This window comes from Acinetobacter schindleri CIP 107287, from assembly GCF_000368625.1.
Classification (GTDB): domain Bacteria; phylum Pseudomonadota; class Gammaproteobacteria; order Pseudomonadales; family Moraxellaceae; genus Acinetobacter; species Acinetobacter schindleri.
On the sequence record NZ_KB849576.1, the window covers coordinates 638,229 to 695,899 of the forward strand.

At 42.4% G+C, this 57,671-nt stretch carries 44 protein-coding genes, 1 tRNA gene and 3 pseudogenes (1 of these 48 only partly in view); 24 read left to right on the plus strand and 24 right to left on the minus strand.

The annotated features are described in order from the left end of the window. Positions 1-11: 11 nt before the first annotated feature. The 15 genes from F955_RS10600 (at position 12) to F955_RS10670 (ending at position 17,779) form a co-directional block, all read left to right on the plus strand. Positions 12-4,535, plus strand: coding sequence for a type I secretion C-terminal target domain-containing protein (locus tag F955_RS10600; protein WP_167539042.1), 4,524 nt, complete (start codon positions 12-14; stop codon positions 4,533-4,535). Positions 4,536-4,604: 69 nt separating this feature from the next. Next, complete coding sequence (locus F955_RS10605; RefSeq protein WP_004894319.1) at positions 4,605-5,015, plus strand: hypothetical protein; 411 nt, start codon at positions 4,605-4,607, stop codon at positions 5,013-5,015. A gap of 176 nt (positions 5,016-5,191) precedes the next feature. Then, positions 5,192-6,613 carry a cysteine--tRNA ligase gene (gene cysS, locus F955_RS10610; protein WP_004894322.1) on the plus strand — a complete coding sequence of 474 codons (1,422 nt, stop codon included), beginning with the start codon at positions 5,192-5,194 and terminating at the stop codon, positions 6,611-6,613. Between the two features lie 65 nt (positions 6,614-6,678). Continuing rightward, positions 6,679-6,754, plus strand: a tRNA-Gly gene (locus F955_RS10615). 275 nt (positions 6,755-7,029) lie between these two features. Then, a complete protein-coding gene (locus F955_RS10620; protein WP_004894325.1) occupies positions 7,030-8,007 on the plus strand; it encodes a KpsF/GutQ family sugar-phosphate isomerase in 978 nt (325 codons plus the stop codon). Between the two features lie 3 nt (positions 8,008-8,010). Beyond that, positions 8,011-8,550, plus strand: coding sequence for a KdsC family phosphatase (locus F955_RS10625; protein WP_004894328.1), 540 nt, complete (start codon positions 8,011-8,013; stop codon positions 8,548-8,550). A 33-nt stretch (positions 8,551-8,583) separates the two neighbouring features. Next, on the plus strand, positions 8,584-9,132 hold the full coding sequence (gene lptC / locus F955_RS10630; RefSeq protein ID WP_004894330.1) for an LPS export ABC transporter periplasmic protein LptC: 549 nt from the start codon (positions 8,584-8,586) through the stop codon (positions 9,130-9,132). Beyond that, positions 9,116-9,682, plus strand: a complete 567-nt coding sequence (gene lptA / locus F955_RS10635) for a lipopolysaccharide transport periplasmic protein LptA (RefSeq protein ID WP_004812577.1) — start codon at positions 9,116-9,118, stop codon at positions 9,680-9,682. The genes lptC and lptA overlap by 17 nt, the downstream gene beginning before the upstream one ends. Beyond that, a complete protein-coding gene (gene lptB, locus F955_RS10640; protein ID WP_004812578.1) occupies positions 9,682-10,422 on the plus strand; it encodes an LPS export ABC transporter ATP-binding protein in 741 nt (246 codons plus the stop codon). The genes lptA and lptB overlap by 1 nt, the downstream gene beginning before the upstream one ends. Positions 10,423-10,562: 140 nt before the next feature. Beyond that, entirely contained in the window at positions 10,563-12,110 is a 1,548-nt protein-coding gene (locus tag F955_RS10645) for a TolC family outer membrane protein (RefSeq protein ID WP_004894333.1), read from the plus strand. Further along, a complete protein-coding gene (locus F955_RS10650) occupies positions 12,107-14,245 on the plus strand; it encodes a type I secretion system permease/ATPase (protein WP_004894334.1) in 2,139 nt (712 codons plus the stop codon). The genes F955_RS10645 and F955_RS10650 overlap by 4 nt, the downstream gene beginning before the upstream one ends. Continuing rightward, the gene (locus F955_RS10655; RefSeq protein ID WP_004894337.1) at positions 14,242-15,429 is read left to right on the plus strand and encodes a beta-barrel domain-containing protein; all 1,188 of its coding nucleotides are present in this window, start codon (positions 14,242-14,244) and stop codon (positions 15,427-15,429) included. Before F955_RS10650 ends, F955_RS10655 begins: the two co-directional genes overlap by 4 nt. Positions 15,430-15,536: 107 nt before the next feature. Continuing rightward, positions 15,537-16,136 carry an IMPACT family protein gene (locus F955_RS10660; protein WP_004894340.1) on the plus strand — a complete coding sequence of 200 codons (600 nt, stop codon included), beginning with the start codon at positions 15,537-15,539 and terminating at the stop codon, positions 16,134-16,136. Then, positions 16,129-16,749, plus strand: a complete 621-nt coding sequence (locus tag F955_RS10665; RefSeq protein WP_004894343.1) for an acyltransferase — start codon at positions 16,129-16,131, stop codon at positions 16,747-16,749. The genes F955_RS10660 and F955_RS10665 overlap by 8 nt, the downstream gene beginning before the upstream one ends. Before the next feature lie 187 nt (positions 16,750-16,936). Continuing rightward, a complete protein-coding gene (locus F955_RS10670) occupies positions 16,937-17,779 on the plus strand; it encodes a universal stress protein (RefSeq protein WP_004812590.1) in 843 nt (280 codons plus the stop codon). A 201-nt stretch (positions 17,780-17,980) separates the two neighbouring features. On the opposite strand, the gene F955_RS10675 is transcribed toward F955_RS10670, so the two are convergent. From F955_RS10675 to F955_RS10745, 14 genes and pseudogenes are all read right to left on the minus strand, one after another. Beyond that, positions 17,981-18,646, minus strand: coding sequence for an O-methyltransferase (locus F955_RS10675; protein ID WP_004894345.1), 666 nt, complete (start codon positions 18,644-18,646; stop codon positions 17,981-17,983). Between the two features lie 132 nt (positions 18,647-18,778). Next, positions 18,779-19,492: a D-Ala-D-Ala carboxypeptidase family metallohydrolase gene (locus tag F955_RS10680; protein ID WP_004812593.1), complete on the minus strand. Its 714-nt coding sequence runs from the start codon at positions 19,490-19,492 to the stop codon at positions 18,779-18,781. Positions 19,493-19,631: 139 nt separating this feature from the next. Further along, positions 19,632-19,955, minus strand: a complete 324-nt coding sequence (gene fdxA / locus F955_RS10685) for a ferredoxin FdxA (RefSeq protein WP_004812595.1) — start codon at positions 19,953-19,955, stop codon at positions 19,632-19,634. Positions 19,956-20,157: 202 nt separating this feature from the next. Beyond that, positions 20,158-22,791 (minus strand): DNA mismatch repair protein MutS, encoded by a 2,634-nt coding sequence (gene mutS, locus F955_RS10690; RefSeq protein WP_004894348.1) that lies wholly within the window; start codon positions 22,789-22,791, stop codon positions 20,158-20,160. Between the two features lie 228 nt (positions 22,792-23,019). Next, positions 23,020-24,266 (minus strand): annotated as a pseudogene (locus F955_RS10695) (GGDEF domain-containing protein). 296 nt (positions 24,267-24,562) lie between these two features. Beyond that, the gene (locus F955_RS10705) at positions 24,563-26,581 is read right to left on the minus strand and encodes an esterase/lipase family protein (protein WP_004894354.1); all 2,019 of its coding nucleotides are present in this window, start codon (positions 26,579-26,581) and stop codon (positions 24,563-24,565) included. A 118-nt stretch (positions 26,582-26,699) separates the two neighbouring features. Beyond that, on the minus strand, positions 26,700-27,608 hold the full coding sequence (locus tag F955_RS10710) for an ABUW_2363 family tetratricopeptide repeat lipoprotein (RefSeq protein ID WP_004812606.1): 909 nt from the start codon (positions 27,606-27,608) through the stop codon (positions 26,700-26,702). 105 nt (positions 27,609-27,713) lie between these two features. Then, complete coding sequence (gene cysE, locus F955_RS10715) at positions 27,714-28,523, minus strand: serine O-acetyltransferase (RefSeq protein WP_004894357.1); 810 nt, start codon at positions 28,521-28,523, stop codon at positions 27,714-27,716. Next, complete coding sequence (locus F955_RS10720; RefSeq protein WP_004812609.1) at positions 28,523-29,371, minus strand: RNA methyltransferase; 849 nt, start codon at positions 29,369-29,371, stop codon at positions 28,523-28,525. Before F955_RS10720 ends, cysE begins: the two co-directional genes overlap by 1 nt. 35 nt (positions 29,372-29,406) lie before the next feature. After that, positions 29,407-32,979 carry a DNA polymerase III subunit alpha gene (gene dnaE, locus F955_RS10725; protein ID WP_004894359.1) on the minus strand — a complete coding sequence of 1,191 codons (3,573 nt, stop codon included), beginning with the start codon at positions 32,977-32,979 and terminating at the stop codon, positions 29,407-29,409. Positions 32,980-33,553: 574 nt separating this feature from the next. Continuing rightward, positions 33,554-34,249: a methionine ABC transporter permease gene (locus F955_RS10730; RefSeq protein ID WP_004812614.1), complete on the minus strand. Its 696-nt coding sequence runs from the start codon at positions 34,247-34,249 to the stop codon at positions 33,554-33,556. Next, a complete protein-coding gene (locus F955_RS10735) occupies positions 34,246-35,271 on the minus strand; it encodes a methionine ABC transporter ATP-binding protein (protein ID WP_004894361.1) in 1,026 nt (341 codons plus the stop codon). The genes F955_RS10730 and F955_RS10735 overlap by 4 nt, the downstream gene beginning before the upstream one ends. 76 nt (positions 35,272-35,347) lie before the next feature. Then, positions 35,348-36,223: a MetQ/NlpA family ABC transporter substrate-binding protein gene (locus tag F955_RS10740; protein WP_004812617.1), complete on the minus strand. Its 876-nt coding sequence runs from the start codon at positions 36,221-36,223 to the stop codon at positions 35,348-35,350. Between the two features lie 537 nt (positions 36,224-36,760). Next, positions 36,761-37,310, minus strand: a pseudogene (locus tag F955_RS10745) (GNAT family N-acetyltransferase). Positions 37,311-37,394: 84 nt separating this feature from the next. On the opposite strand from F955_RS10745, the gene F955_RS10750 reads away from it, so the two are divergent. Continuing rightward, entirely contained in the window at positions 37,395-38,264 is an 870-nt protein-coding gene (locus tag F955_RS10750; RefSeq protein ID WP_004894368.1) for an FRG domain-containing protein, read from the plus strand. Between the two features lie 50 nt (positions 38,265-38,314). Here the strand turns inward: F955_RS10750 and purD are convergent, their stop codons facing one another. The 8 genes from purD to F955_RS10790 all read right to left on the minus strand — a co-directional run bounded on the left by purD (position 38,315) and on the right by F955_RS10790 (position 46,370). Next, positions 38,315-39,598 carry a phosphoribosylamine--glycine ligase gene (gene purD / locus F955_RS10755; RefSeq protein ID WP_004894369.1) on the minus strand — a complete coding sequence of 428 codons (1,284 nt, stop codon included), beginning with the start codon at positions 39,596-39,598 and terminating at the stop codon, positions 38,315-38,317. A 171-nt stretch (positions 39,599-39,769) separates the two neighbouring features. Continuing rightward, the gene (purH, locus tag F955_RS10760) at positions 39,770-41,344 is read right to left on the minus strand and encodes a bifunctional phosphoribosylaminoimidazolecarboxamide formyltransferase/IMP cyclohydrolase (protein ID WP_004894373.1); all 1,575 of its coding nucleotides are present in this window, start codon (positions 41,342-41,344) and stop codon (positions 39,770-39,772) included. 94 nt (positions 41,345-41,438) lie between these two features. Continuing rightward, complete coding sequence (fis, locus tag F955_RS10765) at positions 41,439-41,708, minus strand: DNA-binding transcriptional regulator Fis (RefSeq protein WP_001086304.1); 270 nt, start codon at positions 41,706-41,708, stop codon at positions 41,439-41,441. A 400-nt stretch (positions 41,709-42,108) separates the two neighbouring features. After that, positions 42,109-42,987 carry a DUF3426 domain-containing protein gene (locus F955_RS10770; protein WP_004894374.1) on the minus strand — a complete coding sequence of 293 codons (879 nt, stop codon included), beginning with the start codon at positions 42,985-42,987 and terminating at the stop codon, positions 42,109-42,111. A gap of 14 nt (positions 42,988-43,001) precedes the next feature. Further along, positions 43,002-43,904 carry a 50S ribosomal protein L11 methyltransferase gene (gene prmA, locus F955_RS10775; RefSeq protein WP_004894378.1) on the minus strand — a complete coding sequence of 301 codons (903 nt, stop codon included), beginning with the start codon at positions 43,902-43,904 and terminating at the stop codon, positions 43,002-43,004. 135 nt (positions 43,905-44,039) lie between these two features. Continuing rightward, positions 44,040-44,927, minus strand: a complete 888-nt coding sequence (locus F955_RS10780; protein ID WP_004812629.1) for a bile acid:sodium symporter family protein — start codon at positions 44,925-44,927, stop codon at positions 44,040-44,042. An 81-nt stretch (positions 44,928-45,008) separates the two neighbouring features. Beyond that, entirely contained in the window at positions 45,009-45,899 is an 891-nt protein-coding gene (locus F955_RS10785; protein WP_004812632.1) for a bile acid:sodium symporter family protein, read from the minus strand. Positions 45,900-46,025: 126 nt separating this feature from the next. Then, positions 46,026-46,370: a hypothetical protein gene (locus F955_RS10790; protein WP_004894381.1), complete on the minus strand. Its 345-nt coding sequence runs from the start codon at positions 46,368-46,370 to the stop codon at positions 46,026-46,028. 265 nt (positions 46,371-46,635) lie between these two features. Here F955_RS10790 and mnmG point away from each other — a divergent pair, with 265 nt between their 5' ends. The 3 genes and pseudogenes from mnmG (at position 46,636) to F955_RS10810 (ending at position 50,485) form a co-directional block, all read left to right on the plus strand. After that, on the plus strand, positions 46,636-48,516 hold the full coding sequence (gene mnmG / locus F955_RS10795; protein WP_004894383.1) for a tRNA uridine-5-carboxymethylaminomethyl(34) synthesis enzyme MnmG: 1,881 nt from the start codon (positions 46,636-46,638) through the stop codon (positions 48,514-48,516). A gap of 305 nt (positions 48,517-48,821) precedes the next feature. Then, a pseudogene (locus F955_RS17035) lies at positions 48,822-50,031 on the plus strand (MFS transporter). Positions 50,032-50,158: 127 nt separating this feature from the next. Further along, positions 50,159-50,485 carry a hypothetical protein gene (locus tag F955_RS10810; RefSeq protein ID WP_004894393.1) on the plus strand — a complete coding sequence of 109 codons (327 nt, stop codon included), beginning with the start codon at positions 50,159-50,161 and terminating at the stop codon, positions 50,483-50,485. Positions 50,486-50,544: 59 nt separating this feature from the next. On the opposite strand, the gene glnG is transcribed toward F955_RS10810, so the two are convergent. Together glnG and glnL are read right to left on the minus strand one after the other, a co-directional pair. Beyond that, on the minus strand, positions 50,545-52,017 hold the full coding sequence (gene glnG, locus F955_RS10815; protein WP_004894395.1) for a nitrogen regulation protein NR(I): 1,473 nt from the start codon (positions 52,015-52,017) through the stop codon (positions 50,545-50,547). Continuing rightward, complete coding sequence (gene glnL, locus F955_RS10820) at positions 52,004-53,113, minus strand: nitrogen regulation protein NR(II) (RefSeq protein WP_004812645.1); 1,110 nt, start codon at positions 53,111-53,113, stop codon at positions 52,004-52,006. Before glnL ends, glnG begins: the two co-directional genes overlap by 14 nt. A gap of 351 nt (positions 53,114-53,464) precedes the next feature. Here glnL and rimO point away from each other — a divergent pair, with 351 nt between their 5' ends. From rimO to F955_RS10845, 5 genes are all read left to right on the plus strand, one after another. Beyond that, on the plus strand, positions 53,465-54,808 hold the full coding sequence (gene rimO, locus F955_RS10825) for a 30S ribosomal protein S12 methylthiotransferase RimO (protein ID WP_004894397.1): 1,344 nt from the start codon (positions 53,465-53,467) through the stop codon (positions 54,806-54,808). 40 nt (positions 54,809-54,848) lie between these two features. Next, positions 54,849-55,577: a UMP kinase gene (gene pyrH, locus F955_RS10830; RefSeq protein WP_004812647.1), complete on the plus strand. Its 729-nt coding sequence runs from the start codon at positions 54,849-54,851 to the stop codon at positions 55,575-55,577. 77 nt (positions 55,578-55,654) lie between these two features. After that, positions 55,655-56,209, plus strand: coding sequence for a ribosome recycling factor (gene frr, locus F955_RS10835; RefSeq protein ID WP_004812648.1), 555 nt, complete (start codon positions 55,655-55,657; stop codon positions 56,207-56,209). Between the two features lie 7 nt (positions 56,210-56,216). Further along, complete coding sequence (gene uppS / locus F955_RS10840; protein ID WP_004894400.1) at positions 56,217-56,969, plus strand: polyprenyl diphosphate synthase; 753 nt, start codon at positions 56,217-56,219, stop codon at positions 56,967-56,969. 3 nt (positions 56,970-56,972) lie between these two features. Continuing rightward, positions 56,973-57,671: the 5' portion of a phosphatidate cytidylyltransferase gene (locus F955_RS10845; RefSeq protein WP_004894403.1), read on the plus strand. It continues 126 nt past the right edge of the window; 699 of the gene's 825 nt are visible here — the first part of the coding sequence; it begins with the start codon at positions 56,973-56,975; its stop codon lies beyond the right edge, outside the window.

Below are 57,671 nucleotides of genomic sequence, written 5' to 3' on the forward strand. Positions count from 1 at the left end.
AAGATGGCATTGTGAATATTGCAGAATCTCAAGATAAAGTTACGATTGTTGGTCAATTAACATCAATTCCTGCTGATAGCATTGAAACGATAATTACTGTTACTGTTGGAACTGAAACAGTAAATGCGATTATTACCGATGCCGTAACTGGCACGTGGACAGCGGAATTATCAGGTTCATCATTTGGAGATGTGGCGGGTGAGGTTGTTGCTGAAGTAACATTCAAAGATAAAGCGGGTAATGAATCGAATAAAACAGCAAATGCTCCATATGCTATAGATTTAGAAGCTCCTAAATATACGAATAGTTATATTAATGAGGATGGAAAGATCGTTCTAGAGTTTGATGAATTGCTTGATAACGATAATCCTCCTACATTCGACTCCTTTGTGATTATCAAAAATACGGATGAGGTTGTTGAGATTCAAGGGGTTGAAATCGTTGATCAGCAAGTTGTTATCACAACTGTGAAGCCGATTTATCAATCCGATAAAGTTCAGGTTTCTTATGTAGATAAAGACTTGAAAGATAAAAATGCGATTCAAGATGATGCTGGCAATGGTAGTTCAGAATTTAATACTGGTATTTTATCTAATGACTCGTTATTGAGTGGATTGGTGTCTGATTTTAATAATATTTCAGGTGTGCCAACATCTGTTAATCAAGACACTTTAGTTGCTACTGGTGTTGATATTCTTAACCTATTTAATGTAACCAATACTACACAAAATACGATAAAGGCAGGAACAGAATTTACATTTACAGCTGATGAATATGCAGGTAATCATTCAGTTCAAGTAAGTTTAGATACTAGTTCATTATTGTCTGTTGCAAAGGCATATGGTGTTGTTTTACAGCAAAAGAATAATGAAGGTGAGTGGGTTAATCTCATTTCTGCACCAATGGGTCAAAATGGTGTTGTTGCATCATTAGGAACTCAATATGCGTTAGGAGCGATTGATAACAATAGTGCTTCTGTCACATTTAGTGGTTTAGAGCCAGGTCAGTATCGTATCGCAACATATGCAGATCAAAGTGAACTGAAAAAATTGATCAGTGATATCGAGTTGGCTAATTTGGGTCAAGGTGGTTATTTATTAGGTAAAGATAATCAAGATGCCTTAATTAAAGAGTTGAAATCGATTTTAGGTCAAGATTCAATAGCAGGTGCAACACTCGTTGATTATCTAGAAGGTATTTTAAATGCAGTTAATCTTTTAACATTCCCTATATCCGCATTAGTCGATAAAGTTATTGGCTCCACATTACTTAACCCGTTGATGACTGCTTTAGATAAAGTCATTGATGTTGTTGTTGGTAACTTGGTTAATAATTTAGTCAGTGTTTTGCAAAAAACTACTGTAACAGTAAGTCCATCTACGACTTTCTATACAGCTGAAGGAAACGTTATTGATAATGATGCTTTAGATAATATTGAAGTTAAAAAAGTTGAGGTTACGACAGAAAAGTCATCATCAAATGAAGTGAGCGAACCTGTAATAACGGAAATTAATGGCTCTACAGTAATTAATGGTAAATACGGTAAATTGATGATTCAGCCGAATGGTGCATATAAATATACCGTTAGTCCACAATTTGCTAATGCAGACTTAGTAGAGACGTTTAAATATACTGTTGATAATGGTGCATCAGAAACTTTAATAATTAATATTTCTAAAGCGACTCAGGAGTTACTTGCTGTAGATAATAATGTTGATCTAAATCTAAATGTGGCTCCTTCTGAACATTTCATGACAAAGGCTGAGTTAGGTGAATACAGTAAAACTACAGTTAATGTTGCTTATATCGGTTTAGGTAGTGTGCTTGATCTTGGAGCTTTAACACCAGCAAATGCACTGCAATTTACAGTGGATCCATTGACTGAGCAGGTAATTACCTTCAATGGTAAGTCTGGTGGTGTGCAAGTCCTCACAAACTACAATTTATATGTTTATAAATTAAATGAAAAAACGAATAAATTGGATTTGGTTGAGTTAAAAGAAAACTGGTTTGGTGTAGCTCTGCTGGGAGGTGCATCTAAGCAACCAGCTACCTATACATTTGATGAAGGTCAGTATTATGCAGTTCTAGAACCAGCAAGTGGTGTCAATGCACTTTATGGTTACACGCTTGAAGCTTCTCAGAATAAAGTTTTGAACTATGCTAATCCAATTTCTGTTTCAGGTATTGCGAAGGGTAATTTAATTACCGATATTGATCTTCAGGCAAAAGGACAAGATGTAGGACCTAATATAGAGCATTCATTTATTACACAGGTAGTTGGTGTTAATGGTGCGGTTGCGGTAAATACAGATCAAATTACTGATGCTGTGGTCGTTCAAGGAAAATATGGTCAGTTAACCATTGCCGCAGATGGTACTTATAGTTATGAAGCTTTCAACAGTAAAAACTTCAACTATGGGGATGTAGATGAATTTACTTATACGATTTTCGACCCAATATCTGGGCAGTCTGATGATTCGCAACTTAACATCACTTTAGACTTCTCAAATACAGAAAATGGCTTATCGACAGTAGTTGCTTTGTTAGAGATTGAGCCGACGGTTAAAACTTTAGTTGAGAAGGTAGAACTTGAGGATGTTAATCTCAATACCATAACGAAAGGTAAGATTAATGCGACAGCATTTAGTGTGGCTGAAATATCATTAGGCGACGTTGTAGATGCGGGAATTATCTCTGCTGATAATAGTATTAATATAAGTGTCAAATCGGGAGAATTGGCGAATATTAAATTCCATGCAAGTGCTTATCAGGCTGTATCTGTAGCAAGCATATTTGACTTACAGGTTTATAAAAAACTTGATAATGGTCAGCTTGAATTGTTTTACACCAAGCCGAACTACGTCGTTCTTCCAGTAACATTGGTCATTCCTTTAGGTGGTATTCATATTGGAGATCCAATTAATCTTGATTTCCCTGAAGGCGAGTATGTGGCATTGTTAAATAGCACTGCTGGTATCGGTGCTATTGGTGGTACAACACTGGAAGTTAAAGAAATTTCGGTTGAAGACTACAATAATCCAGTAGTGTATAAAGGTGAGGTTTCAGGTAAGTTAGATATTCCAGTTGATGGAAAAATCTATACTTTAAATGGAAAAAAAGTCGAAAGTCTGGAATCGACTGTAGTGAAGGGCACATATGGAACATTAACGTACCATGCAGATGGTACTTATGAGTATTTCGTCGATGCTACTTATCAAATACCGCAGTTTGGCATGATCGATACATTTAGCTATTCGTATAAAGAAGCGAATGGTGAAGTTGTATCTTCAATCCTAAATGTCAAATTATCTACTGTTGATGCAAATCAAGATAAGCAATTTGATTCAGAAAAAAAGGAAATTGATATTGCTGCACCAATGGTGAATAAAGTCGAACAAGTCATTATTGATGAAAAGACAGGACTCCGTTTACCAATATGGGATGAAATTAAGGACAAGGAATCAAAAGTTATTGAGATTGTAAATACGCCATATATGACGACAGATTTAACATTCTCATTAAATGTTGATTTGGATATTAAAGGTCTTTACAAGACAGGTTTGCATTTTGAGCTATATAAAATTGTTAAAAATGCCCAAACTGGAGAGGTTACGTATTCTAAAGTAGGAGATACAATTTCACTTAAAGATGTGCAAAAAGATACGCTCTCACATACTTGGGAGAATTTAAAATCTGGTACTTATACAGTGAAATATTCCATCGATGGCCATAATGGTACAGGAATGGATTATGGTTTCAATTTCTCTCAAACATATAACTACCATGATTCATGGACCTCTACTGGCAAAGATGCCGATTATCTAGCTGGCCAGGTTATAGGTAATTTCCTTTCTAACGATAAATTCGCGCTTGGTCTAAAAGATCAAGCTATCGTGAAATTTGGAAATAAATATCTTTATTTAGGTTCTAATGAAGTTCAAGAAATCACAGTTTACGGTAGTTATGGTGATCTTGTAGTAAAATCAGATGGTAGTTACGTATTCACGCCAAACGGTCTTGGTGGTGGTAGAGAGTATTTCGACTATGAAATTATTTCTCCAACAGGCGAGTCTGATAAAGCAGCGATAGAATTTAGTGTTGCTAAAGTTATTCAAGGGAATGAATTTAATAATCTAGTTGAAAGTTCAGCTTCTAATGATATATATACTTTAAGCTCAGGCTCTGACACTGTAATTTTTGATGTTTTAGATTTGTCTCATAATAATGGTGGTAACGGCATAGATACTTGGACTGACTTCCACTTAACAACATCATTAACAGATGAAAATGCCGACAAAATCGATGTAAGTTCCTTGTTAGTAGGTTATGAGCAAGGTGATGATCTGAAAGAATTTGTCTCGATCGGAAAAACTGCAGATGGTAAAGCTATCGTTCAAATTGACCGTGATGGTAAGGCAGATGAGTTCCAAAAAACCGATCTATTGGTACTAGAGAATCAAACTGTTGCTACGCAGCAAGCTCAGCTGGATTTACTCAATCAATTAATCGCAAATCAACAACTTATTGGTTAATTCATCGATCAGGAGAAAGTGGAATCACTTTCTCCTGATGAACTGTCATTTACAAATATCGAGTCAAACATGAAAAAAGCATTATTGTCTGTATTAGTCCTTACAGCATCATTCACACTAGCAAATGCAAATACGGAAACAAAAAAATCAGCAAATTTAGGTGATTTTCAAGGTCGATACGCCCTTGATTGTTCAGTGCAGAAAGCCAACAACTTATCTTATGTAGTCGGAGATAAAAGCATTTTGCGTTTGATTTCTGCGAAGAAAAAGTTGGGCGCATTTGAAAAGAAATTTGTACGCCAGGGCAGAAAAGCAAGTGATAGTTCGCAGTATCAATTTACGGTTGCATACACAGGTTTTGATGTCGACTTTTATAAGAAAGGTGAACAGAACTGGATCAACGTACGTAGCACTGGCATCGTAAATCATTTTGGTCCAAAAACTAAAGAAGCACTGGTCCAATGCAAAAGTGAAACTTAGTTCTAAAACTCACTAAAACTACGAGTGAAAAAAGACTAGTTAGATACTGGTCTTTTTTTAATTCTTAAATTCATTAATGAATTTGCTAATTTTATAAAAACATATCTTAAAACTTTATGAAAAATAATGCTTAGGTTAAGATGAGCCATCATTTGTAAAAGCATTCTAGAAGACCTATGCAACCATTTGTTCTATATAACTCAGAGCAACGTAAAAAAGTAGAATTTGTGCCTCGTAAAGAAGGTCAGATTGATTTGTATGTTTGTGGGATGACGGTCTATGACTACTGTCATATCGGACATGCACGTACAGTGGTTGCATTTGACTATATTATTCGCTTCTTACGTAGCCAAGGCTGGCAGGTGAAATACGTACGTAATATCACCGATATTGATGATAAAATCATTAAACGTGCCAATGAAAATGGGGAAAGCATTTCATCACTGACCAGCCGTTTTATTGATGCGATGAATGAAGACTTTGCCAAGTTAGGCTGTCTTACACCAGATGCTGCACCAAAAGCCACCGACTATATCGATCAAATGCAAAATATGATTGATACACTAGTCAATAACGGCACAGCATATCCAGCCAATAATGGAGATGTGTATTTCGAAGTTGAAAAATTTGCCAAATATGGCCGTCTTTCAGGCCGTAAACTGGAAGATATGCAGGCAGGCGCTTCTGAACGTGTAGACGTCGAAGTTGAGAAAAAACACCCATTTGACTTTGTACTTTGGAAACATGCCAAAGAAAATGAACCTTCTTGGGCTTCACCATGGGGCAATGGTCGTCCAGGATGGCATATTGAATGTTCTGCGATGTCAACCTGCTGCCTGGGCAATCATTTTGATATTCATGGTGGCGGTGCTGATTTAAGCTTCCCGCATCATGAAAACGAGATTGCACAATCTGAAGCAGCGACAGGTGAGCAGTATGTGAACTACTGGATGCATGCCGGCTTCATCAATGTTGATGGTGAAAAGATGTCGAAGTCTTTGGGTAACTTCTTTACCATCCGTGATGTGATTGAAAAATTCCATCCGGAAGTGGTGCGTTACTTTATTGTGTCTTCACACTACCGCAGCCCAGTGAACTATTCTGATGTGGCCTTAAAAGAAGCGAAAAATACGCTGATGCGTTTCTATCATTCTTTCAAAGCTTATCAGGCAGTATATGGCGAACAACTGGTTGAAACTCTGGATCAAAGCTTTGTTGAGCGTTTCAATACAGCCATGTGTGATGACTTTAATACACCAGAAGCCATTGCTGTATTGTTTGAACTGAATAAAGAGCTGAATCGTGCAGTAAAAGACCAGAATCAGGAACAGGCTGCTGTTTATTATTCTACTCTGCGCCATCTCACCAATATTCTGGGTCTGGTACAGCACAATGTCGACGAATTCTTAAAGTCTGATATTGGTCAGGAAGCTTTAGGCTTGTCTGAAGAGCAGATTGAAGATCTGATCCAGCAACGTAAAGATGCCAAAAAAGAGAAAAACTTTGCTCGTGCTGATGAAATCCGCCAGTCTTTATTAGACCAAGGGGTGGTGCTGGAAGATACCCGTCAAGGAACGGTATGGCGTCGTGCTGATTAATTCGACAGTTGAATCGATAGAGAGTTGACAGTTAGCAGAAACTCTCTATAATTCACTCCCATATTGCGGGAATAGCTCAGTTGGTAGAGCACAACCTTGCCAAGGTTGGGGTCGCGAGTTCGAGTCTCGTTTCCCGCTCCAAAATTCAAAAAACCCTAATCAGAAGATTGGGGTTTTTTATTGTCTGTGCAAAATAAAAAGGAAAATCAGAACTGATTTTATATGATTAAATTTTGAATAATGAGGGGCTTTTAGTCAGGCAAATTTCAAAACATTCAGTTTAAGTTTTATGAAAAGCCATACATTTTGAAACCTGTAATTTGCATAGATATGATAAAATTGCGAAAATTATTGTTGCTAGACTGAGTCAACTCTGTATATAGAGTTAAGGTAAACCTACTTTGAACCCACCAAATATGCCAAATCAAATAGACTTCCAGAAAGTTGCACTTGAAACACTGCGTATCGAAGAACAAGCATTACAGATTTTAGCTGCCCAAATCGATGAGCGTTTTAGTCAGGCATGTGAAATTATCCTGCAGTGTAAGGGGCGTCTGGTGATTACCGGGATGGGGAAATCCGGGCATATTGGCCGCAAAATGGCCGCGACTTTTGCCTCTACAGGTACGCCTTCATTCTTTATGCATCCAGGTGAGGCGGGACATGGAGATCTCGGCATGCTGGTGCCGGGTGACGTACTGATTGCCATTTCAAACTCAGGCAAGAGTGATGAAATCATGATGCTCATGCCTTTGATTAAGCGGCTGGAAATTCCTTTAATTACCATTAGTGGTGACGACAAAGGCCCTATGCCACAAAATGCTGATGTCGCTTTAACTTTGGGTAATCTGCAAGAAGCTTGTCCGCTTGGTCTGGCACCAACTTCAAGTACTACAGCAACTCTGGTGTTAGGTGATGCCTTGGCTGTAGCACTGCTGGATGCACGTGGTTTTACTGCTGATGATTTTGCCCTCTCACATCCAGCAGGTGCCTTGGGTAAACGCTTATTGCTGCATGTTAAACACCTGATGCATACTGGTGCAGAACTGCCGAAAGTGTCACCAGATACACCGATGAATCAAGTTTTATACGAAATTTCAAATAAACGCCTAGGTTTAACCACAATTGTCGATCAAAATGATGTTCTGCTGGGTATTTTCACGGATGGGGACTTGCGCCGATTGATTGATAAGCAGCAAGGTTTTGATGTCAATCTGCCGATTCAAGAAGTGATGATCAAAAATCCTCTGACGATTTCTCAGGAAGCACGTGCTGTAGTAGCGCTAGAACGTATGAATGAACGTAAAATTAATCAATTTGTAGTTGTTGATGATGCCAATAAAGTCATTGGTGTAATTAGTATGCATGACCTGATTCAGGCTGGGGTAAATTAATAGATGGCATCTTATGTATTATTAGAGCAGGCACGTCATATTGCAGCACTGGTGCTTGATGTAGATGGGATTCTAAGTGACGGTTTTGTCACGCTAACCAATACGGGTGATGAGATCAAGTCCTTTGATATTCGTGACGGTCTGGGTATGAAGCTGGTTCAGCAAGCTGGAATTAAAGTGATTATCATCACTGGACGTCAAAGTAATATTGTAGAAAAGCGTATGTCTGATTTAGGGGTAGACCTAGTCTATCAGGGGCGTGAAGACAAAGGCGTTGCCCTCAAAGAAGCTTGCGCTCAGTTGAATATCGATCCTGAAGATTGCCTGTATATGGGCGATGACTGGCCCGACCTGTCAGCTTTTGCCATTGCTGGCATGAAAGTGACAGTTCCAAATGGTCATGTCGAAGTACGTCGTCGTGCCGATCTGGTGACTCAGGCGATGGGTGGCCGTGGTGCGGTGCGTGAGATCTGTGACATGCTTTTAATGTCTAAAGGTGTTTACCAAGAATTACTTGAAAAGTTTACTCGTGCGCCATATTAATCAACTATACGTTCTGGATTAAGTACACCGCTTATGGATACTAAAGTTTTATACGTAACCGCGATTATTCTCGCAGCCATAAGTGGTGGTTATTATTATTTCAGTGGAAGTGGCAATAAGCTTCAGGTAGATGCTGCACGCAGTATGAAATCCACAGCTGAAAATATTAATTTGACACAAACCGATGAAAAAGGTGAGCTGGCTGTTCGTGCTCAAGTCGATCGACTCGAGCAGGATATGCAGAAAAAAACCTCGAAGCTGGAAAATATGAATGCTTCTATGTACAAAGATGGCAAAGTAGATTCTACTTTTTATGCCAAACTTGTGAATGGGTACGAGGATAATACTAAAGTGATCCTTTCTCAGCAGGTGGTAGCAACCAAGATTCTGCAAGATGGTCAGCTTCAGTTCAAGACAGAAGAGTTAACAGGTTTCCCTAAAACACGAGAAATTGAAACGGATAAAGCTGTAGAAGTAACGACTCCACAAGCTGAGTTTATCAGTCAGGGCTTGAAGGCAAATCTAAATGACGGGCAATACGAATTTTTTAATATTCGAGGAAAGTATGAACCAAATTCTTAAACCTAAAATGACGACTACTTTCCTAAAGCGTACTGCGCTTGCTGCTGTGCTCGGGTTTACTTCACTCGCAGCATTGGCAATTCCTTCAGACCGCCAGCAGCCTATTTCACTGGTAGCTGACCGTGCAACTTTTAATGAGCGTACCGGTATCACAACTTATACCGGTAATGTCATTATTGAGCAAGGGACCATGAAACTTCAGGCAAACTCAATTGTGGCGAACCTGAATAGCAAGAAGCAAATCAGCACGATTACAGCAAATGGCAGTCCTGCACGTTTCCAGCAACAGATTGATGCTGCTAAAGGAATTGCGAAAGGTCAGGCACAGAAGATTGTCTACAATGCTGATACCGGTATTATTACCCTGACAGGTAATGCTTTCCTGGAACAGGATGGGGCTAGTATCCGTGGTAATACGCTTCGATATAGTATGAATAAGGGGGATATTGAAGCTGTCGGTACGCCAAATAAAACCGGTTCTTCTTCAGGTCGTGTACAGATTGTGATTCCACCATCCAGTTCTAAATCCTTCCCGGGAGCACGTGACTAATGGCTGAATCAAAGGTTCAAACTTTAACCATTAAACATCTGGCGAAAAACTATAGTAAACGTTGGGTGGTGAAGGATGTATCCTTCAGCATGGAAAGTGGTCAGATCGTTGGTTTGCTTGGTCCGAATGGTGCAGGTAAGACCACCAGCTTCTATATGGTGGTTGGTCTGGTGCGTATGGATAAAGGTGAAATATATCTGGATGATCTGGATCTCTCAGATTTGGCCATGCATGAACGTGCCCGCAAAGGGATTGGTTATCTGCCGCAGGAAGCCTCTATTTTCCGGAAGTTGACCATTGCTGAAAATATCATGGCGATTCTTGAAACCCGTAAGGAATTGACCAAAGCCCAGCGTCAGCAGCGCCTGGCAGAATTGCTGGCAGACTTTAAGATTACCCATATCAAAGATTCTCTGGGCATGAGTGTCTCTGGTGGTGAGCGTCGTCGTGCGGAAATTGCCCGTGCGCTGGCAGCTGATCCAAAATTCATGTTACTTGATGAACCTTTTGCCGGGGTCGATCCGATTTCTGTCGGAGATATTAAAGACATTATCACAACCTTGAAAGATCGTGGTATTGGGGTATTAATTACTGATCATAATGTGCGTGAAACTTTGGCAATCTGTGAGCATGCGTATATTGTCAGTGAAGGTGCAGTGATTGCAGAAGGTACACCACAAGAAATCCTGAATAATGAAACTGTTAGAAAAGTGTATCTGGGTGATGACTTTACCGTGTAATTCGGCTTTATTACCTTAATCAAGCCCACACAGTCAACTTTAGCGTTGTTGTGTGGGATTTTTTCGTCGAAAATATTTTAGTATCATCAATTTTAAAATATTTTTGGTATATAGTTAGTTTAAAAACGACACCAATAATCATGCTATTGCAAGCAAAAAAAATTAATAAACTTCGGGGTAATTTACAGGGGAAAAAAAGGGTATTGATCGCCCTTTTACTGCCTTTGCAAATGTCTCAGGTTTATGCGGCAGATACGGAAAAGGGATATTTTCAGGGATTCAAACAAGGGGTCAGTAAACTGTTCTCCCCTGAACCTGTAAAATCCTCACATACGGTTGATCTGCGGGATTTGAGTAATTATCAGCTGGATACCTCACGTGTTCAGGAGTTGCCCCAAGTAGGCGGCTTTCAGAATGGTACTCGTTCCCAGAATAATATTCCAGCCATGGGAATTCCCAGACGAATTAATCTTAAGGAGGCTGTACTTACAGCAGTTCAGCGTCGTCCCGAGATTTCACAAAGTATATCTTCGCTGTCCTCTCAGGCTGCCAATATTGATGTGGCAAAGGCACAATACTATCCACAGATTTCGGGTGGATTTGGAACAGCAGATTTAACCAAGGGCGAACGCGGTCGTCAGGTAGTTTCCTTGAATGCGACCCAAATGCTATATGATTTTGGCAAGGTAAAATCCAGCGTAACCACTGAAGAAGCCAAGCTTGCCGAAGCGCAGGCACGGGTTCTAGTCAGCCTGGATCAGATTGCACTTGAAGTGGCAGATGCCATTGTCAATATCAAGCGCTATCAGGAAATCACCAAGATTGCCGAGCAGCAGAAACAAGGGATTGCACGAATTGCGGAAATTGCCAATCTGCGAGCCAAAGCCGGGATCAGCAGTCAGGCCGATCCGATTCAGGCCCAATCCAATCTGGAAGCTGCAGAGAATAACCTGATTGTGCAACAAACCCAGTTACGTCAGTATCAACAAAAACTGCGCACTTTACTCGGCTTTGATATATCCAATGTAGAGTGGGAAATTCCAGATAGTCTGATTCAACAGGCCGGACTTTACCAGGAGCCTGAATTTACCAGTATTCCGACGTTGATGTTGGCACATGCTGGCGTGGAAGTTGCACGTTCGCAAAAAGAGCAGGCCAAGCTAAATACTTATCCTACCATTAATATCAAAGGGAGTATGAGTCAGGCCATTAATGGTCGCAATCCGAATAATAATGAAGATGATGGCTTTTATAACTCTGTGATGATTGAAGCCACCAGTAATTTCTATCAAGGTGGGGCGACCAGATCACAGACCCGTGCAGCCAGTTTTGCTGAAGAAGCAGCACGTGCTCAGGTCAATACTGCCTATCTGGATGTAGTCGATCAGGTCCGCTTGATTCGCGAACAGATTGAAAATAAACAGCGACAAATGGACATTCTGGCACAGCGCCGTGCAACCACTGTGCGTACCAGAGAGCTGTATCAGGAACAATATAAACTCGGTACTCGAACCGTAGTCGATCTGCTTAATGCAGAGCAGGCAATTCACAGCGCAGCCCAAGAAATTGAAACCGCGCGCTACGATATTTATACCGCTATTGTTCAGTACATTCAGGTCACCGGTCGCACACGCGATCTTTATGACCTTAACCGTATTTCTATTCAGGGGTTTGAAGTACAGCCATGAGTAATACAATAAATTATCAGCCGTGGCTTCAGGCGATACTTAATATCGCCAAGCATTATCGTATCGAGCCATCTGAGGAAAGAATCCGCTTACAACTCGACTGGAACCAGCATCATGATGTTGATGAACTGCTGAAAGTTGTCACGCGTCAAATCGGACTGAATGTACGTAAAAATAAATTTGATACCAGTCTGCTCAGTCCATGGAAATTACCAATATTGGTGGAATTTGAAAATGGCGAAGTAGGTGTCATCGAGCGCATTGATAATGAAGGCAATGCCAGTGTGCAGCTGAGTGGCGATCAGGGATTGTCTCAGGTCTTTGACCTGGAACATCTGAAGCAGGGTGCTAAAAGCCTTTATATCCTGCGTCCTGAATCTTCAGTACCCGATGCCCGGGTCGATGAATATATCAAGCCTTTTGAAAAAAACTGGTTCTGGTCAATTGTCCTGAATGACTGGAAACGTTATATCGATGTGATGTTTGCTTCTTTAATCGCGAACATCCTCGCACTGGCTACCATTGTCTTTTCCATGAACGTGTATGACCGGGTCATTCCTTCACAGTCCATCCCGACCTTATGGGTACTGGCAGGCGGTGTATTGATTGCGGCAATCTTCGAATTTACCTTACGCGTCTCCCGGATCTATCTGTCTGATATTATCGGCAAGCGCGCTGATTTACGTATTTCTGACCAGGTTTTTGGTCATGCCTTACGCATTAAAAATAAAGAGCGTTCAAAATCTACCGGTACTTTTATTTCACAGATTCGTGAACTGGAAGGTGTTCGTGAATTGGTGACGTCTACTACGGTGACTGCAATTGCCGACCTGCCATTTTTCTTCCTGTTCTTGGGGATTTTCTGGCTCATTGGCGGAAACCTGTTCTGGGTGATGCTGTTAGTCGTACCTCTAATGATTCTACCGGGGATTCTGGCACAGAAAAAACTGGGTGAGCTGGCACAAATGGGTATGCGTGAATCCGCAATCCGTAATGCATTGCTGGTGGAAGCAGTACAAGGAATTGAAGACATCAAGCTACTGCGTGCTGAATCGCGTTTCCAGAACCAGTGGAACCATATGAATGAAGTGTCCGCCGATGTCAGCATGCAGCAACGTAAAATTGTCGGCTTGATGACGGCTTGGACGCAAAAAATTCAAGGGCTGACCTTTGCGATTGTGGTCCTGGTCGGCGCTTTTGCCGTTATGGAAGGTGAAATGACCACAGGTGCACTGGTTGCCTGTTCAATCCTGTCTTCGCGTATGCTTGCGCCAATTTCCCAAATTACCGGTGTCCTGGGTCGTTTACAGCAGGCGAAAGTCGCGAAAAACGGTTTGGATGAACTGATGAAAAAGCCGGTAGATCAGCCGGATTATTCACATCTGATTCACCGCCCATTACTCGAAGGTCAGTACGAGCTGAGCGGGGCAGTATTCAAATATGGTGAAGATGACCCTAAACCGACGCTAGTCATTCCCAAACTGGACATCAAGCCCGGTGAGAAGATTGCGATCTTGGGGCGTAATGGTGCCGGTAAATCAACCTTATTGCAGTTGTTATCCGGTATGCAAACGCCGTTACAGGGCAAGGTTAAACTTGATGGGATTGACCTGAACCTGATTGATCCGGCAGATGTGCGCCGTGATATGGGCCTACTGAATCAAAATTCACAGTTATTTTATGGCAGCATTCGTGAAAACCTGACGCTGGGTGCACCACTGGCAACTGACCAGCAAATCCTGGAAGCTTTGCAACTCACAGGTGCATTGGGCTTTGTTCAGGAAAAGAAAGAAGGCCTGGACCATATTATTCTGGAAGGTGGTGTGGGCTTCTCTGGTGGTCAGCGTCAAGCCTTGTTACTTTCTCGTTTACTGATTCGCCAACCACGAATTTTATTGCTGGATGAACCCACTGCTGCCATTGATGATGTTTCTGAGAAACAGCTGATTGATAATTTAAAAACTTATCTGATTGGCCGAACCATGGTGGTGGCTACACATCGTCGTGCGGTACTTGAACTGGTAGATCGTATTATTGTCGTAAATGACGGCAAGATTGTGATGGATGGTCCGCGGGACCAGATCCTGAACCAATCACAAGGTGGAGCGAAGCGTGTTACGGGAGCAAGCGCATGAGTGCACAACAGGAAATCAAGCGTTCAACCAAAGTCAGCTTTCAGGAACCACCTTTGCCAAAATCAAGTGTGATTATCTGGATCATTGGCATAGGCTTACTGATTCTGCTGACGTGGGCATGGCTGTTCAAGCTGGAAGAAGTTTCGACAGGCACCGGTAAAGTGATACCCTCTTCCAAGGAACAGGTTATTCAGTCTCTAGAAGGTGGTATCCTCACCAAACTGAACGTCAAAGAAGGTGAAATTGTCGAGCAGGGTCAGGTATTGGCACAGCTGGATCCCACCCGTTTTGAATCCAATGTAGGTGAATCGGCTTCTCTGTTAATTTCTTCGCGTGCAACCGCGGCACGCTTACGTGCTGAAGTCACCGGTGCGCCGTTGTCCTTCCCGCCAGAGGTGCTGAAAGAGCCAAAACTGGTGGCAGAGGAAACTGCATTATATAAATCGCGTCGTGCTAATCTGGAACAATCTTTAGCAGGGTTACAGCAGGCCTTGGTACTGGTACAGCAAGAACTGGCGATGACTGAACCATTAGTTGCAAAAGGGGCTGCAAGCGAAGTGGAAGTTCTGCGTTTAAAGCGTGAAGCCAATGACCTGCAAAACCAGATGAATGATGTGCGGAACCAGTATTTTGTGAAAGCGCGTGAAGAGCTTGCCAAAGCCAATACTGATGTGGAAACTCAGCAACAGGTGGTACGTGGTAAATCCGATACGCTGAACCGGACTATTTTCAAATCGCCAGTACGTGGTGTAGTGAAAGAAATTGATGTCATGACCTTGGGAGGCGTTATTCCACAAAACGGCAAGTTGATGACGATTGTACCGCTGGATGAAAAATTGCTGGTCGAGGCACGTATTTCACCACGTGATATTGCCTTTATCCGTCCGGATCAGGAAGCTCTGGTCAAAATTACCGCTTATGATTATTCGATTTATGGCGGCCTGAAAGGTAAGGTCACCGTGATTTCCCCAGATACTCTACGTGATGAAGTCAAGCAGGATCAGTTTTACTACCGCGTTTATATCCGTACCGAAAATGACAAACTGACCAATAAAGCCGGACAGGAATTTAATATCACCCCGGGCATGGTAGCAACCGTGGATATCCGTACGGGTGAAAAAACCGTACTGGATTATCTGGTTAAACCGTTTAACAAGGCCAAAGAAGCATTACGCGAACGCTAATCCTTCATAGTAGTTGTACAAAATCAAGCCTCTATGTATAGGGGCTTTTTTGTTTGTGTTAGCAAACACGTTATACTGCAAGACAGTAATGTTATTGTTTGAATCCAATGTCTTTTACCATTGCCAGCCTTATCAGTTTTGAAGAAGAGATCAAGAAAAGCCGCTTTCAGGCCTTTGCCACGCCGGTAGAATCCGAACAGGAGATAAAGGATTTTCTGGAAGCTTATCGTGATACCACCACGACGCATCAGTGCTGGGCATGGAAAATTGGACATAATGTGCGTTTTAATGATGATGGCGAGCCTTCTGGCACCGCAGGTCGACCGATTTTAGCGACCATTGAAGGCAATGAGCTGACCAATGTATTGGTGCTGGTGAATCGCTGGTATGGAGGAATCAAGCTAGGTACGGGTGGTTTAGTTCGTGCTTATGGGGGCTGTGCGGGACAATGCCTAATCTTAGCTGAAAAGATTGAACTGATTGAAAAGAAAAAGGTATTCTTTCGCTGTAATTTTAGTGAATGGGCTATTTTTCAGTATGAGCTGAATCAGCAACAGATTGACTATCAGGAAGATTATACCGCAGAAGGCGTCGAGGTTATTGCGCAAATGCAGAAACATCAGATTGAGCCATTTGCTTTGAAGATTCAGGATATCAGCCGCGGACGTGAAGCCTTAAAAATTATAGATGAGCCCCAAGATGACTGAGCAGCAGGATCCTCTACTGAAATACCGCGAGCAGCATAAGCATCGTCTGAATTATATGCCGTGGCTATACTGGTCACTCAAGCCTAAAAACCGGGGCTGGGCAGAACAGTGGCAGCGCGAATATCAGGACTATCTGCGTGAAATGGAAACAGTCGAGATTGGTGAGAACTGCTTTATTTCACCACTGGCCCATATCTTCGCTGAACCGGGCCGAAAAATCGTGATTGGTGATCATAGCTTTATCGCAGCGGACTGTACCTTGCATGGGCCACTAGAAATTGGCAATGAAGTCGCGATTAATCACCACTGTATTCTGGATGGTGGACGGGTAGGAATTAAGTTACATGATCAGGTGCGTATGGCGGCCTATTGTCACCTGTACGCTTTTGATCATGGGATGGAGCTGGAACAGCCCATTTATAAACAGCCGGTGCGTTCCAAAGGGATTGAAATTGGCCGTGATGTCTGGCTGGGTGCTCATGTCGGCATTAAAGACGGAGTGAAAATTGCGGATCAGGCCATTGTTGGTATGAACAGTATGGTGACCAAAGATTTGGATGAACGCATGATCGTTGCAGGTAACCCGGCCAAACTGATTCGCTACCGGGATTAATACGTGATTAGAGTTTCAGACGATACAAGGATGGTTCTGGTAGTTCAAAAATGTATAAGCCACTAGAACGTCACATAAAAAATAACATAATTCAAATCCTGTGCTACAGAATTCGCTGCACATTTGCCGAAGGCTATGCTAACTTAAAAATATCTAAGAACTTTTATTATAATGAGAGAGGCTAAACATGAAACGTGTCATTGCCTGCATTGATTCTTCTCCATGCATTAATGCCCTCGCAGAAGCGGCTGCATGGATTGCCAAGCAGACCCATCGCGAACTGGTGTTATTGCAAGTTTTGGATTATTACCCTGCAAGTTATCATTTGGGGGAAATTAGTGGTGTGATTGGTTTTGAAAGCAATGCCATGCTATTAAAAGAACTGGCTGAACTTGAACAGAAACAGAGTGAACTGGCTTTAGACTATAGCAATAATCTGCTGCGGCATATTTCTGACCAGATCAAAGAAAAACACAATATCAACACCATCCATATTCAGGAAAAAGGGGATTTCCTGGAACAAAGTTTTCAGTTACTCAGACCTGATGATATTGTCGTCATTGGACGTTTGGGTGAGCGCTCGGCTGAGAAAAACAAGCCGATGGGCACCAATGTGGAAAACTTTATCCGTGGTGCCAATTGTACGGTAATGACAGTGGGTGAAAACTTTAAACCGCCAACACGCTTTATCTTTGCCTATGAATATTCACCAACCTGTATCCAGATGATGAAACGTATTGCAGAAAGTGATTTACTGAAACTGCTACAGTGTCATTTGCTGTATGTCGGAGATCATGCTGAAATCCTGAATGAACCGTTAAATTATCTGAAAGAAGCTGGACTGGATGTTGTTCCTGAATACCGCTATGGTGATGTGGCAGAGAACATTCTGTCTTATCAGCAGGAGCAGGGAATTCAGCTGATTGTGCTGGGTGCATTCAGTCACAGCAAAATCCACCAGTTTTTCCTGGGTAGTATCGCGACCACCATCTTCCGCAATTCCAAAGTACCGCTTCTGGTTGCCAAGTAAAGGAAAATATTGGAAAAAGCGTTATAAAGTTAAAATAACAATTCCACGAAATTAAAAAGCTTGAAGTTGGAAATTGTTACAGTTTGATTTAAAAATAATCAGAGTTATCCTCATATATTGTGGATAACTCTGTGGTTACATTCCATAAGTTATTGTTATATATTTAAAATACTTTATTGGGTGTTTTTTGCTCTCAGACTGTTATTTGACAATAGCCAGTGCAAAACCGTCATGACCTTTGCTGCCCACGGTCTGTAGAGCGGTACTGGAAAGTAGGCGCGGGTGATTCTGCATTGCTTCAAACATGCTGCGAATACCTTCAATACTTGGCTTATTATTGTCCAAATCAATAATTGCCCCAGCACGAATAACATTGTCTAAAAAGATTACTGTACCTGAACGAGATAGTTTCAGGCTGAGCTCCAGATATTCAGGATAGCTCTGTTTATCCGCATCAATAAAGATAAAATCGAACGGTTCTGTATCTTCTGGTAGGGCTTTTAGAATATCTGCGGCACGGCCACATTTAAGTTCGACTGTCTGTTTGAGGTTGGCACGCTCGATATTTTCCTGACCCATCGCGGCATGCGTATCACGACCTTCAATAGTCAGGATATAACCATCTTCAGGCAGGGCACGTGCCAGCCACATGGTGCTATATGCAGCAAAAGTTCCGAGTTCAAGTACACGCTTGCAGCCATTCATCTGAATCAGCATCTGTAACAGCATGCCCTGATTGGCAGCTACCGCCAGATGATCAGGAAATCCATGCGCAGCTGTATTTTCAAGAGTCTGTTTCAGAATAGAATCATCTGGAATTAAATGTGAATCAATATAATTGTCGAGATCTGTCCACATTTGTTGCATAGCTTGAGCACCTTTGTTGCGATGCAGGCATTTTAAACCTTTCGCAGTAGAGCGCAATTTATTGTTTTATATTTGCTTTGAAAATGAACAATACAGAACGATTTACAGATTCTGTATTGTAGTTGGAATGACTTAGTAATTACACATTGAAGATCTACGGCTTAAATCCGGGCCCCAGGTGCGGTAACCTTGGGTATCAATATGGATCTGACCTGAAGCATATAGACCTAAGCCCATATTCAGGCTTTGACCATGCTGTATCCAGAACTGGCAGAGTTTGAACTTGGTATTCTCAATATAGGCATAATCTTCTGGCTGCGGGAATTCCGGGCCAATACGGAAATCAATCGCAGAGTTATACAGGTGACGTGAAGAGTTAGCACCACCAGCACATTTATTGAGCGGCAGATCACGATAAACTGAGGTCACTTCGAAATCATTGAGGACATTGGCTGCAACCAGATATTTAAATACACGTAACGTTGGCAACTGATTGCTCCACAGCTCACGGCTTGGCACCATATACTGCGGTCCACCACAACGCGACCAGTCACGTGCGGTACGCATCAATTCAAAACTTGGAATGATATTGCCTACCGAATTACGTTCTAAAAATACTTCATATTCGCGTACACGAGAGAGGTTATTTGCTACGGCTGCCCAGTTGGTATAGGCAAAAGGAATACTCTTAGGCAGCACCTTACGGTCAACCTTAACCTGTTCCTGAGGAATGTAAATCCGTTTTCCATCTGGCAAGGTCATTGGTTTCTTTGTCGCGGTGGTACAGCCCACCATGACAAAAGGGATCATGCTGAGACCCAATAATCCCTTGTAAAAATGCTTCATTATTAGAAATCAGGTATTTATAAAATAGCGCTATTTTAGTCCACTTTTGCGAAGAAATTCAGGATAAATTGCAATGAAATGTGTGCATCAGGTACAAAAAAAGATCAGACTATGCTGATCTTTTTTGGGGATTTGAAAATTACTTTTCAAGATATTGCAGTTTGTCTGCTTTACCGTTCCATTCTTCACGGTCAGCTGGCTGATCACCAATTTGGGTGATATTCGGCCATTTTTGAGACAGCTCAGCATTCAATTCGATGAATACTTCCTGACCCTCAGGTAACTCATCTTCAGAGAAAATTGCATTTGCAGGACATTCTGGTTCACATAACGCGCAGTCGATACATTCGTCCGGGTTAATTACAAGGAAGTTCGGACCTTCATAGAAACAATCTACAGGGCAAACTTCAACACAGTCTTGATATTTACATTTAATACAATTTTCAGTGACAACGAAGGTCATGGCGACAGCTACCTAAAAAATATGGTTCTAATAACTAATGTGTATTTTAGGCAAAAACTGCAGCAACTAACAATTCCTTTTATTGATATTTGTTATATATAGGGCTGTTATTTTTGCAAAAAAACCGATGCAGATATCAAATTCAGAGATTATAGCTCCCTTAAACAAAACCGCCTCATACTGGATGAGGCGGTTGAGGATTTTAGCCTGGTAGTTTCAGTAGATCTTTCAGTGCATAAAGCTGCTGTAAGGCTTCACGCGGACTGAGGCTGTCGACATCAATGTCTTCCAGCAGTTCAAGTGCAGCTGATGGTTTTTCCACCTCAATAATCCGCTCAACGACTGTTTCGACCTGTTCAATCGCAAACAGATCAGGTTGTGGACTTTGAGGTTTGGTATGATGCTGCTTTTCCAGAATACGCAGTCGGTTTTGTGCTTCCCGGATTACGCTTGCTGGAATACCGGCAAGTTTGGCGACCTGTAGGCCATGACTCTGGCTGGCTGGACCTTGTTGCACTTTATGCAGCAAAATCAGGTTACCATTCACTTCCCGGGCAGTCACATGATAGTTATCAATACCTGATTCGCTGGCCAGTTCAGTTAACTCAAAATAATGCGTGGCAAACAGACATAAACATTGAATACGTCGGGTGAGATCCAGTACGCATGCCCAAGCTAGGGACAGACCATCATAAGTGCTGGTACCACGACCGACTTCATCCATCAGTACGAGTGATTGACTAGTCGCATGATGCAGAATCTGCGAAGTTTCGGTCATTTCTACCATGAAGGTGGATTTACCTGTAGACAAGTCATCTGCCGAACCGATCCGGGTAAAAATGCGGTCAATTGGCCCCAAGGTTACCGCCTGCGCCGGAACATAACTACCACAATAAGCCAGCAGGGCAATCAGTGCTGTCTGACGCATAAAGGTAGATTTACCACCCATGTTTGGACCGGTGATAATGGCCATCCGATGCTGATAATCCAGTTGCGTATCATTCGGAGTGAAGGCAGTTTTGCTTAAAGCTTCCACAACAGGATGACGGCCCGCCTGGATTTTCAAGCCAATTTCCGGACTATATTTCGGGCGTGACCAGTTGCGTAGGCGTGCCTGATGCGCAAAGTTACACAGCAGGTCGATCTGTGCGATGGCACTGCTCATCATTTGCAGGTTGCCAATATCCTCGCGTAATTCATCCAGCAGCATTTCAAAGATCAACTTTTCACGCGCCAGTGCACGCGATTCGCTGGAAAGGACTTTATCTTCAAAGGCTTTCAGCTCTGGCGTGATGTAACGTTCGGCATTCTTTAAAGTCTGGCGACGAATATAATGTTCCGGTGCCTGTTCAGCCTGTGCACGGGTCAATTCAATATAGTAGCCACTAACACGGTTATAGCCGATTTTCAGGGTTGGAATGCCGCTCTGCTCACGTTCCTTGATTTCCAGATCAATCAGGAATTGCCCGGCATGATCGCGAATTTTGCGTAACTCATCCAGTTCTGCATCGAAACCTTCGGCAATAACATTCCCATCACGTAACAGAACTGGTGGATTTTCCACAATGGCTGACATCAAACGTTCATGCAGACCATGGAAATCACCAAGTTCTTCATTCAGTTGAATGAGTAATTTGGACTGCTGCTGGCTGACCATCGGTTGTAGTGCATGACGCAGGAACGGGATCTGAGCACAGGCCTGACGCAGCTGAACCAGATCCCGTGGACGTGCACTGCCCAATGCAATACGGCTTAATACACGTTCAATATCACTGATTTCTTTTAAGACCAGACGTATTGGCGATTCATGAAAGCCGTCTAATAATACCTGAGTAGCATCCAGACGTTCATCCAGAATGGCAGTATCGCGTAAAGGCTGCATCAGGGTGCGACTCAGCAGGCGGCCACCCATTGCTGTCTGACAATCATTGATTAACTGGAATAGCGAAGTACCATGTTCAAATAAGGGTTCAATCAGCTCTAAATTGCGACGAGTAACCGGATCTAGCGCAATAAAGTCTGAACTTTGTTCTAGCTGAATGCTACGAATATGCGGCAGTGCAGTTTTCTGGGTTTCTTTGGCATAGTGAATCAATGCAGCCGCTGCGGCTTTGGCGAGTGGCAGATGATCAATCCCAAAACCTGCCAGTGTACTCACAGCAAACTGGTCACATAAAGTCTTTTGGGCATTGTTCAGGTTAAAGTCGACATTTGGGCGTTTGCTGACCGGCACATCCAGTTGGTGTTTCAAATGTTCAACCAGATCCTGCTCTTGCAGATTTTCGTCCACGACAATTTCGCTTGGCATCAGACGTGCCAGTTCAATTGCCAGTTGGTTCAGGTCATAATCAATTTGTTGAACTTTGAAGATACCGGCGCTTAAATCCAGTAGAGCGATACCAATTTTATTTTGCTGAATGCATAGTGCAACCAGATTAGAAGTTTGATGTGCACCAAGCAGGGCATCATCGGTTAATGTGCCCGGAGTAATAATCCGAACCACACCACGTTCAACCGGACCTTTACCTGTGACCTCTCCAATCTGCTCGCAGATTACTACCGTTTCGCCTTTTTTTACCAGACGGGCCAAATATCCTTCTGCCGCATGGAAAGGCACACCTGCCATTGGAATCGGCTGACCATTGGCCTTACCGCGATGGGTTAGGGTAATGCCAAGAATTTTGGCTGCTTTATGGGCATCTTCAAAGAACAGTTCGTAGAAATCACCCATGCGATAGAACATCAATGAATGCGGATGCTGCATCTTCACAGACATATATTGCTGCATCATAGGTGTTAGGGTGGAAAGATCAGCCATGAGTTCTGAACTGGTCATTAAGAAGAAATCCTTTAAAAAATAATGGGCAGACTGGTTAAGGCTGATGAGCTGAAGGCAATATAGTCGCTATTCATTTACCAAAGCAGAAACCATCAAAACAGTCATGCAAAATGTGTATTGAGCTAAGTCTAGCAAAATTAATTTTTAGAAAGAAATGGATTCGATGACTTCTGTCGAGTCTGATGAAAGATTGCCGGTTTTAAACACGAAAAATATGGCTCGGAGTCAGGTATAAATCATATATATATTGTTTTTAGACTGACGAGGAGCGATCTTAAACCGATTACGACCCTCTGCTTTTGCAGCATATAGCGCCTCATCAGCTTGAGCAACAAAATCAGCAAGGCGATCATTTTCTTGAGGCTTGATACTGGCACAGCCAATACTCACTGTGACATGACCCGATACCTGACTGGCAGGATGAAACAGCTGCAAAGCATTGATGCGTTGGATCAGCTCCTGGGCAATTTTCTGTATTTCTACTTCATCGATATAAGGATAGACCAGTAAAAATTCTTCTCCACCATAACGTGCCGCCAGCTCCATACTGCGGGAAGAAATGCCTTGTAACTGTTGGGCTACCAATTGTAGACATGCATCACCGGCAATATGTCCAAAATGGTCGTTATAGTTTTTAAAATAATCGATATCCACCATCATGATACTCAAAGGCGCTTGATGTCGTAGTGCGTGGCGCCATTGTGTGTCCAGATATTTTGTCAGATAACGTCGATTGGCCAGGCCAGTGAGCGCATCAAGTTGGGTCAGCCGTTCCAGTTCTTGTGCCTGTTGGGTCAGTTCCTCTTTATGCAGTTCGATAATACAATTTTGCAAATAGTTCTCATGATGCTGGCGGTCAATCGCATAGGCAATAATCATTCCAAGGAGGCTGCTAAACGTATAGGTACGATGTAAGAAGGTCCAGTCAATATCGTAGTTGAGAGAAACCGTGACCAGATAACCAATCAGTCCACCGCCCCAACCCGCAATGAGTGCTGAATAAAAGCGCATACCGACAAAGCTATAGTTAATGACGACTGCATACATCATGGCCACGTGCAGCAGGGCGTCACATTATCAATATCCTGGCCAATCACGGGAATAATCACAAAAGAAATCGCGACCGCACTGGTCGCACCTAACGTGGTATACAGGTCAAAGAAACGATTAAACGGCTTGCTAAACGACATTAACCAAACTGCGATGGTAATTACCCCAACCCAGGCATACAGAGAAAGCCAATGAATCAGTTTTTCATCGATTGAAATGGTCTGAAAAATCCCGTAACTGAGCACAAAATACAGAACCAGAATAATGCTGCCCCGAAAACGAAATTCATAAGCAGCTTCGTCACGGTATTGCTGGCGATAGATTGGCTCGAGTTCTTTTCTGAAATACACATAGTTCAGTCCATGTGCAATCAGCTCATTTACTTTTTCATGGCTAATCTGTTTAGAGCCAGCTAATTTCATAAAATACCATTACTAAGCAAATAAAGTCGTTTAACTACTGATACTGTAGATTGTATCGAATGGTTAAACTATTGATAGCACAGATAAAGTATCCTGCTCAAGAAATATCCTTTTATATATAAAAAAATTATATTTCATATATATCATAAAAAAGTAATTTGATTGCCTAACTATCTTTATCATCTCTTAGAAGTGCTTATCAATTTACATGCTCTTAAATTAAGTAACTTTAGATTTATAGCTATTTCGCAAGAGAGAAAATAAAAAACCGAAGTTTTAACTTCGGTTTTTTATACTTATTTCAGTACTTTTTGCGGCTGATATAAACCGAGTTCAGTCAGGTGCAACCTCAAGATACGACGTAACTCGAGTACAGCTTCAGGCGTTTCCTGAATCGAGTGGCCACCCTTAATGACTTTGCTAGATACAGCACCTTCCAAGTAAGCACTTTCGTATGAAACGATATCATCGCTCATGAGCTTGGTATCTTGCGTATCTACGGTATTGCCGATAATAGAATGAAATTTGATATTTTTAGAAGGCTGAATATCCTTAGTTAATGCAGTAAATTTCGAATTTTCACTCAGATCGCTTGGACCATTCTGAATCAGGTCATGTCCCAGTTCTTTGACAAAGTCCTTTAATCCGATTTCGCCTTGTAAGGTATCGGCAAAGGCACCCAAAAATGCGCCTGGTATGCGGATAATTTTACGGGCCAGTTTAGTATGCCAGCGATCGGCATATTCCGTCCCACGATGCGGTGTCGCTAAGAAAATGGCCCGGGTGAAATTCGGAATAGGTTGCATTTGCAGGCGTGCTTTAAAGAGCGGGTTATCCTTAAATTGTGCAATGCGGGTATTTTGTACCAGCTTGAATGCATCTTGAGTAATATCAGCCTGACTGACCATTAAACGGGCAATCACGCCTCCCATACTATGTCCGACCAGTACCGCATCTTTTTTGGCTGGTGCATTGTTCGCAACCCGGGCAAAGCCTTGCTGAACCAGGGCATTAATTTGAAAACGGCTTTCCAGAATCGGCATATTGGTAGAATAAAATACCTGCCAGACCTGGAAATTTTCCCTTAATACCGGATCACCCATAATGTCGTTGGTCAGACGAATCCAGGCTTCAGGACTACTGGCTAGGCCATGGATCAGGACAATCACTTTTTTCTTCGGATTGTAGGGTTCAAGCATATAAAGATGCGGCATGATCAGGTTGTCATCCCGGTCAATCAGCACCAGATAGGCAGCACGTCCTAAGTTATTTTCAGCCAGCCATAGGCCATAGGGTGCCGAGAAATTTGCAGCCAGCGCATATTGTTTACCTGCAACAGTTACTTTTTCATGTTTGTAAGGATCATGCAGTTTGAGCTGGAATTCCGGACCGTTAATAATCTGATCAATACTGGTCGCAGATTTAGGAACTGCGGTAATAGTAGTGGCCAGATAACGCGCCGAATGAATATTCGGATTGCTGCCTTCTGCATATTTGAAATTCAGTGGATCGACAATATATTTTTTATTTGGTGTGATACGTTTTTCTTCGGGAAGGACCACTACAAATTCCGAACCAAAACCGTCTCGACGGGTAATTGAACGTAGACCAGAGAAATTCATGTTATAGGTCGACATGAGCTTCTCAAAAGGCTGGTCTTTGATTTCAGGATAGTTTTCAAAATCTACTGTGTAAATGCTGTTGCCGACCTGAATCTTGCGGCTGCCTTCTTTGGCCTGATGACGCTCGGAATAAACATGGATCAAATGCGAGATCGCCAGGTTATAAAAGTCACGAATCTGTACCTGACGGTTGTCAAAGATACGATCTTGTGGAGCACGCTGGGTTTTGAACAGATAGGCATAGCTATAACGAATACTTTGGTCCAGCATCGCCAGCTGCTGATCTTGGCATTTCTGGATATTCTGTTTTTGTAGCTGCTTTTTTTCTTCAGATTGGGTCTTGGTCAGAACGCTGCTTTTGCATTCTGAACCTTTACCCAATTGCAGCGATTTGGCCAGATATAACTCACTGGCAGTAGACAGAAGCTGTTCGTCCAGAATCTGCGGGATCTCCTTGAGCGCCTCTACGCATTCCTGGGGTAGTTCAGTACAGATGCGTGCTTCACGCCCAGTCATGGACAGAACATTCAGGCTGGCTTCACTCAGTTTATCTCTGGTTAAAATGCTGTCACGTTCATTACTGATGGTGACATTGAAGGCTTGTTCTTTCACACTGACCACCTGACAGCCGGTCAGAACTGTGGTGAATAAGAGTGAACAGAGGACGAATGCTTTATTCATTTTATAGTGCATATGAAATCTGAATGCTCAGTTAAATATTGAAATAATGTTTTGTATTTTACTTATTTTTATCAGAAAAAAGACTGCCGAAGCAGTCTATTTTGTAACTCAGATCACGACCATTTTCACTTTAATTTTTGGGTGTCAGCACTTGCCATACATTCCAGCGACCTTGCTTTTCAATTTCCTGAATCAGCTGGTCTGCTACTTGTGCTTCTTGTGGGTATTTCACCTTGTAATTTTTCAGCACCTGAACTGCATTCTTTTTATTTTCCATGGCAATGTAGTTGTTTGCCGCAGATAAGTAGGCTTCCTGAACACCAGCTTTCATAGCTTTTTCCAGATATGGAATTGCTTCACGCTGACCGCCACCCTCAGACAGACCAAAACCGAACCAGAAGTTGGCTTCAGCATCATCCTGGTTCAATTTCAGAATACGCTGTGCATAAGCCAATGATTTAGTAGTATAGACTGAACCTAGGTCCAGGTTACGCGCCATAACGCTGGCTTTAAATGCACGCATTAAAATATCGAAAGAGGCATTATTGTTGGCAGCTAAAGTATCGAGTTCCTGAGTGACACGTTTCAGTTTCAGTTCAAAGCCTCTACGTTCCTGACGGTCGCTGAAACGTGGTGGATAGTGTCGTGCCTTACCTTCAACTAATTGCAAGAAATCATCAATCTCAGTGATATCAATTTCATTCGGCCCAGCTAAAGTCGCATAACGCATAGAACGCGTATTGCTGTTTACTGTTGGAATGATCAGACGATTCACATCAAGGGTAATTTTTTCTGATGGGTTATCAGCACGGTTCACCACCATTTTGGTGACAGGCGCAGCAGCAGCTTTCTGTAAGTGCACTTCAAATGGAGGTGGTTCGTTATAATTGAATGGATTTAATGCATAAAAGGGTGGGGTCAGTTCCGGCTCAGCGAACACCATTGCATTTTTAGGTGTGTCTTGCTTTGAAGATGGAGTTGAACATGCGGTCAATGCCAGCGCTGCGAAGCAGGCAAGTGCCAAAGGCTTAAATGTCATGGTATACATCCATTTATGTTATTTTGAAAAATTGTGAGATTGCATGTTCGTCAGTCTAAGAAAACTGTAACGAACATGCAAGTTACGGCGTGTTACCGTTTTTGATCAGGCCTTAGACTGAGAAGTCTGTGCTTCGCACTCACGGCGAGCTTCTTCCAGAATCTTTAGATCTTCCTTGCTGAGCGGATGTTCATTCAGCTGGTTTTTCTTGAAAGTAGGGTCAAGCATAGATAAACGGTTACAAAGCATATTCATGCGTTTTTCATTTTGCTGAATACGGTCAAGTAGAACCCGCATACCTTCAATAATCGGATCAGACTGATCTTGTGTCGTTGCATATGGCTGGAAACCAATACTTTCTGCATAATCGCGACGACGTGCTTCAGCTTCATCTTTCGGCTGATCTTTGGTAATAAACCGCGCAGGGTTACCGACCGCTGTGGTATTGGCCGGTACGGCTTTGGTTACAACAGCATTGGAACCGACCTTGGCATTTTTACCAACTGTAAACGGACCGAGAATTTTTGCGCCGGCACCCACAACCACACCATCTTCCAGGGTTGGATGACGTTTGCCTTTATTCCAGGTCGTACCACCCAAGGTCACACCGTGATAAAGAGTAACATCATCACCAATTTCAGCTGTCTCACCAATCACCACACCCATACCATGGTCAATAAAGAAACGGCGGCCAATCTTGGCACCCGGATGGATTTCAATTCCTGTAGCAAAACGGCTGAATGAGGATAAAGCACGTGCTGTGCCTTTACAGTCTTTGTTCCACAGTTCATGTGCCACACGATGCATCATCAGCGCATGAATACCAGGATATGTGGTCAAGACTTCCAGGGTGTTGCGTGCAGCAGGATCGCGCGCGAAGACAGCCTGTATATCCTCTTTGAGCTGTTTAAACATTAGATTTGATCCTTGTCCTGTTGGGTAGTGTGTGAAGATTTCTTCCAGGTGCCATTATTCAAGGCCTGAACCCGGCTGAAAATACCACGGAGTAAATGATATTCCATACGATCTAATTGTATACGTCCAAATAGGCGACGCAAGCGTAAAGGTAGCAATCGTGGATTTTTAGGATCCATAAACTCAATTTCTGCCAGCATTTTTTCTAAATGTGGATAGAACTGTTCCATCTGTTCATGATTCACCAGCGGTTCATCCCATTCCATTTCAATGCCATCAATGACCTGCATGGTGGCTTTAGCATCACGTGGATGTTCTACCTGATCCAATGCAGCCATACGCAGTTCATAGCAGATGACCTGAATTGCTTGTGCGACATTGAGTACACCGTAGTCGGTATTCACTGGAATAGTGAGGTGATAATTTGCCATTGCCAGTTCTTCATTGGTCAGGCCACGGTCTTCACGACCAAACAGAATCGCAATTTCCTGTTGCTCTTGCACGACCGCAGACAGCGCTTTTTCAGCCGCAGGACGCACATCCAGAAGAGGCCAGGGAATGGTACGGCTGCGTGCGCTGGTACCGAATACAATCTGGCAGTCTTTAATGGCATCTTCAAGGGTTTCGACAATCTCGATCTGCTCGATCAGATCAGTTGCACCTGCAGCCAGGGCATCAATGTCCGGATGTGGGTAGGTTTTTGGTGCCACCAGAACCAGCTTGGACAAGCCCATGGTTTTCATGGCACGTAAGGCACTGCCGATATTGGCAGGTAAAGTGGTATTGACCATGACAATACGCACATGGGAGAGATGTGCTGAAACAGCAGCATTGTCAATTTGACTCATGATGATTCCAATATAAATATTTTAAAGGTCAGAATTTATGAATATTGCGGCTGAGACTCGGCTTCATATTGCGCCAGGGCATCATCCATACTCATATCTGCAGGGGGAGGCGGCACTTCAACCGGCTTGGCCTCTTCATAAGATACCGCGCGGGCAGCTTTAGATTTAACCTGATATTCAATATGCAAGGCAGCCTTACCAAAGTAGTCCCGTAATTTGACCAGCAGCTCATCCAGCGGAGCGACTTTCCAGTTCAGGCCCAGATGCAGCTCAGTCGTTGCATAGTCATAATCCAGATAAAGAATGACTGGAATATGCGTACTCATATCCACATTGGTATATGGCATTAAAATCTGTTGCAGATCACGGCTGAGGGTTTTACTGTAATGTTCCGCTTGCAGGGTAATCTTGATGCTATTGGCTCGTTTCTGGCGGATTTCGTTCAGGCTAAAGGCTTTAGTCAGACGACCCATTGGACGGTCAAAACCTTCGCGCTCATAAATTTCGCCTTCAATTACCACCACTTGATCCACCTGAACGATGTCTTTAAAGCGGTTAAAACGTTCATGATTGGTGGATACTTCAATCCGTGCCGTACCATCATCCAGCGTCACCATCATCCGGTTCGGGAAGTTGGCTACATCCACTACCAGACCTGCAAATACTGTCGTCACACCACGGCGGGTTGGGGGCAGTTCATTGATCTGACACGGTACAAAAGCTTTCAGCTCATTACGGTAAACATCAATCGGGTGACCAGTCAGATATAGACCAAGCGTATCTTTTTCGCCTTTAAGGCGGACTTCATCGGACCACGGTTTGACTGGCTTAGAAGGTTTGCGTTGAACTTCTTCAACTTCACCAAACAGATCCATAATACCAGTTTCACGGTTTTGGCGAGCCTGATCCGCAGCCTGTACCGCTTCAGGGAGTTGTGCCATCAGGTCAGCACGCTCGATGCCCAAGCAATCCAAAGCACCGGCACGAATCAAGGCTTCCAAAGTCCGTTTATTGATTTTTTTCAGGTCAATACGATGGCAGAAGTCAAACAGGTCTTTATAGGGACCTTCTTTCTGACGGGATTCAATCACCGACTGCATAGCCGCTTCACCAACGCCTTTAATCGCTCCTAGGCCATAGACAATGGTTTTTTCATCAGTAGCATGGAACTGGTAGATCGACATATTGACGGATGGTGGTAATACTTCCAGATTATTCTTGCGGCAGTCATCAATCAGGAATACCACGTTATCTGTATTCTGCATTTCCGAAGACATCACCGCTGCCAGGAACTCAGCCGGATAATGGGCTTTCAGCCACGCCGTCTGGTAAGCAACAAGAGCATAAGCTGCCGCATGCGATTTGTTAAAACCATAGCCGGCAAACTTTTCCATATAGTCGAAGATATGGTTAGCCGTGGCCTCATCAATATCTTTTTTCGCAGCACCTTCAATGAAGATTTTACGCTGCTTGACCATTTCCTCAGGCTTTTTCTTACCCATGGCACGACGCAGCAAGTCCGCGCCACCGAGGGTATAGCCGGCACAGAACTGTGCAGCCTGCATTACCTGTTCCTGATAGACCATAATCCCGTAAGTTGGCTCTAATACGCCTTCAAGCAGGGGATGCAGATATTCAAACTCACCGCCGTGCATACGATGGATAAAGTCAGGAATCAGGTCCATTGGACCCGGACGGTACAATGATACGAACGCGATAATCTCTTCAAACTTGCTTGGGCGTGCTTCTTTCAGCATCTTTTTCATGCCCACGGATTCAAACTGGAAGACCGCGGTAGTATTGGCTTCAGCAAAGACCAGATAAGCATCTTTATCATCTAGCGGGATATAAGCAATATCCAGCGGTTTATCGCTCTGAATTCGTTTATTGATATTCTTAACCGCATCTTCAATTACGGTCAGGTTACGCAAACCCAGGAAGTCGAACTTCACCAGGCCGGCTGCTTCAACATCGTCCTTATCGAATTGGGCAACACGCGCAGTACCATCAGCATCACACATCACAGCTGAGTAGTCTGTCAGCTTGGTTGGTGCAATTACTACACCACCGGCATGTTTACCGGTATTCCGGGTAATACCTTCAAGCTTGAGCGCCATTTCCCAGATTTCAGAAGCATCGTCATAATCCGGATTGGAGGGATTGGTAACGACGTCTTTCAGTTGTGGCTCGGCTTCCAGAGACTCTTCCAGGCTTAAACCCAAAGGTTTGGTGGGAATCAGTTTGGAAATGCGATCAGCCAGACCATAGGATTTACCGAGGACACGTGCCACGTCACGAATTGCCCCTTTGGCCGCCATGGTACCGAAGGTCGCAATCTGGGAAACTGCTTCTCGGCCATAAGTACGCGCTACATAATCAATTACGCGGTCACGACCAGCGATACAGAAATCGACGTCAAAGTCAGGCATCGAAACACGTTCCGGGTTTAAGAAACGTTCGAATAGCAGGTCATAACGCAGTGGATCAAGGTCAGTAATTTTTAAACTGTAGGCTACAAGAGAACCGGCACCTGAACCACGGCCCGGACCTACCGGTACACCATTCCCTTTGGACCACTGAATGAAGTCCATTACGATCAGGAAGTAACCCGGGAAGCCCATGTCCAGAATAATCTTGATTTCAAAGGCCAGACGTTCATCATAAGGCTGACGGATTTCCGGCCAGTCCTCACCACGTTGTTCAGGGGGATACAGAAAGTCTAGGCGTTCTTCCAGACCGACTTCACATAAATGGGTAAAATAACTGCCTATGGTATGACCTTCCGGAATCGGATAGTCTGGCAGGTCATTAAAGCCTAAACGCAAGGTGACATTGCAGCGTCTTGCGATATGAAAGGTATTTTCAATCGCGGTTGGAATATCCGAGAAAAGCTCTGACATTTCTGCTGAACTTTTAAAATACTGTTCAGGACTATAGGTTTTAGGGCGGCGATTATCACCAAGTACATAACCATCGGCGATACAGACACGTGCTTCGTGCGCTTCAAAATCTTCGCGTGCAATAAAATGCACATCATTATGTGCGACTACACCGATATTATATTTTTTGGCGAGTTTGACCGCTTCTTCAATGAAAAGGTCTTCATTAGGACGACTGGTACGAGTAAGCGCTAAATATACGCGATTACCAAATTTCTCTACCCATTCTTGTAGTAAAGGTTCAGCCTTATCGGGATTTGAGGTAATCAGCATTTTGCCGACATCAGATTGCATACCCAGCAATACGATCATGTCATCGTGCTGCTTTAAGATCCAATCTTTTTGTACACAAGGAATATCTAGTTGTTGGCCGCTAATAAACCCTTCAGAAACCAGTTCGGTCAGGTTACGCCAGCCTTTATTGGTCATGGACAGCAGGGTGACACGATGTTCGGCATCATTCAGGCGAATTTCAGAACCGAGAATTGGCTTGATGCCTTTATCTAGGCATTTTTTATAGAATTTGACCGCAGCATGGAGATTAGATAAATCGGTTAGCGCGAGTGCTGGCATCTCGTCATTTGCGGCAGCTTTGACCAGGTCCGGTATCCGTACGATGGATTCAGTAATCGAAAATTCTGTATGAATACCAAGATGAACAAAGTGCATAAATGAGTCCCTGCAAAAACCACTCGATAGTTTAGCACGGGATTTATTGTTTCAGTTTGAAATTGAGGGGAAATGCTGAACTTTTAGATTGTGAATTAGAATTGACTTAAAGTCATGTTTATCATTTTATCGGAATAGAACTACGCACCCAAATTAAATTTGTATGAGGCGACATGGATGTTGCCGTTGGCTTGTGATACAGGGAAGTATCATCAAGCCAACAGAAGGTTTTTTACCTTGCATAGGAGTGCTATTCATCTTTCAAAAGTAAAAGAAAAATTTCAAGTGTCAGTAAGCTTATTCCTGAAGTTATTTGAAAATTAGAACTTCATTATTTTTACTTTAATTTAAATTTTGAGTAGTTATGTCTTACTAGTGACGGGCCAAAAGTAACAAAACCCCTTTGTTGATCTGATGGCACTTCCTGATCAAGCTTTAAGCATTGCTTTAAAGCTTGTGTAAGACAGATCAACGGCAGCATCCATGTGTTCGCTTCGATGTTTAAGATGCAGATATTTTATGGGTAGAAAATAAAACCCTCAAAAAGAGGGCTTTAGTTATTCGGAGAATCAACTTAACGAAGCCGTGATAACCAGTCACCCACACTCTGTACAATCTGTACCAGAATCAATAATACAATGACAGTCATGATCACCACTGAGGTATCAAAACGCTGATAACCATAAGAAATCGCCAGATCACCAATACCGCCAGCACCGACAGCACCTGCCATCGCTGTTGCGCCAATCAGGCTAATGGTTGCTGTGGTCAGGTTTAGAATCAGTGAACTACGCGCTTCCGGCAGAATAAACTTGAAAATAATTTGCATTGGTGTTGCACCCATGGCTTGGGCAGATTCGATAATGCCTTCATTTACTTCAAGCAGAGAGGTTTCCACCAAGCGGCCGATATAAGGCCCCACATAAATGGTCAAAGGCACAATCGCTGCCCAAGTACCAATTGATGTTCCAACCAGAAATTTAGTCAGTGGAATAACAGCAATCAGCAAGATAATAAATGGCAGGGAACGCAGTGCATTTACAATCGGATTTAGACCATGATAAATCACACGGTTTGGCAAAATTCCATTTGGACGAGTAACTAATAGAGTAATCGCCTGAATAAAACCCCAGATACAACCAAACAGCATCGCGAAGAACACCATATGGAAAGTTTCTTGCAGTGCAGTCACGAACTGGTCCATCGACAGCGAGCTTTTCCAGAAAGGCGCAGTGATCGTAGTAAGCCACTGTACAATTAAGTCTCTCATTCCTGTACTCCTGCCTGATCTACCTGTACGCCGTTATCTCGGAGATATTGTATTGCAGCTGTAATTTGCGCGGGATCACCGAGAAGCTGGATAAACATCTGTCCAATCACCGAACCATTAATTTCAGTCATATTGGCAAACAGGATATTCAAACTGATATCAAACTGTTTGATAACGCCCTGAATCACAGTTTCCTGCGCTGAGCTACCCAGGAACTTTAAACAATAAATACTGTGATGATTCTGATTTTCCAGATTCGTCAGAATATTTACGGGCAGGTTTTGCTGGAGCACCGTCTGGATAAAGTTTTTCGTGGTCGGATGCTGAGGCTGACTGAAAATCTGTAAGGTAGAGCCAGTTTCAATCACGTCACCTTTTTCCATCACGGCAACATAATCACACACAGTTTCAATTACATCCATTTCATGGGTGACCATCACAATCGTAATGCCTTGTTCTTCGTTAATTTTTTTAAGTAGCTGTAGAACAGATTTGGTGGTTTGTGGATCAAGTGCAGAAGTCGCTTCATCACAGAGTAAAATTTTTGGATGATTGGCAAGGGCACGGGCAATACCGACACGCTGCTTTTGACCGCCAGACAATTCATCTGGAAACGCATGGCGTTTATGTTTCAGGTCAATAAAGTCTAATAATTCTTCGAGGCGCTTTTCCCGTTCTGCCTTGCTCCAGCCGAGGAGTTTCATTGGCATTTCGATATTGGCCGCCACAGTTTTAGTTTGCATTAAATTGAAATGCTGAAAAATCATGCCGATGCTGGCACGTTCTTGACGCAATGCTTTGGCATCGAGTGCGGTAAAGTCTGTTCCGTTAATGATAATCCGGCCTGAGCTTGGGCGCTCAAGCAGGTTGATCAGACGGATGAGGGTGCTTTTACCGGCACCACTATAACCGATGATGCCAAAAATACTGCCGGTTGGAATCTGAAGATTAATCTGATTCAAGGCATGCAAGGTTTGACCCTTAAGCTCATACTGTTTTGAAATATCTTTAAATTCAATCATAGTGTCAAAAACTGCATCACGGATAAAAAAACAGGCAAGAAATCGTCCTTGCCTGTTCTAAAAGTCTATTATAGTACTATTTTGATTCAGTTAAATACGTCACAGGTTTGTTTACCGCAACCTTTGTACCGCCAAAGTGTTCATCAACATACGCTTTCACAGCAGGAGTATGATACAACTGGCCAACTTTTTGAAGTACAGGATCATTTTGACGATCGGCTGCAACGGCTAAAACGTTCACGTTCATTTTAGTGCTTTGATCGATGGCCTCATAGTAGATCGCATCTTTCAATACGTTCAGACCACCTTCCATTGCCAGGGTATTACCTAAAACAATCGCATCGACTTCGTCTTTCACACGTACCGCTGTTGCCATTTGAATCGGCTTGATCACGATCTGTTTCGCATTTTCAGTGATGTCAGCAGGCGTACCTTTAACCAGATCAAAGTTTGGTTTAAGTTTTACCAGACCCGCAGATTGCAATAATAACAGTGCACGTGATTCATTCGCGCCATCATTAGGAATCGCAATCGTAGCGCCAGTTTTAAAGTTTTCTACTTTTTTTACTTTGCTTGAGTAAATCCCCATTGGCTCAAGATAAGTCGTAGAAAGTGGAGCAATCTTTTGTGTATTAGCGTCGTTATAAGCCACCATATAGGCATAAGACTGGAATGCGTTAACATCAATTTCTTTATTGGCAACAGCAGTGTTCATCGACACATAGTCAGTGAAGTTTTTTACATCCAGCTTAATGCCAGCTTGCTCAGTTTCAGGTAAAGTGGCAATGTAGCGCCAGATATCAGCATCTGAACCTGTAGAAGCCATAGTCACTGTTTGCAGTTCACCTGAATCTTTGTTTTGTGCTGCATCCGTTGCAGGGGCTTCTTGTTTTCCGCATGCAGTTAAAGTCAATACAGATGCACTGAGTAAAACGCCAAGTAGCTTTTTCATAAAGATATCCTAATTCTCGTGTTGCCTAAAGTATATGCATTTTAAGGTCATGTTAAAGTGGAGTTTTATTACACTTTCATCTGACTCTAGATCGATGTCGCATGTGGCTCCGGCAGGGAAAATGCAAATGTACTGCAACAGTTCACGTTAGTTTGATCGGTTTAGAGTTCACCAAACGCTATATACTTTTTCTATTTGGAGAGAGTAAATAGAGGTTATTTAAAGATATAGTCGTAAATGATGCTCTGGATGGGCGCAATCATAGCAATTATTATTTATTCGATATAGTGGATAAAAACTATTTACTTATCTTTTTAATAGAATATAAATTGAATGAAAATGATTAAAATATCAATGAATACAATATATTATTTTTATTGAAGATAAGGCGGAATTTCATATCGTTTAAAGATTGATCTTTATAAGATTTTATCCAATAGAAATCATAAAAATAAATAAACATGATAAATACATCAGCTCATTAAGCTACTGAAAGATCTTTTTTAATAAATGTTTAGGAAGGATTTGAGCCGTGTCTTATTTACCTGAGTAATTACTTTGATTGATTTCATACAATACATGCCAACATAAAGGGTGATCTTCCGGCAGCTTTGGATGCTGAAATTCTTGAGTCTTTACCATACCTATCTTTTTCATCACAGCCTCAGATGGGGTATTTGATTTGGCAGTAAACGACACAACTTTATCTAGGTTTAAAGTATTAAAGGCATAATCTAGGACTGCACGTGCACCTTCAGTAGCATAACCTCGATGCCAATACTTTTTCGCCAGACGCCAGCCAATTTCAACACAGGACGAAAACTCAAATAGATCAGGTTGTGGTTGCAGACCAATGAAGCCAATAAATTCTTTAGTCTCTTTTAGCTCAACTGCCCATAAACCCCAACCATGCTGATCAATCTGTCGAGTCACTTTTTTCAATAAACTGTAGGCTTTGTTCAGGTGTCAGTGGGGCGGGAAAATAACGCATGACCTCATTATCTACACACATTTGGATAAATGGGGCAGTATCGGAATCTTGCCATTGGCGCAGGATAAGGCGAGGGGTCTCAATTTTAATATCCATATGGAATCTAAATCTGCAAAAGCAAAAGGTTTATATGTATTATAAATTTATCTACATAAAAAATAATTTTTCATTGGGTTTTACATGTCTAAACAGCAGATTGGTGTTGCAGAAATTTTAAAAAAATTAAATGAATATGAATTGATTTCGAATGATCATGCAATCTTTTTTAGGGGACATTCAAATAAAGACTATAAGCTTGAGCCTTATATTTATCGTGATGGAATCATAAAAAATGAGCATATTATTTTTAAAGAGTTACTGCTTAGGTGTCCACAGGATTTTGAACATTGTAAAACTACATTCGAATTTTTGGTAAAAATGCAGCATTACTCACTGCCAACACGTTTACTGGATATAACAACAAACCCATTAATTGCTTTATATTTTGCATGTCAATCTAAGTCAAAGAATGATGCAGAATTGATTGTTTTTAAAGTACCTAAATCGTCTATCAAATATTATGACAGTGATACTGTTAGTATCTTATCTAATTTAAGCCGTATTTCTTACGATTTTTGGATAACTCCGAATATAGATACAGACCTAATGTTTCTCGATGATGGGTATGATGAAATGTGGGTGGAGTTTAACTCCCAATACCATGTTAAGAAGTTGGTTTACGAAATCCAGAGTGAAAAACCTCATTTCGAACCACGTATAGAGCCAAATGTTCTCTCCAAGGTTTTATGTGTAAAACCTAAAATGGATAATCAACGTGTGATTCGACAAGATAGCGCGTTTTTCTTATTTGGGATTGATAATTTTAAGAAAGACAAACCTGCAAAATTAAATGATAGTTTAATTTTGACTAAGAATAAAAAAATTATTATTCCGCATAGTGATAAAGCAAGAATAATTGGGCAACTTGAAATTTTGGGGATTACCGAAGCAACTATTTTTCCAGAAATTGAAAAAGTAGCTAGTTACATTAAGCAGATATATAGTAAATAAAGAAAACCCCGCACTTAGCGGGGTTTTTACTTAATCTTTAAAAGAAAGAATTAAGCATTTTCACGAGCAATTGCACGGTAACCAATATCTTTACGATATTGAACGCCGTCGAACGTTACTTTTTCACAAAGTTCTAAAGCCTTGGCTTGTGCTTCGCCAATGGTATTACCCAAAGCAGTCACACAAAGAACACGACCGCCAGCAGTCACAATGTCGCCATTCTCAAGTGCTTTCGTACCTGCATGGAACACTTTCGCATCTGCCATTTCAGTGTCTAAACCTGAAATCACATCGCCATTACTAGAGGTTTCTGGATAGCCTTTAGATGCCAGTACGATACCGACAGTTTTACGTTCATCCCATTCAGCTTCCGTAGGAAGATTACCTTCGATACCTGCTTGAACCAAATCAACTAATGATGATTTTAAACGCATCATGATTGGCTGAGTTTCAGGGTCACCAAAACGACAGTTAAACTCGATTACTTTAGGTTGACCTTGTTCATCAATCATCAAACCTGCATACAAGAAACCTGTGTATACGTGACCGTCTTTTTTCATACCTTCAACAGTCGGACGCATCACTTCATTCATTGCTTTTTCAAACACGTCAGCAGTAACAACAGGCGCAGGAGAGTAAGCGCCCATACCACCGGTATTCGGGCCTTGGTCGCCTTCAAAGATACGTTTATGATCTTGAGACGTCGCCATTGGCAGGATGTTGTCACCATCGATCATGCAAATGAAAGATGCTTCTTCACCAGCAAGGAATTCTTCAATCACTACACGAGAGCCGGCATCACCAAATTTGTTGCCTGCCAGCATGTCATCAATGGCATCGAATGCTTCCTGATTGGTCATGGCAACGATCACGCCTTTACCTGCAGCAAGACCATCCGCCTTGATCACGATTGGCGCACCATTTTTCTCAACAAATGCTTTCGCTGCATCAACTTCCGTGAACACGTCATAGAAAGCCGTTGGAATGTTATGGCGTTTTAAGAAGTGCTTCGCAAATGCTTTAGAGCCTTCTAGCTGTGCAGCAAACTGCGTTGGACCCCAAATTTTTACACCCGCTTCACGACAAGCATCCACAACACCATTTACAAGCGGTGCTTCTGGACCAACTATAATCAGTTCAACTGCATTATTTTTGGCAAAATCAATAATGGCAGGGTTGTCGAGAATGTCTAAAGCGACATTTTCACATTTATTTTCAGTTGCAGTACCGGCATTACCTGGTGCTACAAAAACTTTTGTAACTTGATCGTCTTGTGCGATTTTCCACGCCAATGCATGCTCACGACCACCACTACCCAAAACTAAAATGTTCATCTAAAAATCCCTCAAAGAATAGAATCCCCCCCTTGCGAAGTAGTACTTCTCACCCTTTAAAAAGGAAGGGGTATCGCGAAAAAACACTGTTCTCTTACGCGAAAACTCCCCCTTTTTACAAAGGGGGATTTAGGGGGATTATTAAATACGACTTCTAATTAATTTAGTTAATTAGTGGCGGAAATGGCGCATGCCAGTGAACACCATTGCAATACCAGCTTCGTCAGCTGCTGCAATCGTTTCTTCGTCACGCATAGAACCACCCGGTTGAATGATGCATTTGATACCTGCTTTAGCAGCGTTATCAATACCATCACGGAATGGGAAGAATGCATCAGATGCCATTACTGCACCTTCAACCACTAAGCCTGCATGCTCAGCTTTGATCGCAGCAATACGAGCAGAGTTCACGCGGCTCATTTGGCCAGCGCCCACACCGATCGTTTGGCGGTTTTTCGCATAAACAATTGCATTAGACTTCACATATTTCGCCACTTTCCAGGCGAAGATCATGTCGTCAATTTCTTGCTCGGTTGGTGCACGCTTCGTCACAACTTTAAGATCATCTTTCGTGATCATACCCAAGTCTTGATCTTGAACTAACAAACCGCCGTTTACGCGTTTGTAGTCAAGTTGTGCAGCACGTTCGTCAATCTTCGGCAGTTCGCCACATACTAGTACGCGTACATTCTTCTTCGCACCAGTGACTTCAAGCACGCCTTCAGCAATGCTAGGAGCGATGATTACTTCAACGAATTGGCGGTCAACAATCGCTTGTGCAGTTTCAACATCTAATTCACGGTTGAATGCAATAATGCCACCGAATGCAGATTCAGGGTCGGTTGCATAAGCCAAGTCATAAGCAGCTTTGATACCGTCTAGAGAAACTGCAACGCCACATGGGTTGGCATGTTTAACGATGACACAAGCAGGCTTCGCAAATGATTTAACACATTCAAGTGCAGCGTCTGTGTCCGCAATGTTGTTATAAGAGAGTTCTTTACCTTGTAACTGTTTTGCAGTTGAAACAGAAGCTTCAGTTGCAGCTGGATCTACATAGAATGCAGCAGACTGATGCGGATTTTCACCGTAACGTAAGTCTTGAGCTTTGTTCAATTGTGTATTGAAAGTACGCGCGAATTTGTCAGCCTGACCTTCCTCGACACCTACGCGAGCGCCTAAGTAAGATGCGATCATACCATCGTATTGCGCAGTATGTTCAAATGCTTTCACTGCCAGGTCAAAACGGGTTGCATAAGATAAAGCACCCTCAGCTTTAAGCTCAGCAATTACCGTTGCGTAATCAGATGCATTCACTACGATACCGACAGAAGCATGGTTTTTTGCAGCAGCACGAACCATAGTTGGACCACCGATGTCGATATTTTCGATCGCATCAGCAAGTGAACAGTTTGGTTTTGCTACAGTCGCAGCAAATGGATACAGGTTAACAACAACAAGATCGATCGCATCGATGTTGTGTTCAGCCATCACTGCTTCGTCTAGACCACGACGGGCCAGAATGCCGCCATGAATTTTTGGATGTAGTGTTTTAACACGGCCGTCCATCATCTCTGGGAAACCAGTGTGCTCTGAAACTTCAACTACAGCGATATTATTGTCTTTCAACAATTTATATGTACCGCCAGTAGATAAAATTTCTACCCCTAGAGCAGCAAGGTTTTGTGCAAACTCGACAATACCGGTTTTGTCGGAAACAGAGATTAAAGCGCGTTTAATAGTCATGATCTTCGTCACAGTTACCAAGGAACAGATTAAATCTAAATAGCTAATTTACAGTCAAAAAAAATGCCTGCGATTAACGCAAGCATTTTATCATTTATTCACTCATTAAACCGTGTGCTTTTAACTTTTTACGCAAAGTACCGCGGTTTAAGCCGAGAATTTCAGCAGCGCGGGTCTGGTTACCACGCGTATATTCTAGAACTACAGATAGAAGAGGCTTCTCCATTTCTGCCAGCACCATGTCATACACCTGAGAAGGTTGCTCGCCTTGCAGTTGTGCAAAATAGTGGCGAACTGCGCGATCTACGTGAATACGAAGAGCGACATCAGATTGTGCAGTAAAAATAGGAGATTTGCTATTCATGCGAATTAATCCGAAAAATCAAATACCACTTGGGTAAAGTGATATATAAAAGTGGTCTATAAATTAAATGAGCTTCTGTTTTAGATCCTAAAACAGAAGCTCTAAAACATGGTCATTACATTGAGCATGTAGCTTGACACATCTCAGCCAGTTGGTCGAAATATAAGCGTAACAATTGTTAAATTTTTGTTACCGACCAAAAATCAAACAAAAAAATCTGCATGATACGCAATAAGTGTTAGAGCGCATTAGCAAGACTGTATTTGTTGTGAAAAATTAGCGAAGAGTTGGCAGCACATAGCTTTCGTGGCGCGTATAATACCATTGTCTACAAAAAAGTGAGCAAGAAAACTGCATTTTTTTTTAGTTTTTTTATCTTTTTTGATAGTTTTTTTCAATATCAAGGACGAATTATTTCTAAACTATAGCTATCGAAACTTTTTCGCTTGACTGGAACCTGAAAGTCGAATTTAAAAGGACTATTTTTTGGAATACGCTGGATGCTCACTAAACTTTCAATCAGGTATTCTGAAGGTGAAAGCGTATAGGAAGCAGTAATCACCCCATTATCTTTTAAGTCGAGACGCAAAACTGGCATGGCCAGGCTGCGGTCATGATAATTGATCAGCTCACCTGTGAACCGGGTTTGCTTTGAATCTGATGCCGTGACTTTAACATTCCTGGTATTAATCAGGTCGTAATGTTCTTCCATATTAGAACAATTGAATACATCACAAACAGCATTAAACGCTGTAACCATCACATGACTATTCTTTAAGTACTGTGGATTAAACCAGAAGAACTGAAAAACCAATATGCCGAGTAATAATACATTTATTGCTGTCCAGCCAATATATTGCAAGATAGAGCGCTGACTTCTGTCATCTGTATCTTCTTCCCAGTTCATGGCTGGAAGGGCACTGATGGGCTCGGTACTAAAATAGTTTAGATTATTCAAATAGGTTTTGAGATCAATATTCGAGTTTTCAACTTTTTCATCAAAAATATGTAAAAGATTGTTGAGGCGAGAAGAAATCTTGCTGTTATATAAGTCTGCATCAAATTGTGATGTAGGTTGAGCTGGACTAAGAGACTCAACATTAGCTTCAGGGGGGGTGCCAGTGGCCGAAGGCTGAGGTTCGGTCACCAGATGAGAAAGTGCATTAAATGAGGTGGTGCATTTGGGACAACAAACCATACCCTGAGCAATGGTTAACTGAGCAACCGTTACTTTGTAGATTGTGGAACAAGTCGGGCAGAGGGTTCGTTTATCACTCATACATTCACGCTTATTTAATTCTTATGGCGTTTACCAGAAATTCGACACCAGTATTCATCACGCTTCGCTACTTCTAATATATCAAAATGATTAGAGTAAATGCTAGTAACATCAGTAACTTGTTCTTCAATAACACCCGCAAGTGCGAATTCACCCTCAGCTTTTACCAATTCTGCAAAGTGCGGTTCAAGCATCATCAGTGGACCTGCCAAGATATTAGCAACGAAAACATCTGCCTTTATTGCACCAAGCTCTTCGTTAAATTCTTCCGGTAAGCCTACATAAAGCCGATCAAGTACACCATTGAGTTCAGCATTTTGTTGGGTGGCCAAGACTGCTTGTGGATCAATATCGGTTGCATATGCTTTTTTCGCGCCAAATAGCAGGGCAGCAACAGCCAAAATGCCTGAACCGCAACCATAGTCGATGACGGTTTTGTCTTTGAGATCTGTTTTCCCCAGCCATTGCAGGCAGAGGAAAGTAGAAGCATGATTGCCTGTACCAAAAGCCAGACCTGGATCGAGCTTGATATTTACTGCATCTGCTTCAGGTGGTTCCATCCATTCTGGCACAATCCAGAACTTGTCAGAAATCTGAATTGGTTCATAAGCATCCATCCAGGTGCGTTCCCAAGCTTGATCTTCCAGAAATTCATGACGGATAGGCGCTTCAGGCATTTGTGCACGAATAAAGGTTTCGAGTGCGTCGACATCGATTTCTTCGCCCTCTTCTTGTGCATAAATACCGGTAACAATCACTTTATTCCACAACGGTGTTTCACCTGGAAGTGGTTCAAGTAAATCCTGATTTTCAGCATCATCCAGCGTCACGCTCACCGCACCCAGCGAGCTGAGTAATGTTTCAGTGAAATCAACCTGAGCCTGATCAACCGTAATATGAATTTGTAACCACTTCACAGAAATAACCTTATGTATATCTTTTCAAAAAGCTATTGTAACGGAAGTTCCGGTTTTTGTGCGGCTAGATTGCTGTGCAGGTGTAAATAAAAAAAAGGATGCCTGAGACATCCTTTTAAAGGTTTTAGACTTTATCTAATCTAGATTTGTCAGGGGTTTTTGTACCTGAAGCGGTGCAAGTCGATTCAGTAAAGTGCCAAAAATTGCAGCAAATATATACATAAAAATCGAATAAACTGCCGCTGGCATTGCTACTGCTGAGCTGCCAATTACGGTCAGGGCAATGGTCATCGCAAGGGTACTGTTATGAATGCCGATTTCAAAAGCACTGGCGCGGGCTTGAGCGCTATTAATGTTAAGGAGTCGTGGAACCAGATAGCCGATGCCAAGGCTCAGGATACAGAATAAGGCAGTTGCCAGTCCGACTTGAGTCAGATATTCACTGATATTGGCACGTTCCTTCACAATGGTTGCGACAATAATAAGAACCAGAAAAGTAATAGCAAAAATCCGCAGTGGTCGATTCAATTTTGCTGTCACACCTGGTGCATAATGACGAATCAGCATGCCAATCCCAACTGGAATCAGAATAATCGCAAAGACCTGCAGAATTTTGCCAAATTGCAGGCCAACTTGCTGACCATCCTGCATGAAGTGCAAGATCGAGAAGTTAATAATTAAAGGCAGGGTAATTGCAGCAATGACTGAGTTGATTGCTGTCAAAGTAATATTCAGTGCTAGATCACCTTTGAATAGGTAGCTAAACAGGTTGGCTGTGGCACCGCCTGGAGAAGCAGCCAAGAGCATCAAACCGACTGATAACAGTGGTGGTAAAGCTAGTAGTTTACATAGTGCAAAGGCGATTCCCACTAGGATAATCAGCTGACAGAAAAGTGCGATGAGTACAGCTTTGGGATGGCGGGTAACTCGGCTAAAGTCACGTGGGGTAAGTTCAAGTCCAAGCCCCATCATAATGATCGCTAAAGCCAGTGGTAACAATATGGTAATAAAGCCAGAATCCATCTGTATACTCCTTATTTAAATGTCTTTTTTATCTATTTTTAAGTCCAGCATACAGAGGAAATTATGGTTTACATAGCATGTTTACAAATCTGATAAACGATGCTTAGATTTCTGATAAATGATGCGTTGACGGCTCAGGATAATGCCAAAAAAGGTGGCAAGAGTGTACATGACAATAGTATAGATACCCGCAGGGATGGCAATAGTATTATTGCCTAATACGGTAATAGCGATAGTTATGGCAACAGCGGTATTATGAATGCCCACCTCAAAGGTACAAGCACGTGCCTGACGGTCTGGAATACCAAGCAGTAAAGGTAGGCAATAACCAATAAACAGGCTGGAAAAGCCAAAAATTACGGTCGCGATTCCGATGCTATTGAAATATTCCATCAGATTATGGCGTTCGCGTACGACTGCAAATACAAATAATGCAATGAGGAAGCCAATTGCGAAAATACGCATTGAGCGATTGACAGTGATTGTGAGCCTTGGGAATTTAGCCCGTAATGCCATACCGAAGATAACAGGAAGTAATATGATAAAAAATACCTGAACCATCTTCATGGCTGGCATGGTAATGGTATCGTCACTGCCCAGGAAAAAATGTAAGGATAAATTAATAATAAAAGGCAGGGTGAAGATCGATATAAAAGTATTAATTGTAGTCAGGGTGAAGTTAAGCGCTAAATCACCTTTATATAGGTAGCTGAAAAGATTGGCAGTTGGTCCACCCGGAGAGGCTGCCAGCAGCATTAAACCCACTGCCAGTAGCGGCGGCAAATCCAATATGATACAAATCAGAAAAGCCAGACTGGTCAACAGGATCAGCTGGATAAATAAGGCAATAAAAATGACCTTAGGATAGTTGAGTACACGAATAAAATCCTTGACGCGTAATTCAAGTCCTAACCCCATCATTAAAATTGCCAGCAGTACCGGCAATAAAAAAACAAAAAATACCGAATCCATAGAATGTCCTTTTTATTATTGGATCTTCATTTTTAAATTAAGTTTAACGTAAATTATTAAATAATCAATAGAAAATGGGCAAAACCTCAATTTTGCCCATTTATTCTTTTATCACTTCAAAGAGCTTTATTTAGGTCGAGGGGGAGTGAAGCCCAAGGCACATTTACCACTAATTTCCTGACCATTAACGGTGGTTGTGGTGTTTCCAGAAGCGTCCTGACAAGCACTGTAAATTTCAGCTTCATCACCCATTAAGGCTGTTTTAGAGTTGGAAAAAAACTGTGGTTCACAGGTTCCGTTCCAGATAATACCACGATGAGCAAAAGTTACGGCATCACCAGCTGATTTGCCTTTACAAACTTTTTGATACAAATCTGGATTGTAAACTTTAGCAACCTTATCATTTGCAGTTGCCATGCCTGTTACTGATAGTGCACCGAGCATTATTGAAAATAATATTTTCTTATCCATTTATTTCACCTTTTTTCTTCGTGTGGCGTCAAATTTACATCTTAGAAAATACTCAGCTGCATACAATTGCGATCAGGTAACAAATACAAGCTCTATGTATTGATTTATCGGTGTTTTGCTAAAAAATGAAAGATTAAGTGACAATTAAGAAGGTTTATAAAAATACGATAGGGTGACCTTGAATTAATTCCACTGAATTTGTCAACTATTCTGCAATTTTTGCTATAATCTTCGGCTATCCTTTTTTAATCTCTCAAATACCACTATGCACTATCCTAAAGTATACGATGTCATTGTGATCGGTGGCGGTCACGCAGGTACGGAAGCAGCATTGGCTGCGGCGCGTATGGGTCGACAGACTTTACTCTTAACTCACAATATTGAGACTTTAGGGCAGATGAGTTGTAACCCAGCCATCGGTGGTATTGGTAAATCGCATTTGGTGCGTGAAATTGATGCCTTGGGCGGTGCAATGGCACTTGCTGCTGACAAAGGCGGTATCCAATTCCGAATTTTAAACTCACGTAAAGGTGCTGCGGTTCGTGCGACGCGCGCGCAGGCTGACCGTGTACGTTATAAAGCTGCCATTCGTGAAACATTAGAAAACCAAGCGAATCTTGATATTTTCCAGCAAGCAGCAGATGACCTGATTGTTGAAGGTGATACGGTTAAAGGTGTCGTGACCCAAATGGGTATTCGCTTTGATGCCAAAACTGTGGTGTTAACTGCGGGTACATTCTTAGGTGGTGTGATTCACGTTGGTCTTGAAAAATCAAGAGGTGGTCGTGCAGGTGATCCACCATCAATTTCTTTAGCACATCGTTTACGTGAATTAAACTTACCTGTGGGTCGTTTAAAAACAGGTACACCACCACGTATTGATGCACGTTCAGTTGATTTCTCTGTTATGACACCGCAGCCGGGTGATTTCCCATCTCCGACCATGTCATTCATGGGTGATGCTTCAATGCACCCTGAACAAGTGAACTGCTGGATTACCCATACCAATGAAAAAACTCATGACATTATCCGTGGCGGTTTAGATCGTTCACCAATGTACACAGGTGTGATTGAGGGTGTAGGCCCACGTTATTGCCCATCAATTGAAGATAAAATTCACCGTTTTGCCGATAAAGACTCTCACCAAGTGTTCTTGGAGCCTGAAGGTTTGGATACGCATGAGTTGTATCCAAACGGTATTTCAACTTCTTTACCATTTGATGTTCAGTTTGAATTGGTGCGTTCAATCCGTGGTATGGAAAATGCGCACATTCTTCGTCCGGGTTATGCGATTGAATACGATTACTTTAACCCGCAAGCATTGAAATTCACTTTGGAAACCAAAGCGATCAATAACCTGTACTTTGCTGGTCAGATCAACGGTACAACAGGTTATGAAGAAGCGGGTGCTCAAGGTTTGCTTGCAGGTCTGAACGCGGCACGTCGCGCATGGGATCAGGAACAATGGACACCAAAACGTGATGAAGCATACATGGGCGTACTGGTTGATGACCTAATTACTTTAGGTACTAAAGAACCGTACCGTATGTTTACTTCACGTGCCGAATATCGTTTGATGCTTCGTGAAGATAATGCAGACCAACGTTTAACACCAGTCGGTCGTGAAATGGGTCTAGTGGATGATGAGCGTTGGGCGGCTTACTGCGAGAAAATGGAAGCGGTTGAACGTGAAACAGGTCGTTTACAACATCTTTGGGCAGCACCAAACAATCCAATGGGTAAAAAATTCGTTGAGATGACAGGTGCAGACCTTTCTAAAGAATGTTCAGCGATTGATTTGTTAAAACGTCCAAATATTACCTTTGCTCAAATTGCAGAATTAACAGGTTCTGACGTGTCAGCTCAGGTGGGCGACCAGATTGAGATTGCGGTGAAATATGAAGGTTATATTAACCGTCAGCACCAAGATGTTGCGCAAATGAAGCGTTTGGAAGAAACTAAGATTCCTGCTGATTTTAATTATGACATCGTTTCAGGTCTTTCTCGTGAAATTACCTTGAAGTTAAAAGATGTTCGTCCTGAAACGCTTGCACAAGCAAGCCGTATTCCGGGTGTAACCCCTGCGGCAGTTCAATTGGTGATGATTACGATTCGTAAGAATGCTCAAGCAAAGAAATCTGCTTAAGATTTTGTAGTAAAGAACCCGCTTAATGCGGGTTTTTTTATAAATAAAAGTTAATAATCACCGAGATGAATGATTCCATAGTTAAAAGCTACCAATAAAATAAATCATTGAAAAATAATAATATTGATAATTTTTCATCTAAAAATAGAATCACTGTCATTGTTTTTAAGTCTTATTTGGAGGTGAAAAAGCAAATCCTTACATTTCAAATCCTACCATTGTAGTGCTATTTATTCGAAAGGATTAGATTAACAATTAGGCAGTGGGCTAAGCCAAAAAAAGCCTGGAATTGAGGAAGATGAATCATGATGTTGACACAAAAGGAAAAAATACAAAAATTTCTGGTGATATTTTTGTGTTTCTGGGTCGCATTTTTTGAATGCTTTGATTTACAAGCCCCTGGAATTGCAGCCAAAGGTATTGCAGAAACGTTTGCACTTGATCAGGTGCAAATGGGCTATTTAGTCTCGGCGTTTTTGGTATGTTATTCGGCGCTTTCTTTGGTGGGCGTATCGCGGACTATTTAGGTCAGAAACGAGTCTTAATGCTGTCAGTAGCTATTTTCGGGGTGTTCTTTGCACTTACAGCGATCGCACCAAGTATTGAAATTTTATATGCGGCACGTTTCCTGACGGGGTTGGGCTTAGGGGCTGCGATGCTAACAATGATTTCAGTAGTGGGGGATGAGGCGACTGAACGTAATCGAGGTAAGCTGAACAGCTTAATGTATTGTGGCTTGCCTGTAGGTGCGATTTTTGTTGCCGGGCTGGCAATTTATTTTAAGGATATTAGCTGGCAAACATTATTCCTGATCGGTGGTTTGACCCCCTTGGTTCTGCTGCCTTTCATGGCTATGATTTTAAAAGACAAACCGCGTGCTGTTAAAGTTCAAACGACTGAGCAACAGATCGCAGTACCCAATATGGCTGAAGTACTGTTTAAACAGGAACAATATAAACGTACTGTGCCATTGTGGTTTGGCTTTTTCTTTACCTTAATGATTAACTATATCCTGATCAGCTGGTTACCAAATTTACTGATGGAACAGGGGCTTTCCAAGCAGGAAGCTTTTAGTATCATGCTGATCTTCCAGGTTGGTGCTGTAATTGGTACTTTAGGGCTAGGTTATTTATTAGATCGCCTGAAACTCTGGCAAGAGTGGGTGCTATAATTTATGTAGGCCTGGCAATTGTATTGATTCTACTCTTTACCAGTAAAGTAATTCCATTGCTGATCCTGGCCGGTTTAATGGGTGGAATTTTCTCTACCGGTGGTCAATCTATCCTATATGGTATTTCTCCAATCTTCTACTCAGGGGCAGGTAAAGTTACGGGAGTGGGAAGTGCGATTTCACTCGGGCGTTTGGGGGCCATGACTGGTCCACTTTTATCTGGCAAGATTCTGGCATTGGGCTTGGGAACAACAGGTATTCTGTGGGCCAGCTTGCCGGCTGTGGTGATTTCTGCTGTGGCAGTCACTGCTCTGTCCCGTTATAAGACACAAAACAAGCATTAATTTAAGTGATCTATCTATGAAAAAAGTTGGTCTGATGGCTGGCTTTTTTTATTTGAAGATATTTAGACAGATTATTTAACAGGTAGTTTTTGTTAATATAAGTTGAACTAAAAAACGAAATTGAGATATGAGCTATCAGTTAATTGAGCTGGATATAGACGCGACCGACAATATTACCTGCCTACATTGCCAGCAACAGATTATTAACTGGCAAGAAGAGCAATATGTCCAGCCTTGTGAACATACCCTGTTTATTGCCATGGATATTGGTTTTGAATACATCACTGATGAGTTTGAACAGACCATGCAACATACTGTGGATGATTTACATGCCAATGATGATCAGGTCAATATGTTCGCAGAGTTGACTGCAAGTACTTATCCGGAATTTATAATTTTAAAATCGGATCTGGGTGTGGAAGGTTATTCACGTTATATTGGCCTTGCCGCTTAAATCTCAGAATGAAAAAAGCGCCAAATCAATTGGCGCTTTTTTGTGGCTGACTTTAAAAATTAACCTTCAACTTCTTCTTCAACATCATCATCTGCACTGTCCATACCCAGCTCTTTAAGTTTGCGCGTCAATGTATTTCGACCCCAACCTAAAAGCTCAGCAGCATGGCGTTTACGGCCACGCGTTTGCTGAAGGGCCGCATTAATCAGAGTGCGTTCAAACATTGGTGTTGCGATGTCGAGAATCTTCATCTCACCATTTTTTAACTTTTGAATTGCCCATTGGTTCAGTAATTCATCCCAATGGTGCGGAGCAACCTGATTCAGATTTGGAATTGGTGCACCGTTGTCCTGCTGGATAGGAATCTGTTTCAGTTCAGGTGGCAAGTCTTCTGGATAAACTTCACGACCTGTGATCATAACCGTTAACCAGCGACAGGTATTTTCCAGCTGACGCACGTTCCCTTGCCAAGGCAGCTTTTGCATATATTCCTGAGTTTCGGGACGCAGAATCTTCGGATTGACACCAAGCTCTTTGCCTGCACGTGCCAGGAAATGCTGTGCCAGCATTGGAATATCTTCAGAACGGTGTGCCAGTTTAGGAATATGAATACGAATTACATTCAAACGGTGATACAAGTCTTCACGGAAGCGGCCATCGTGTACCAGTTTTTCCAGATCCTGGTGAGTTGCTGCCACGATACGCACATCGACCTTAACTGGAATATGACCACCTACACGGTAAAATTCACCATCTGCCAGGACACGGAGTAAACGGGTCTGGGTTTCAAATGGCATGTCTCCAATTTCGTCTAGAAACAATGTACCGCCGTTAGCCTGTTCGAAACGGCCTTGACGTTGAGTATTGGCACCCGTAAACGCACCTTTTTCATGACCGAATAATTCAGTCTCAATCAGGTCTTTTGGAATCGCCGCCATGTTCAAGGCGATAAATGGCTTATTGCTACGTGGTGAATGGCGGTGCAAAGCATGTGCCACCAATTCTTTACCTGTGCCGGATTCACCATTAATCAAAACAGTAATATGCGACTGAGATAGACGGCCGATAGCGCGGAATACTTCCTGCATTGCAGGAGATTCACCGATAATTTCAGTCGATTGAATTGTTGGAGCCGCTTTTGCAGATTCCTGTTGCTGTAACTTGGTGATGTGCAGGATGGCACGATTCACCAATGCTAGCGCTTCATCAATATCAAATGGCTTTGGCAGATACTCGAAGGCACCGGTCTGATAACTTGATACTGCAGATTCCAGATCCGAGTGCGCCGTCATAATGATAACAGGCAGATCAGGATTAGTATTCTTGACCTTACCTAAAAAGGTTAAGCCATCAATACCCGGCATTCGGATATCGGTCAGGATCACATCTGGTGCATCCACACTCAGCTGATCAAGTGCCGACTGGGCTTCTTCAAAACTGGTAACGTCGAAACCTTCTTCTTTGAATGTTTTTTCGAGTACCCAACGCATGGCACGATCGTCATCAATCACCCATATTTTATTTCGCGACATGATCTGACTCCCAAGGTAAAAATAAGCTAAATACGGTTTTTCCTGGAACTGACTGACATTCAATCATTCCGTTATGTTGGTGCATTATATTTTGAGCAATACTGAGGCCCAGGCCGGTTCCTTTGGCACGGCTGGTCACAAGCGGGTAGAAAACGGCTTCAATAATATCGTCTGGTACACCCGGACCATTATCTTCAATGTCGATGCGTACCACTGAACGATGAATCACACCATTAATAGTATATAGACGCTGAATACGGGTTCTTAAAATCAGTTCAGGCTGATGCTCGACAAAGAAGTCTTTGTTTTCAGTCATCGCCTGAACTGCATTCACACAGATATTCAGCATGACCTGAATCAGCTGATCGCGGTCTGCTAAAACTTCTGGCAGGGACAGGTCATAGTCCCGGGTAATTTTAATTTTCTTTTTGGTCTGATTGACAATTAATGAGCGAACACGTTCTAAAGGCTCATGAACGTTGACCATTTCATAGCTTGGCAATTGACGTGAACCCAGCATACTATCTGCCAGATTTCTCAGGCGATCCACTTCACTGATAATAATATCTGTAAATTCTTTGTATTTCGGATCATCCAGGCTACGTGCGAGAAGCTGTGTTGCACCACGAATACCACCAAGCGGGTTCTTGATTTCATGTGCTACACCACGGATCAACTGGCGCGCCACCTGATGTTGCTGAATATAGTTTTCTTCACGTGAGATTTTCAACATACGGTCACGCTGATTCAGCTCAATCAGCAATAAGGGGTGATGTGGTTTGCCTGCATTCAGTAGCGAAACCGTGTAATCCACATGAATGTCTTTAAAATTAACAATAATGGTCGCTTCACGGCGGGTATAAGGTTGTCCAGTATGCAGGGTGTTATACAGCGACTCTTCAGTATTGAACTCATCTGTAGGGGCTTGCAGGATATTTAATACCGGTGTGCCAAATGCGCGTAACAAGCTGATATCGAACATGGCCTCGCAGGCAGTGTTCAGGTAATAGATATTCAGGTTGCTATCAATCAGCATGACAGCAGTGGTCAGGTTGTCCACCAAAAGGCGATAGTCGATGGAAAGGGGCTGATCCATTAGCGATGGTTTTCCTGTATTAAAATAGCGCAATGGCATCTTCATAAAGCAAAATTTAAAGTCTTAAGTTCTCATTTGATGCACATTAAGCAAAATGCACGCCAACTTTTTAAATAATCCCTAAATTATTGCAATGAAATGGAAGTGGGGTCATGAAGATGCATGATTTGTTAATGGTATAGCTGATAAAAATCACCATGTAAATCATAAATGTTCAATTTTGGTGCATGTATAAATATATTGAATATTTTATGGCTTTATTTTGGTGCTTGATGTAATCAGTCTCCATTTCAACTGTTTTTATGTTTCGAAAAGACATACAATACGCGCATTCTAGTGGAGCGCAGATTCATGAAGTCCCCCAAAGTCGGTTTTGTTTCTTTAGGTTGTCCTAAGGCATTGGTAGATTCTGAACGAATTTTAACTCAGTTGAAGACTGAAGGTTATGATGTCGCATCGGATTATGACGGTGCTGATTTAGTAGTAGTAAACACCTGTGGTTTTATTGAATCTGCAGTACAAGAGTCTCTAGACGCCATCGGTGAAGCGATGAGCGCGAATGGTCGCGTGATTGTGACGGGCTGTCTAGGTAAAGACGAAGACAAGATTCGCCAAATGCATCCGAATGTCCTGAAAGTGACTGGTGCTGCGGCTTATGAAGAAGTAATGGATGCGGTTCATCAATATGTACCTGAACCGCCAAAACATAATCCATTTATTGATCTGGTTCCTGAGCAAGGCATTCGCCTTACTCCAAAACACTATGCGTACTTGAAAATTTCAGAAGGCTGTAACCACCGTTGTACTTTCTGCATTATCCCAAGCATGCGTGGTGATCTGGTATCGCGTCCAGTCGGTTCTGTGCTTGAAGAAGCTGCAGCGCTAAAACGTGCTGGCGTAAAAGAAGTACTCGTCATCTCCCAGGATACTTCTGCTTACGGCGTGGATACCAAGTACAAACTTGACTTCTGGAATGGTCAGCCAGTTAAGACCAAATTCTATGATATGTGTGAAGCGCTGGGGCAGTTAGGCATCTGGGTGCGTCTGCACTATGTCTACCCATATCCACATGTGGATGCGGTGATTGATCTGATGGCACAAGGCAAAATTCTGCCATACCTGGATATTCCATTCCAGCATGCAAGTCCTAAAGTATTAAAGCTGATGAAGCGTCCTGCGCACAGTGAAAATACATTAGAACGTTTGAAAGTATGGCGTGAAAAATGTCCTGAATTGGTGCTGCGTTCGACATTTGTAGTGGGCTTCCCGGGTGAAACCGAAGAAGACTTCCAAATGTTGTTGGACTGGTTGCAGGAAGCTCAGCTGGATCGTGTGGGTTGTTTCACTTATTCAGCAGTTGAAGGTGCAGCAGCGAATGATCTGCCAGATCACGTGCCGGAAGAAATCAAGCAAGAACGTTATGAACGTTTCATGCAGGTCCAGCAAGCGATCTCAGCAGCCAAGCTGCAAAAGCGTATCGGTCAGAAAATGACAGTGCTAGTTGATGATCTGGAAGAGGAATTCCCGGTTGCTGTAGCACGTTCTTATGCCGATGCACCAGAGATTGATGGGAATGTATTTGTTGAAGATATCGACAAGAGCCTGATTAAGACAGGTGCTTTGCTTGAAGTCGAAATTACCGATGCGGACGAATATGACCTGTTTGCAAAACTGATTTCGATTAAATCAGCCTAATACTTAGATAAAATTAAATGAAATAATTTGGAGTTTGATGATGTTGGATTCTAAAAAGCCGCGTTTTGGCCGTATTTTGCTGAAACTTTCAGGTGAAGCGCTTGCCGGAAACAAGGATATGGGTATTGATGCACCAATCCTTGACCAGATGTCTTTAGCGATTGCACACCTAGTTGGATTGGGTGTACAGGTCGGTATTGTTGTCGGTGGTGGTAACTTGTACCGTGGTAGCCAGTTGCAGAAAGACGGTCTGGTTGGTCGTGTAACCGGTGACCAGATGGGTATGCTGGCAACTGTGATGAATGGTCTGGCATTACGTGATGCGCTGGTACGCCGTAACATCAAGACACGTTTACTTTCAGCATTGCCAATTGGCACCGTTGTAGAATCTTACTCAAGCCGTGATGCGATTCGTCACCTGACGCGTGGTGAAGTCTGCGTATTTGTTGCGGGTACAGGTAACCCGTTCTTTACCACTGATACAGCAGCTTGTTTACGTGGTATTGAAATTGAAGCGGACCTGATTCTGAAAGCAACCAAGGTTGATGGTGTCTATAATAAAGATCCAAGCAAATTTGAAGATGCTGTTAAATACGAAACCTTAACCTTTGACCAAGTGCTTGATGAAAAACTGGGTGTGATGGATTTAACGGCGATTTGCCTATGCCGTGATCATAACGTACCGCTACAAGTTTTCGACATGAACAAGTCTGGTGCTTTATTGTCCGTTGTGATGGGTGAAAAAGAGGGTACTCACGTTACCAATTGATGACGTGAACCTTGAAGCACTTTATACTAGTCAAAATTTAGCTTTTACATTTTTTAGAATTAAGTAAGGAAGATCATATGATTAACGATCTTAAAAAAGACGCAGAAGACCGTATGAACAAGTCACTTGACTCGTTGGAGCATGGTTTTGCCAAAGTTCGTACTGGACGTGCACATCCATCGATTCTGAACGGTGTTATGGTTCCTTACTATGGCTCTGACGTGCCATTGAACCAGGTTGCAAACGTAGGTGTTGAAGATTCACGTACCTTGCTGGTTCAACCATTTGAACGTTCAATGGTTGCTGCAATTGATAAAGCCATTCGTGAATCAGATTTAGGGCTTAACCCGATTACTGCTGACGCAATTCGTGTACCAATGGCTGCGTTAACTGAAGAAACTCGCCGTGACATGCAGAAAGTTGCGCGTAACGAAGCTGAAAACGCTAAAGTTGCGATTCGTAACATTCGTCGTGATGTTTTGGGCGACATCAAAGCTTTATTGAAAGAAAAAGAAATTTCTGAAGATGAAGAGCGTCGTGCATCTGATGAAATTCAGAAAATTACCGATAAATATGTTGCTGAAGTTGACAAACGTTTGGCTGCAAAAGAAGCTGAATTGATGAAGGTCTAATTCATCAATGACCGTTTCTGAAGAGAGTTCCCGTCTTCCAAAACATGTTGCCATCATTATGGATGGCAACAATCGTTTTGCCAAAAAAAATCAGATGCAAAAGGGTGAAGGACACCGTGAAGGTAAAAGCGTCCTTGATCCAATTGTAGAACACTGTAGAAAAAGAAAAATCCAGGCTTTAACTGTATTTGCGTTTTCGAGTGAAAACTGGAATCGTCCGCAGTATGAAGTGGATCTGCTCATGCGATTGCTCGAAGACACCATCCATGAACAGTTGCCGCGCATGGAGAAATTCAATATTGCCTTACGCTTTATCGGTGATTGCAGCCGTTTATCTCCAGAGCTGCAAGCTTTAATGTTGCATGCTGAGGAAAGGACTGCTAAGTTCGATAGCATGACGCTCACTATTGCCATTAGCTATGGTGGTATGTGGGATATGGCGCAGGCTGCGAAGCGAATTGCTGCGGATGTTTTAACAAATAAATTAGAACTTGATGCAATTAATGCTGATGTTTTTGGTCAATATGTAAGTCTTAGTGATTTACCACCTGTGGATCTGTTAATCCGTACCGGTGGAGATTTCCGTTTGTCAAACTTCCTGCTCTGGCAGGTAGCTTATGCGGAACTGTATTTTACTGAAACCTTATGGCCAGAATTTACCACGGAAGAACTTGATGATGCCTTTGCCGTATTTGGTGGGCGTGAACGTCGGTTTGGTAAGACATCAGAACAGATTCAGCAAGAGAAACTTGAGAATTAATACATGTTAGAGCGGATTATAACCGCATTGGTTTTGGTGGCTGTTGTACTCAGTTGTATGTTTGCCACTACTGCATATTACCCAATGTTTGTGTTGATGGTCGTTGCTGCAGGCGTGGCAGGTTATGAGTGGTTTAAACTCATGCCACGTCAGGGGAAAAAAGTAATTAAGCCGTTTGCTTGGGGTTATGGCTTACTCACAGCAGTTCTTTCAGCACTTGCACTCTATTTTTCAGACATCTCCATGCTGCTTTGGGCGGCATCGATTTTGACCTGGATTCTCAGCATCTATTGGGTTAAATCCTATCCTGAATATGATGGCTGGTACAATGTTACTTTAAATGGCATTGGTGTGATCCTGATCTCGGCGGCGGTCACTGCAATCTATTCAGTCTGGCAGCATTCACCTTGGTGGTTAATGTATCTGTTTTTGCTGGTTTGGGGGGCAGACAGTGGTGCCTATTTTATTGGACGCAAGTTCGGCAATAAAAAGCTCGCACCGAAAGTTAGTCCAAACAAATCGGTTGAAGGGTTGTATGGCGGAATCGTCACATCCATGTTGATTGTCATTACAGTCACATTACTTTATCTTGATATCAGTATCCCCGAACTGCTTTTATTCCTGATTTTATCAGTATTAACAGTCTTTAGTTCTGTGCTTGGCGACCTGTTTGAATCGATGATCAAACGTCGTGCTGGTATT

What these genes read in the sequence shown, in the direction of transcription:
- F955_RS10605 (WP_004894319.1), top strand. Translation starts at nt 4,605, where the DNA reads ATGAAAAAAGCATTATTGTCTGTATTAGTCCTTACAGCATCATTCACA.
- cysS (WP_004894322.1), top strand. Translation starts at nt 5,192, where the DNA reads ATGCAACCATTTGTTCTATATAACTCAGAGCAACGTAAAAAAGTAGAA.
- F955_RS10620 (WP_004894325.1), top strand. Translation starts at nt 7,030, where the DNA reads ATGCCAAATCAAATAGACTTCCAGAAAGTTGCACTTGAAACACTGCGT.
- F955_RS10625 (WP_004894328.1), top strand. Translation starts at nt 8,011, where the DNA reads ATGGCATCTTATGTATTATTAGAGCAGGCACGTCATATTGCAGCACTG.
- lptC (WP_004894330.1), top strand. Translation starts at nt 8,584, where the DNA reads ATGGATACTAAAGTTTTATACGTAACCGCGATTATTCTCGCAGCCATA.
- lptA (WP_004812577.1), top strand. Translation starts at nt 9,116, where the DNA reads ATGAACCAAATTCTTAAACCTAAAATGACGACTACTTTCCTAAAGCGT.
- lptB (WP_004812578.1), top strand. Translation starts at nt 9,682, where the DNA reads ATGGCTGAATCAAAGGTTCAAACTTTAACCATTAAACATCTGGCGAAA.
- F955_RS10645 (WP_004894333.1), top strand. Translation starts at nt 10,563, where the DNA reads ATGCTATTGCAAGCAAAAAAAATTAATAAACTTCGGGGTAATTTACAG.
- F955_RS10650 (WP_004894334.1), top strand. Translation starts at nt 12,107, where the DNA reads ATGAGTAATACAATAAATTATCAGCCGTGGCTTCAGGCGATACTTAAT.
- F955_RS10655 (WP_004894337.1), top strand. Translation starts at nt 14,242, where the DNA reads ATGAGTGCACAACAGGAAATCAAGCGTTCAACCAAAGTCAGCTTTCAG.
- F955_RS10660 (WP_004894340.1), top strand. Translation starts at nt 15,537, where the DNA reads ATGTCTTTTACCATTGCCAGCCTTATCAGTTTTGAAGAAGAGATCAAG.
- F955_RS10665 (WP_004894343.1), top strand. Translation starts at nt 16,129, where the DNA reads ATGACTGAGCAGCAGGATCCTCTACTGAAATACCGCGAGCAGCATAAG.
- F955_RS10670 (WP_004812590.1), top strand. Translation starts at nt 16,937, where the DNA reads ATGAAACGTGTCATTGCCTGCATTGATTCTTCTCCATGCATTAATGCC.
- F955_RS10675 (WP_004894345.1), bottom strand. Translation starts at nt 18,646, where the DNA reads ATGCAACAAATGTGGACAGATCTCGACAATTATATTGATTCACATTTA.
- F955_RS10680 (WP_004812593.1), bottom strand. Translation starts at nt 19,492, where the DNA reads ATGAAGCATTTTTACAAGGGATTATTGGGTCTCAGCATGATCCCTTTT.
- fdxA (WP_004812595.1), bottom strand. Translation starts at nt 19,955, where the DNA reads ATGACCTTCGTTGTCACTGAAAATTGTATTAAATGTAAATATCAAGAC.
- mutS (WP_004894348.1), bottom strand. Translation starts at nt 22,791, where the DNA reads ATGACCAGTTCAGAACTCATGGCTGATCTTTCCACCCTAACACCTATG.
- F955_RS10705 (WP_004894354.1), bottom strand. Translation starts at nt 26,581, where the DNA reads ATGCACTATAAAATGAATAAAGCATTCGTCCTCTGTTCACTCTTATTC.
- F955_RS10710 (WP_004812606.1), bottom strand. Translation starts at nt 27,608, where the DNA reads ATGACATTTAAGCCTTTGGCACTTGCCTGCTTCGCAGCGCTGGCATTG.
- cysE (WP_004894357.1), bottom strand. Translation starts at nt 28,523, where the DNA reads ATGTTTAAACAGCTCAAAGAGGATATACAGGCTGTCTTCGCGCGCGAT.
- F955_RS10720 (WP_004812609.1), bottom strand. Translation starts at nt 29,371, where the DNA reads ATGAGTCAAATTGACAATGCTGCTGTTTCAGCACATCTCTCCCATGTG.
- dnaE (WP_004894359.1), bottom strand. Translation starts at nt 32,979, where the DNA reads ATGCACTTTGTTCATCTTGGTATTCATACAGAATTTTCGATTACTGAA.
- F955_RS10730 (WP_004812614.1), bottom strand. Translation starts at nt 34,249, where the DNA reads ATGAGAGACTTAATTGTACAGTGGCTTACTACGATCACTGCGCCTTTC.
- F955_RS10735 (WP_004894361.1), bottom strand. Translation starts at nt 35,271, where the DNA reads ATGATTGAATTTAAAGATATTTCAAAACAGTATGAGCTTAAGGGTCAA.
- F955_RS10740 (WP_004812617.1), bottom strand. Translation starts at nt 36,223, where the DNA reads ATGAAAAAGCTACTTGGCGTTTTACTCAGTGCATCTGTATTGACTTTA.
- F955_RS10750 (WP_004894368.1), top strand. Translation starts at nt 37,395, where the DNA reads ATGTCTAAACAGCAGATTGGTGTTGCAGAAATTTTAAAAAAATTAAAT.
- purD (WP_004894369.1), bottom strand. Translation starts at nt 39,598, where the DNA reads ATGAACATTTTAGTTTTGGGTAGTGGTGGTCGTGAGCATGCATTGGCG.
- purH (WP_004894373.1), bottom strand. Translation starts at nt 41,344, where the DNA reads ATGACTATTAAACGCGCTTTAATCTCTGTTTCCGACAAAACCGGTATT.
- fis (WP_001086304.1), bottom strand. Translation starts at nt 41,708, where the DNA reads ATGAATAGCAAATCTCCTATTTTTACTGCACAATCTGATGTCGCTCTT.
- F955_RS10770 (WP_004894374.1), bottom strand. Translation starts at nt 42,987, where the DNA reads ATGAGTGATAAACGAACCCTCTGCCCGACTTGTTCCACAATCTACAAA.
- F955_RS10780 (WP_004812629.1), bottom strand. Translation starts at nt 44,927, where the DNA reads ATGGATTCTGGCTTTATTACCATATTGTTACCACTGGCTTTAGCGATC.
- F955_RS10785 (WP_004812632.1), bottom strand. Translation starts at nt 45,899, where the DNA reads ATGGATTCGGTATTTTTTGTTTTTTTATTGCCGGTACTGCTGGCAATT.
- F955_RS10790 (WP_004894381.1), bottom strand. Translation starts at nt 46,370, where the DNA reads ATGGATAAGAAAATATTATTTTCAATAATGCTCGGTGCACTATCAGTA.
- mnmG (WP_004894383.1), top strand. Translation starts at nt 46,636, where the DNA reads ATGCACTATCCTAAAGTATACGATGTCATTGTGATCGGTGGCGGTCAC.
- F955_RS10810 (WP_004894393.1), top strand. Translation starts at nt 50,159, where the DNA reads ATGAGCTATCAGTTAATTGAGCTGGATATAGACGCGACCGACAATATT.
- glnG (WP_004894395.1), bottom strand. Translation starts at nt 52,017, where the DNA reads ATGTCGCGAAATAAAATATGGGTGATTGATGACGATCGTGCCATGCGT.
- glnL (WP_004812645.1), bottom strand. Translation starts at nt 53,113, where the DNA reads ATGGATCAGCCCCTTTCCATCGACTATCGCCTTTTGGTGGACAACCTG.
- rimO (WP_004894397.1), top strand. Translation starts at nt 53,465, where the DNA reads ATGAAGTCCCCCAAAGTCGGTTTTGTTTCTTTAGGTTGTCCTAAGGCA.
- pyrH (WP_004812647.1), top strand. Translation starts at nt 54,849, where the DNA reads ATGTTGGATTCTAAAAAGCCGCGTTTTGGCCGTATTTTGCTGAAACTT.
- frr (WP_004812648.1), top strand. Translation starts at nt 55,655, where the DNA reads ATGATTAACGATCTTAAAAAAGACGCAGAAGACCGTATGAACAAGTCA.
- uppS (WP_004894400.1), top strand. Translation starts at nt 56,217, where the DNA reads ATGACCGTTTCTGAAGAGAGTTCCCGTCTTCCAAAACATGTTGCCATC.